The 43,314-nt window shown below is 36.3% G+C and carries 38 protein-coding genes, 1 pseudogene and 1 riboswitch; of the genes and pseudogenes, 9 read left to right on the top strand and 30 right to left on the bottom strand.

Going from position 1 to position 43,314, the window contains the following annotated elements:
• The 8 genes from ACFHWD_RS17185 to ACFHWD_RS17150 all read right to left on the bottom strand — a co-directional run.
• The coding region (locus tag ACFHWD_RS17185; protein ID WP_378062794.1) for a DUF362 domain-containing protein at window positions 1–891 on the bottom strand (891 nt) is incomplete at its 3' end.
• Window positions 892–942: 51 nt separating this feature from the next.
• The gene (locus ACFHWD_RS17180) at window positions 943–2,217 is read right to left on the bottom strand and encodes an MFS transporter (RefSeq protein ID WP_150359063.1); all 1,275 of its coding nucleotides are present in this window, start codon (window positions 2,215–2,217) and stop codon (window positions 943–945) included.
• Window positions 2,218–2,267: 50 nt separating this feature from the next.
• Window positions 2,268–3,428, bottom strand: coding sequence for a UxaA family hydrolase (locus ACFHWD_RS17175; protein ID WP_229980809.1), 1,161 nt, complete (start codon window positions 3,426–3,428; stop codon window positions 2,268–2,270).
• Between the two features lie 27 nt (window positions 3,429–3,455).
• Window positions 3,456–3,743 carry a UxaA family hydrolase gene (locus ACFHWD_RS17170; RefSeq protein WP_378062793.1) on the bottom strand — a complete coding sequence of 96 codons (288 nt, stop codon included), beginning with the start codon at window positions 3,741–3,743 and terminating at the stop codon, window positions 3,456–3,458.
• A 27-nt stretch (window positions 3,744–3,770) separates the two neighbouring features.
• Window positions 3,771–5,744 carry a YjhG/YagF family D-xylonate dehydratase gene (locus ACFHWD_RS17165; protein ID WP_229980808.1) on the bottom strand — a complete coding sequence of 658 codons (1,974 nt, stop codon included), beginning with the start codon at window positions 5,742–5,744 and terminating at the stop codon, window positions 3,771–3,773.
• 75 nt (window positions 5,745–5,819) lie between these two features.
• Window positions 5,820–6,722, bottom strand: coding sequence for a dihydrodipicolinate synthase family protein (locus tag ACFHWD_RS17160; protein ID WP_150356587.1), 903 nt, complete (start codon window positions 6,720–6,722; stop codon window positions 5,820–5,822).
• A 321-nt stretch (window positions 6,723–7,043) separates the two neighbouring features.
• On the bottom strand, window positions 7,044–8,906 hold the full coding sequence (locus ACFHWD_RS17155) for an ABC transporter ATP-binding protein (protein ID WP_378062792.1): 1,863 nt from the start codon (window positions 8,904–8,906) through the stop codon (window positions 7,044–7,046).
• Window positions 8,907–8,909: 3 nt separating this feature from the next.
• A complete protein-coding gene (locus ACFHWD_RS17150; RefSeq protein WP_378062796.1) occupies window positions 8,910–10,619 on the bottom strand; it encodes an ABC transporter ATP-binding protein in 1,710 nt (569 codons plus the stop codon).
• Between the two features lie 197 nt (window positions 10,620–10,816).
• On the opposite strand from ACFHWD_RS17150, the gene ACFHWD_RS17145 reads away from it, so the two are divergent.
• Together ACFHWD_RS17145 and cls are read left to right on the top strand one after the other, a co-directional pair.
• A complete protein-coding gene (locus ACFHWD_RS17145) occupies window positions 10,817–11,203 on the top strand; it encodes a hypothetical protein (RefSeq protein ID WP_378062791.1) in 387 nt (128 codons plus the stop codon).
• Between the two features lie 100 nt (window positions 11,204–11,303).
• Window positions 11,304–12,827 carry a cardiolipin synthase gene (gene cls, locus ACFHWD_RS17140; RefSeq protein WP_229980805.1) on the top strand — a complete coding sequence of 508 codons (1,524 nt, stop codon included), beginning with the start codon at window positions 11,304–11,306 and terminating at the stop codon, window positions 12,825–12,827.
• 40 nt (window positions 12,828–12,867) lie between these two features.
• Here cls and ACFHWD_RS17135 read toward each other — a convergent pair whose 3' ends face one another.
• The 3 genes from ACFHWD_RS17135 to ACFHWD_RS17125 all read right to left on the bottom strand — a co-directional run bounded on the left by ACFHWD_RS17135 (window position 12,868) and on the right by ACFHWD_RS17125 (window position 14,831).
• Entirely contained in the window at window positions 12,868–13,608 is a 741-nt protein-coding gene (locus ACFHWD_RS17135; protein WP_378062790.1) for an AIR synthase related protein, read from the bottom strand.
• Entirely contained in the window at window positions 13,599–14,084 is a 486-nt protein-coding gene (locus tag ACFHWD_RS17130; protein ID WP_378062789.1) for an ECF transporter S component, read from the bottom strand. The genes ACFHWD_RS17135 and ACFHWD_RS17130 overlap by 10 nt, the downstream gene beginning before the upstream one ends.
• 84 nt (window positions 14,085–14,168) lie before the next feature.
• A complete protein-coding gene (locus ACFHWD_RS17125) occupies window positions 14,169–14,831 on the bottom strand; it encodes a LysM domain-containing protein (RefSeq protein WP_229980802.1) in 663 nt (220 codons plus the stop codon).
• 170 nt (window positions 14,832–15,001) lie between these two features.
• Here ACFHWD_RS17125 and ACFHWD_RS17120 point away from each other — a divergent pair, with 170 nt between their 5' ends.
• From ACFHWD_RS17120 to bioB, 3 genes are all read left to right on the top strand, one after another.
• Window positions 15,002–15,529 (top strand): RNA polymerase sigma factor, encoded by a 528-nt coding sequence (locus ACFHWD_RS17120; protein WP_229980800.1) that lies wholly within the window; start codon window positions 15,002–15,004, stop codon window positions 15,527–15,529.
• Window positions 15,530–15,548: 19 nt separating this feature from the next.
• The gene (locus tag ACFHWD_RS17115; RefSeq protein ID WP_229980798.1) at window positions 15,549–17,213 is read left to right on the top strand and encodes a sigma-E factor regulatory protein RseB domain-containing protein; all 1,665 of its coding nucleotides are present in this window, start codon (window positions 15,549–15,551) and stop codon (window positions 17,211–17,213) included.
• A gap of 244 nt (window positions 17,214–17,457) precedes the next feature.
• Window positions 17,458–18,444 (top strand): biotin synthase BioB, encoded by a 987-nt coding sequence (gene bioB, locus ACFHWD_RS17110; RefSeq protein WP_229980796.1) that lies wholly within the window; start codon window positions 17,458–17,460, stop codon window positions 18,442–18,444.
• 121 nt (window positions 18,445–18,565) lie between these two features.
• Here bioB and ACFHWD_RS17105 read toward each other — a convergent pair whose 3' ends face one another.
• The 8 genes from ACFHWD_RS17105 to ACFHWD_RS17070 all read right to left on the bottom strand — a co-directional run bounded on the left by ACFHWD_RS17105 (window position 18,566) and on the right by ACFHWD_RS17070 (window position 27,039).
• Complete coding sequence (locus ACFHWD_RS17105; protein ID WP_378062788.1) at window positions 18,566–18,865, bottom strand: hypothetical protein; 300 nt, start codon at window positions 18,863–18,865, stop codon at window positions 18,566–18,568.
• 2 nt (window positions 18,866–18,867) lie between these two features.
• A complete protein-coding gene (locus tag ACFHWD_RS17100) occupies window positions 18,868–20,223 on the bottom strand; it encodes an acyclic terpene utilization AtuA family protein (protein WP_229980791.1) in 1,356 nt (451 codons plus the stop codon).
• Between the two features lie 116 nt (window positions 20,224–20,339).
• On the bottom strand, window positions 20,340–21,707 hold the full coding sequence (locus ACFHWD_RS17095; RefSeq protein ID WP_150356599.1) for a tripartite tricarboxylate transporter permease: 1,368 nt from the start codon (window positions 21,705–21,707) through the stop codon (window positions 20,340–20,342).
• A gap of 20 nt (window positions 21,708–21,727) precedes the next feature.
• A complete protein-coding gene (locus ACFHWD_RS17090) occupies window positions 21,728–22,141 on the bottom strand; it encodes a hypothetical protein (protein WP_150356600.1) in 414 nt (137 codons plus the stop codon).
• A 126-nt stretch (window positions 22,142–22,267) separates the two neighbouring features.
• Window positions 22,268–23,530 carry a hydroxymethylglutaryl-CoA reductase, degradative gene (locus ACFHWD_RS17085; RefSeq protein WP_378062787.1) on the bottom strand — a complete coding sequence of 421 codons (1,263 nt, stop codon included), beginning with the start codon at window positions 23,528–23,530 and terminating at the stop codon, window positions 22,268–22,270.
• A 63-nt stretch (window positions 23,531–23,593) separates the two neighbouring features.
• Window positions 23,594–23,914, bottom strand: coding sequence for a hypothetical protein (locus ACFHWD_RS17080; RefSeq protein ID WP_150356602.1), 321 nt, complete (start codon window positions 23,912–23,914; stop codon window positions 23,594–23,596).
• The gene (locus tag ACFHWD_RS17075; protein WP_150356603.1) at window positions 23,915–25,288 is read right to left on the bottom strand and encodes an acyclic terpene utilization AtuA family protein; all 1,374 of its coding nucleotides are present in this window, start codon (window positions 25,286–25,288) and stop codon (window positions 23,915–23,917) included.
• Between the two features lie 188 nt (window positions 25,289–25,476).
• Entirely contained in the window at window positions 25,477–27,039 is a 1,563-nt protein-coding gene (locus tag ACFHWD_RS17070; RefSeq protein WP_378062786.1) for a sigma-54 interaction domain-containing protein, read from the bottom strand.
• 211 nt (window positions 27,040–27,250) lie between these two features.
• Here ACFHWD_RS17070 and ACFHWD_RS17065 point away from each other — a divergent pair, with 211 nt between their 5' ends.
• Window positions 27,251–29,035, top strand: coding sequence for a serine hydrolase (locus tag ACFHWD_RS17065; protein ID WP_378062785.1), 1,785 nt, complete (start codon window positions 27,251–27,253; stop codon window positions 29,033–29,035).
• A gap of 12 nt (window positions 29,036–29,047) precedes the next feature.
• A complete protein-coding gene (locus ACFHWD_RS17060; protein WP_378062784.1) occupies window positions 29,048–30,082 on the top strand; it encodes an L-threonylcarbamoyladenylate synthase in 1,035 nt (344 codons plus the stop codon).
• A 118-nt stretch (window positions 30,083–30,200) separates the two neighbouring features.
• Here ACFHWD_RS17060 and ACFHWD_RS17055 read toward each other — a convergent pair whose 3' ends face one another.
• The 5 genes from ACFHWD_RS17055 to ACFHWD_RS17035 form a co-directional block, all read right to left on the bottom strand.
• Window positions 30,201–30,950: an ABC transporter ATP-binding protein gene (locus ACFHWD_RS17055; protein ID WP_378062795.1), complete on the bottom strand. Its 750-nt coding sequence runs from the start codon at window positions 30,948–30,950 to the stop codon at window positions 30,201–30,203.
• Window positions 30,919–31,923 (bottom strand): ABC transporter substrate-binding protein, encoded by a 1,005-nt coding sequence (locus tag ACFHWD_RS17050; protein ID WP_378062783.1) that lies wholly within the window; start codon window positions 31,921–31,923, stop codon window positions 30,919–30,921. The genes ACFHWD_RS17055 and ACFHWD_RS17050 overlap by 32 nt, the downstream gene beginning before the upstream one ends.
• Before the next feature lie 13 nt (window positions 31,924–31,936).
• Window positions 31,937–32,689 carry an ABC transporter permease gene (locus tag ACFHWD_RS17045; protein ID WP_150356608.1) on the bottom strand — a complete coding sequence of 251 codons (753 nt, stop codon included), beginning with the start codon at window positions 32,687–32,689 and terminating at the stop codon, window positions 31,937–31,939.
• Between the two features lie 16 nt (window positions 32,690–32,705).
• Window positions 32,706–33,440, bottom strand: a complete 735-nt coding sequence (locus ACFHWD_RS17040; RefSeq protein ID WP_179977014.1) for a TatD family hydrolase — start codon at window positions 33,438–33,440, stop codon at window positions 32,706–32,708.
• A gap of 66 nt (window positions 33,441–33,506) precedes the next feature.
• Window positions 33,507–33,608: riboswitch (TPP riboswitch) on the bottom strand.
• An 81-nt stretch (window positions 33,609–33,689) separates the two neighbouring features.
• Window positions 33,690–35,540: an LTA synthase family protein gene (locus tag ACFHWD_RS17035; protein ID WP_378062782.1), complete on the bottom strand. Its 1,851-nt coding sequence runs from the start codon at window positions 35,538–35,540 to the stop codon at window positions 33,690–33,692.
• 181 nt (window positions 35,541–35,721) lie between these two features.
• On the opposite strand from ACFHWD_RS17035, the gene ACFHWD_RS17030 reads away from it, so the two are divergent.
• Complete coding sequence (locus ACFHWD_RS17030; protein WP_378062781.1) at window positions 35,722–36,327, top strand: hypothetical protein; 606 nt, start codon at window positions 35,722–35,724, stop codon at window positions 36,325–36,327.
• A 3-nt stretch (window positions 36,328–36,330) separates the two neighbouring features.
• Complete coding sequence (rlmD, locus tag ACFHWD_RS17025) at window positions 36,331–37,761, top strand: 23S rRNA (uracil(1939)-C(5))-methyltransferase RlmD (RefSeq protein ID WP_378062780.1); 1,431 nt, start codon at window positions 36,331–36,333, stop codon at window positions 37,759–37,761.
• Between the two features lie 86 nt (window positions 37,762–37,847).
• On the opposite strand, the gene ACFHWD_RS17020 is transcribed toward rlmD, so the two are convergent.
• From ACFHWD_RS17020 to ACFHWD_RS16995, 6 genes and pseudogenes are all read right to left on the bottom strand, one after another.
• Window positions 37,848–40,091, bottom strand: a complete 2,244-nt coding sequence (locus ACFHWD_RS17020; protein WP_378062779.1) for a heavy metal translocating P-type ATPase — start codon at window positions 40,089–40,091, stop codon at window positions 37,848–37,850.
• A 39-nt stretch (window positions 40,092–40,130) separates the two neighbouring features.
• On the bottom strand, window positions 40,131–40,520 hold the full coding sequence (locus ACFHWD_RS17015; RefSeq protein WP_378062778.1) for a hypothetical protein: 390 nt from the start codon (window positions 40,518–40,520) through the stop codon (window positions 40,131–40,133).
• A 209-nt stretch (window positions 40,521–40,729) separates the two neighbouring features.
• Window positions 40,730–41,266 (bottom strand): prolipoprotein diacylglyceryl transferase, encoded by a 537-nt coding sequence (locus tag ACFHWD_RS17010; RefSeq protein WP_378062777.1) that lies wholly within the window; start codon window positions 41,264–41,266, stop codon window positions 40,730–40,732.
• Window positions 41,203–41,568 carry a prolipoprotein diacylglyceryl transferase gene (locus ACFHWD_RS17005; RefSeq protein ID WP_378062776.1) on the bottom strand — a complete coding sequence of 122 codons (366 nt, stop codon included), beginning with the start codon at window positions 41,566–41,568 and terminating at the stop codon, window positions 41,203–41,205. Before ACFHWD_RS17005 ends, ACFHWD_RS17010 begins: the two co-directional genes overlap by 64 nt.
• The gene (locus ACFHWD_RS17000; RefSeq protein ID WP_378062775.1) at window positions 41,565–42,260 is read right to left on the bottom strand and encodes a methyltransferase family protein; all 696 of its coding nucleotides are present in this window, start codon (window positions 42,258–42,260) and stop codon (window positions 41,565–41,567) included. The genes ACFHWD_RS17005 and ACFHWD_RS17000 overlap by 4 nt, the downstream gene beginning before the upstream one ends.
• A 426-nt stretch (window positions 42,261–42,686) precedes the next feature.
• Window positions 42,687–43,258, bottom strand: a pseudogene (locus tag ACFHWD_RS16995) (winged helix-turn-helix domain-containing protein); the annotation flags it as partial.
• Between the last annotated feature and the right edge of the window lie 56 nt (window positions 43,259–43,314).

Here is a 43,314-nt window from a genome sequence, read left to right as displayed (position 1 = left end):
AAATTCAGGTCCTCCGCTGGCACATTTGGTAAAATACAGCCCTGTCACGTTGGGATCCTGTCCATCTCCGCTTATATTCTTGCCTATCTCCCCTATTATAAGTACGTCAAATTTCGGTATGAGTATCTGGGCCATCCTTTTTCTGCTCTCTTCAAGAAGAGCTTCTTCCTTCTCCAATCCAAGTATCTCATCTTTCGTAAGTATGGTTATCTTATAGGTATCATCATAGGCATTTTCAACTGTGGATACGGCAAAAAGCAGCTTGATCCTCTTAGCTATCATGCACCCAACTCCGGGTATAAGCTCATGGAATCTTTCAAATCCCTTACTGTGAACTGAATCCGCCCCCCGCTGCTTCCCAAGACCTATAACGAGCATTTTGCAGGCACCGCTTTCAACCCTGCCTCTAAAACAGGTATGCGGTTTTATTCTGGGAATTATAACCACTCCATCGGCCTCCAGAGCACTTTTGGCAACATAGACAGTCAATCCCGGTTCATATTCTCCAATAGGCTCAACATCTACAGATGCATCTACCTTGACCCCCATTGCTTCCTCCGTAATACCATAAGAGGCTAAAATTCCTGCCTGACCCTCCGGTGTGGCCCCGCCATGACTTCCCATGGCAGGTATGATAAATGGCTCTGCTCCAGCTCCTTTCAGGCAGTCCACAACTGTCTTAGCCATTTTAGCTATATTTGCAACTCCACGGCTGCCAACACCCACTGCAATTCTCTTGCCTTTCAAATCCATATTTTTTATACTCTGTCTTACTTTATCCGCCACTTCAAGTTCTACATTTTCAACTCTATCTTTCTCAAAATTCTGCTTTATTTTCAAGAACCTAGGTAATTCTATTTTAGGAAATTTACTTAAATCCAAAGACTCCATATTTACATCTCCCATTCATTTGGTATTTCATACATGCTCAAAATAATTCATTTATAATTGTTCACTTTTAGATGTCTCTTTCGGTAATGATACCGTCACTAAAAATCCAATTGCCAAAATTATTACTAAACTATAAATCCCTATACCAGAACTGTATTTCATAGTCAGCCATCCAACTATATACGGTCCCAAGAAGCCTCCCAGATTTCCCAGTGCATTTATAACTCCTCTGGCACCACCTGCCATTTCAGCATTAAACAATATAGGTGGTATTGTCCAGAATACGCTTGAAGCTGCTTGAAGAAATACACCGCATCCAATTAAAAATGCAAATGACAGCCATATATTGGATTTGGTTTGAACTGACAGCAACAAACATATGGAAAATCCGATCAAAGGTAATGCAGTATGCAGTCTTCTATTTCCGCTTTTGTCAGATAGATGAGAAAATACATACAGTCCAACTATAGTGCCTATATACGGCAATGTAGACAACCACCCCACACCATTCATTCCTGATTTAGTAAGTTCTTTTATCAAAGTTGGAAGCCACAGCGAGAAACCATATATTCCGGTCTGATAGCAAAAATATATTATAATCAATTTCCACATATTTATATTGGAGAATATATCTTTAAAAGATACTGCAGTTCCCTCCAGATCTTTTATATTTTCCTGCTCTTCTTTTATTTTTCGTGTAATATACTCTTTTTCTTCTTTAGATATCCACTTAGCATCTTCAGGCCTGTCACTTATAAGCGGAAGCCAAACCAGTATAAGTGCAAGGGATATTATGCCTTCTATTACAAAAACGGCACGCCAGCTGTACGCAGTTATAATCCACCCGGAAAGAGGTCCGGTTATTATGGAAGCTATAGGCACATTCATTATAAAATATGCATTTGCCCTTCCCCTTTCTTCATTTGGAAACCAATGACTTATAATGGTAAGTATTGCGGGCCAAACACCACCTTCAGCAACTCCCAACAGAAAACGAATTGCAAGCAGCTGTGGTACATTCTTGACAAATCCTGATACAACTGCAAGTCCACCCCAGGCTAAAATGGAATAGGCTATAAATTTCTTGGCACTTCCCTTTTCAGCTATTTGACCACCAGGTACCTGCAGAAACAGATACCCTACAAAGAATATTCCTGCAGCAAGGCCCGTAATACTAGCTGTCATAGCTAGCTCTTCACTCATTCCTCCTGCCATTGCAAAACCTATATTTGTACGATCCATAAATGCTACTATATAAACCAGTATTGCAGGTGGGATTATATGAATCCAACGTCCACTGGGTATTTTATCTATACTTTTTTGCATTTGAATTCCTCCTTAAAATACTATAAATAATTCTCATTCGAACAAATAACCTACACATAGTTGCACACTCTGCATATTGCAGTATCATTGAAGCCCAATGCTTCTGCCTTTGTAACTTTTCCCTCTGCCACATGGATGACTTCATTCAGCAGTTTCTCGCCCAGCTGTTCTACCGTATCTTTTCCCGATAGAATTCCGCTTGCATCAAAATCTATATTTCCCTTCATCTTTTCAAAGGTATATTTGTTGCCCGTCACTTTCAGCACCGGCGATATTATATTGCCCGTAGGAGTTCCCCTTCCCGTAGTAAACACTATTATCTGGCATCCTCCTGCTGCAAGCCCTGTCACAGATGCTATATCAAAACCCGGTGTATCCATTATGACCAATCCCTTTTTACTTGGAAAATAAGCATAATCAACTACTTCTACTATTTGCCTGTGTCCTCCCTTGTGTATGCATCCCAGGGATTTTTCCTCAATGGTGCTTATGCCCCCTGCCTTATTGCCAGGCGATGGGTTTCCTTCCCTTAAGTCTTCCCCTGCAGTCTTTAAATGCTTTTCATATCTCTTGACTATTGATATAATCCTATCGCTTATTTCAGGAGTAGCTCCCCTGGCTGCGAGCAGATGCTCCGCACCTATGAATTCAGTTGTCTCACACAATATTGAAGTCGATCCCAGATCCACCAGCCTGTCACTCATATCACCAAGAACCGGATTGGCTGCCAGCCCGGAAGTTGGATCAGATCCTCCGCATTCCGTACCTACTATGAGTTCAGATATGTCAGCTTCTTCCCTTTCAAGTTCAGATGCCTCCTGTGCCATCTCCCTTGCATATTCAATTCCCTTGGCTATAGTAGCACTTGTACCTCCCTCCTCCTGAATTACCAGTTTCTTCAACGGTTTGTTTGTAACAGCTTTTATCAACTTTGAAACCTCATCAGGCTGGGCATTCTCACATCCCAGTCCTATGAGAACTGTACCGTATACATTTGGATTTGCTGCCAGGCCAACTAATACCTTTACAGTAATATCAAGATCTCCCTTCGCCTGACCACATCCATTCTGATTGATTATGCTGACAGCTCCTGTTACCTGCCCTGCGACTATCCTGCAGGTTTCACTGGAGCATGCACAGGTAGGCAGCACAAGAACCTTATTTCTCACTCCAACCTTTCCATCGGGCCTTCTGTATCCCATAAATTTCATAATATCATCCTCCTTCCCTCTATCTTGTTATATATTTTCCCTTATGCTTATTAAATTGTGCAGATGAACATGCTTTCCTATTTTTATATCTTTTACGGCCCTGCCTATTACCTGCCCGTATTTGTAAATTTTATCTCCTTCACTTATATTGGATACCGAAAATTTATGATAGACAGGTACGTTGTCCACGATAGTAACCTTTTTCAATTCATCACCAATCTTGTACACAGCTGTATCCCCGGTATTTAGTTCCACCATAGCCACAGCCACATTATCTTTTTTGTCTACAATTAAGGAATTTATATTGTCATTCATAATCATTCCCCCTTAAAATTTAAATAATTATTGCTTATCCAGCGCTTTTTTGCCTTCTTCAATAACTTTAATAATTTTATCTACATCATATACGCTTCCACTCCAGGTTCCACCGCTGACAGACTGAAGTGCCGCCCATAGTTTTGTATCATCTGGAAGATCTGGATCAGGCTCAAGATCTGGATTAGGTTCACGTGCTTCTAGTACTTTGGCTGCTTCTTCATAAGAAAGTTTTTTATCCTCAGTTCCAATAAAATTAATCGATCCCTCAAGCTTATTGGTGTCAACTATAATTTCAATAACATCTCCATCACGAAGCTTCCCAAGAGGGCCTCCTGCCAATGCCTCAGGACCTACATGACCAAAACAAGCACCTGTAGAAACACCGGAAAAACGTGCATCTGTGATCAAGGAAACATGTTTACCAAAAGACAGATGTTTTAAAGCAGATGTCAACTGATATGTCTCCTCCATACCTGTTCCCATCGGACCTCCACCCATGACAACCATTATATCTCCAGCCTTGATCTTTCCAACATCTTTAAGCGCTTTAATAGCTGATTTTTCAGAGGTGAAAACCTTAGCTTTTCCAGTGTGTCTAAATACTCCATCATCATCTATAACAGATGGATCAATAGCTGTTGATTTTACCACCGAACCTTGAGGAGCAATATTTCCCATAGGAAAAGTTACTGTTGATGTCAATCCCCTTTCTTTTGCCCTGCTTGGGCTCATTATAATTTCATCAGGATCAAATCCATCTACTTCAACCAAACGTTTTCTACACTGTACACGTCTTTCAGATTTTTCCCACCAATCAAGATTAGCTCCAAGTGTTTCCCCTGTAACGGTAAGAACGTCTTCATGCAAAAGTCCAAGTTTTCTTAAATGAAGCATAACTTCAGGAACTCCTCCTGCTAAAAATGCGCAAACTGTTGGGTAATTAACCGGTCCCATAGGAAGAACACTTACTAAACGGGGAACTTCCCTATTAACCCTTGCCCAGTCTTTTACAGTTGGAATTTTACAACCGGCAGCATGTGCAATTGCAGGCAGATGAAGGAGCAAGTTCGTCGATCCACCAAAAGCAGCATGAACCACCATGGCATTTTCAATAGCTTTATCTGTAACAATATCCCTGGTAGTTATTCCATTATCAGCCATATCCAAAACTGCCCTAGCTGACTGCTTAGCAATTTCTTCCCATATCGGCTGACCTGAAGGTGATAAAGCAGAGTGAGTCAACGCTATTCCCAATGCTTCGGCAATAACCTGTGAAGTACCAGCTGTTCCCAAGAACTGGCATCCACCGCCTGCAGAAGCACAAGCTTTGCATCCCAATCGGCAGGCATCCTCAAATGAAAGCTCATTGTTGGCAAATCTAACTCCAATAGTTTGAATAGTTCCTGCATCTTCCCCTTTTATAGGTTGAAGTGTTGCACCACCAGGAACAATGATAGCTGGCAAATCATGCATAGACACCAGCGCCATCATCATGGAAGGCAGTCCTTTATCACATGAAGCTACACCAATTATTGCACGTCGTGTCGGCAGTGAACGAATTAAACGTCGCAGTACTATTGCCGCATCATTACGATAAGGCAGAGAATCAAACATTCCTGTTGTACCCTGGCTGCGTCCGTCACATGGATCTGTTACGTATGCAGCATAAGGAACGCCTCCAAGTTTCTTGATCTCTTCAGATGCCGCTCTTACCTGCAATCCCAATTCAAAGTGACCTGTGTGTAATCCTAAAGCTATCGGAGTACCGTCATTATCACGAACACCACCTTGATTGCTGAGTATCAGCACGTCACCACCCAAGAGTTTAGATGGCTCCCATCCCATACCGGCACTTAAAGTCATTCCGAATACATTACCGCTAGGTAATTTTTTCAACAATTCCGGAGTAAGTGGAAGCGAACCCTTAGGCCCTTCTGCATGAGTGTGAATTTTATACAAAGCTGCTTTTTCTTCACCAAAAATTGATTTTAATGACACAATTAACCCTTCCTCTCTATAATTAAAATTATTTTGATAACTTAATTAACAAAACATATGGCTAAGTAGCAATTTTTATGAGATTATATGATCTACCTCTTCCATCAGTTCCTTAATTGCATTGGTTTGCTTTTCATCTGCCTGAAGAAAAGGAGTTTTACAGTAGTCTTTAATATCTAAACCTTTAAACATCATTGCTTTCTTTAGAATAGGAATAAAACACTGGCTTATCTCATATAATTCTGACATTTTATCAACACAATTTTGAATTTCAGCTATTTTAGCGATATTTTTATTATTAACCGATTTCACCCAATTTACAAAAATCTCTGGATAAAGATTTGAAAGTGCACTAATGCAACCGCTTCCACCTACAAGAATATTATGGACAAAATTTTCATCAAATCCTGAAAATACCTCAAATCCAGGAAATTCATTCTGTACGGTTTTGATCAGCTTTCTAGTATGTCCCATTTCTGATACCGTATCTTTATATCCAACAATATTGCCATGTTTTCTCAACAAATTAAGTGTAAATTCCGGTGATAGATCATATCCTGTTCTGTCAGGAAAATTATATAAATAAATATTACCCTTTACAGCTTTTGCGATTTCTCCATAGTAAAAATCCAAATTTGCATCCGTTAAACCAAAATAATACGGACTAACAACAATAACAGCATCCGCTCCAACACCAATAGCGTAATTGGAAAGTTCAATTGTATCTTCTATTGTCATACAGCCTGTACCAATAATAGTCTTTGTTCTCTTATTTACATAGGGAACAACAAGATCAATCAATTCTTTCCTCTGTTCAATAGACATTGCATAGAATTCACCTGTACTGCCCATAACAACTAAACCATCTATACCTGAGTCAATAAGATAGTCATAAACATTTTTATTTGCCTGGACATCTAAATTTCCCTCAGCATCAAATGCAGTAATTACAGGAGTTAAAAATTTAGCCTTTTTCACGTGTTATCTCTCCTTCAATAAAAATTTTAGATTAAATTCAAAGCTTATTTTGTAATAGCTATATCCTGCTGCTCGTATCGGCAATTTGACAATTGATAAAGCTAATTCTTCTTTATTTTGTTCGCATATACAAAACTAATTTGTTTATACGAATATCATAATTAATATTATCACAATTTTTTATGATGTCAAGATAATAATTCAGTATTTTTTGCAAAAATTAAAAAGAGCAGTCCTCTGCCCTTTTATCTGTCTTAAATATACGGGATTTCTAATTTTCGACTATATCTCAGGATAATACCCTGTTTTATCCAGATTTACTTATGAACCCTGAGAGCTGCTTGAGACAATCTGGTTGTAATACATATTATAATATACACCTTTTCTATCTATTAAATCCTTATGATTTCCAAGTTCCACTATTCTACCATCTTTTATAACCATTATGATATCAGAATACTTTATAGTGCTGAGCCTATGGGCAATAATAAAGCTAGTCCTATCCTCCATAAGTTTAAACATAGCTTTCTGTATCCCAATCTCCGTTCTAGTATCTATACTGCTGGTAGCTTCATCTAAAATAAGTATAGAAGGATTTGAAAGTACAGCCCTTGCTATGGATATTATCTGCCTTTCGCCCTGGCTTAAATTGCTTCCTCCCTCTTGAATCATAGTATTGTATCCTTCTGGAAGCTTTTCAATAAATTTATCTGCACCTACTGATTCCGCAACTTTTTTTACTTGAGAATAATCTGCATCCAGATTACCATATCTGATGTTCTCAAATATGGTGCCTGTAAAAAGATAGGTATCCTGAAGAACTATACCAAAGCATTTTCTAAGGCTGTCCCTGGTATAATCTCTGATGTCCACCCCATCAATAAAAATTCTCCCGCTGGATACGTCGTAGAACCTATTTAGCAGATTTACGATAGTGGTTTTACCTGCTCCTGTAGGCCCAACCAAAGCTACACTGGTACCTGGATTTATTTCAAGATTTATATTCTTCAATACCTCGACATCTTCCCTATATCTAAAACATACATTTTCAAAAACAATACGGCCTTTACAATCTTCAAGTATTTTCGCTCCAGATGTATCCTTTAATTCCTCTTCCTCATCCAATATTTCAAATACTCTTTCCGCACCTGCAACAGCTGACTGGAGGGTATTAAATATACTTGCTATACTATTTAGGGGTCTGGTAAATTGCCTTGAATAGCTTAAGAAGCTGGCTATAACTCCTACGGTTATAATATCCTTTACAGCTAAAATCCCACCAACTCCGGCTACTGCAGCAAATCCTATATTGTTTATGACATTCATAATTGGCATTAAAAACCCGGACAGTATTTGGGCCTTTAATCCCACTTTACACAACCTACGATTCATTAGATTAAATTTCTCTATGATTTTTTCTTCATGGTTAAAAGCTTTTATTACCTGAAGTCCTGATATGGATTCCTCTATATGACCATTCAATTTCCCAAGTTCTATCTGCTGAATCTTAAATAATTTGCTTGTATTCTTTGCTATACTCTTGGTAAGTAAAAACACCAGTGGAACTGTAATAAGGCTCACAAAAGTCATAATAGGGCTCAAAACAAGCATCATTACAAAAGATCCAAATACTGTCACCGCTGATGACATGAGCTGGGTGGTAGACTGCGATATGGTAGAACTCACATTTTCTATATCATTGGTGAGCCTGCTCATTATCTCCCCATGGGTATTTCTGTCAAAAAAAGATATTGGAAGCTTCTGAAGCTTATTAAATAAATTTTCCCTGAGTCTTATTATTATTCTTTGGGCTGTTCCAGCTATAAGCCAGCTTTGAAAAAAAGTCAGCACTCCATCTAGTATATATGTGAATAAAAGCAGCATGACCATCATAAACAGCAGGCCGAAGTCCACTCTTACCTTCAATCCTGAGGACATGGCATCAATAGATTTCCCTATGAAATAAGGTCCTAAAAACGACACTATGGAATCCAGTATCACAAATATAAAAATTATAATTAGAAGTCTTCTTTCACTTCCAAAATATCTCCACAATCTGAACAAAGTCTTCCTAAAATTTTTAGGCTTTTCAACTGGCTTAATGCTGCCTTTACCTTTTACACCTCTCCTTGGTCCAAGAGGCATTCTGATACTGCTTTTGTCATATTTAAATTTTTTATCCATATATCACAACTTCTCCCTTCCAACCTGGGACAAAAATATATCTTTATATACCTGACAGTTCTTTATAAGTTCCTCATGCCTCCCAATACCTACCAGTTTTCCACTGTCCAAAACAATTATTTTATCTGCAGACATAACAGAAGATATTTTTTGCGCAATTATTATACAGGTAAGGTTATCCGAATATTTTTTTAATTTTTTTCTAATTTTTACTTCCGTAGATGCATCTACCGCACTAGTACAATCATCAAGTATGAGCACCTCAGGCTTTTTTATAAGTGCCCTGGCTATAGAGACCCTCTGTTTTTGTCCTCCTGAAAAATTTACTCCTCCCTGTCCAAGCTTTGTATCATATTTTTCTGGAAATTTTGAAATAAATTCATCCACTTCCGCAGCTTGAGCAGCTTCCCTAACCTCTTCTAAAGAAGCATCTTCTTTTCCCCATCTTATATTCTCAAGCACACTTCCTGTAAACAATACAGTCTCTTGCGGCACAAGAGCTATTTTATTCCTCAATATCTTTTCATCTATATTTTTTATATCCACTCCACCAATTTTTATAATTCCAGAAGTAACGTCATAGAATCTGGGAATTAGGCTTACCAAAGTGCTCTTACCTGATCCTGTGGCTCCTATAATTCCCAGGGTCTCTCCTGGAATACAGGTAAAACTTATATTTTCAATAATCCGGTGGCCATTGGCATAAGCAAAACCTACATTTTCAAATTCTATTTTACCCGCTTTATCAATATTTAAAATAGAATTGTTGGAGCTAAAGCTGCTTCTTTCTTCAAACACCTTAGAGATCCTGCTGGCAGAGGCTTTAAATCTCACAAATGTATTAAAAACTGCAGATATGATCATAATTGAATACAATATCTGTGTCATATAATTTGTAAATGCAATTATCTGCCCCACCTTCATGGTGCCTCTGTTCACGTATATTCCCCCAATCCAGAGCACAGATACTATTCCCAAATTTATTACCAAATTTATGCCCGGGGAAAATATGGATACAACCCTCATTGCCCTGGTTGATAATGTCCCGAGCTCTTCATTGAAACCTTTAAATCTTTTATTTTCATAATCTGATCTGTTAAATGCCTTTACAACTCTTACTCCAGACAGGTATTCCCTCATTACTGAGTTTACCTTGTCTAAGGCCTGCTGGACTTTTATAAAATACGGATACCCAATATTCACATTTAAAAATATCAACACTGCTACAATAGATATTGCAGCAAAAATTACCACCGAAAGACGCAAATTCAGTCTGGATGCCATAATTATGCTTCCCACACATAGAATAGGTGCCTTCACAGCTATTCTCATAAGTCCATTCACAAAGTTCTGGATCTGAGTTACATCATTTGTAAGCCGTGTTATAAGAGAGCTTCTCTCAAATTTGTCAATGCTCTCAAAAGAGAATCCCTGAACTTTTTTAAATAAATCCTCCCTCAGATCTGCACTAAAATTCTGCGACACAGTTCCAGACAATATATTGCGTCCTGAAGCTCCCAAGGCTCCAATGGCAGTAATTCCAAGCATTATCAGACCGTTTCTGATTATATAATCCGCATCTCTATATGCTACACCTATATCCACTATATCAGACATTATTGTAGGCTGCATAAGATCGCATAACGCCTCTACCGTAAGGCATACTATCGCGAGGGAAAATCCTTTCCAATACTTATCTATATATTTTTTCATAAATTTCAAGTATATACACCCCTAAGAATTTATTTAATCAAAGATACGGGCGGTTTCTCGCCAGTTGACATTAAAATTAAAAACATATACACAAAATTATTATAAATCAAATCATAAATTATGTTATTATAATATTACTATACCATATAACACTGATATAATAGCTATATAAAGCTTAGTTTACAGGAGTGATAAATTTGAATAAATATTTAAATAAGATTTCCTATTATTTTAGAAACAGCTATGGCATTGATAAACTCTCAACTCATCTTTACATAGCTGGGTTTATATTTTCCCTGTTCAGGCGCAGTGCCACTTTCGGTTTTGTATGTATAATATATTCTACATGGCGATGTCTTTCAAGAAACAAATACAGAAGACATAAAGAACTTCAGGCCTACGAAAATTTTATTTCTCCCCTGATCAGACGGATCAAAACATATAAAACCACAATAGGTAGTAATAGATACTATAAAATATTCAAATGTCCAAATTGTTCCCAAAAAATGAGAGTTCCAAAGCATAAGGGCAGAATAACTATAACCTGCAGAAACTGCGGAACTATTTTTAAGGGAAAATCATAAACCATTAGTGAAAATAATTTATATGTAAAATAGAAATACTTTTATAGTAAACACTTCCTACTTAGAATAAACTAAAATATGACAAGAGCAGGTGCTGTAATTGGGTGAGAGAAAAATATTCGTTTCAATTTTTAAATTTATAGTTTTTATATTCTGGCTCATATTTCAATTTATAGCTATAGTACTTATATACAATATATTCAACATATTTTTTATATACTATTTTATATTTTTCGAAATTGTAAGTGCTATTTCTGTAATTCATTTGAATTATAAGGATAAAAACACATCTTATAAAATCAGCTGGATTGCTTTGATATTACTGATTCCAGTAGTAGGAGTTATTATATATATTCTATCCAGAATTGGAATCAAACGCAATTTCAATAAAATGAATAAAGTAGAGCTGGATGAAAAGATATTTCCCGAAGAAGATAAAACCATGCTTTCACAGTTGAAAGTAAATAATAAAACCCGATACAATCAGACAAGGCTGATCAAAAATATAAGCGGATATGGAGTCTATTTCAATACAAAAGCAATTTATTTTCCTTCGGGAAAAAGCATGTACAAAAAATTACTGGAAGAATTAAAAAAAGCCGATAAATTTATATTTCTTGAATACTTTATAATCTCCAGAGGAAAAATGTGGGATGAAATCTTCGAAATACTAAAACAAAAAGCACAAAATGGAGTAGAGGTCAGGATTCTGGTGGATTATATAGGATCAATGTTCGTTCTTCCAAAGGATTTTGAAAACTCCCTGAAAAAATATAATATAAAATACAAGATATTCAACCCTATAAAAATGCTATTGAATGTCATGTTAAACTACAGAGATCATAGAAAAATGGCAGTAATTGATGGAAAAGTTGCTTTTACCGGAGGAATGAACATAGGAGACGAATATATAAATCTGTATAAAAAATACGGTTACTGGAAGGATATGGGAGTGTGTCTTAAAGGAGATGCAGTTTACAGTTTTACATCCATGTTTTTAAGAATGTGGCAGTCAATAACAAAAAAGAGAGAGGATTTTCAAAAATACAAGTTTGAAAGTAAATTCAATGGATATACGGGTATTGTAGCACCCTATAACAGCAGCCCGGAAGAAAGCAACGATGTGGCACAGGATGTATATTTGAGCATCATAGACAGTGCTAAAAATTATATCTATATCACGACCCCTTATCTTGTAATAGGTTATGAAATGATACTGGCGCTTTCTCTGGCCGCAAAAAGAGGGGTTGATGTGAGAATAATAACCCCCTCCATACCTGACAAAAAAACCATACAAGTTCTTACAAGATCCCATTATGACAAACTCCTTGATTCAGGAGTGAAGATATATGAATACACACCAGGATTCATTCATGGGAAGACCCTTGTCTCTGATGGAGAATGTGCCGTAGTGGGAACCATAAATATGGATTATAGGAGCTTATATCTACATTTTGAATGTGCCGTGTACATGTATGATGTTTCAATAATAGATGATATTTACAATGATTTCATAAATACCATGGGTCAATGCAAAAAAATAGAAAAGGAAGTCTGGGAAAAAAGATGCTTTTTAAAAAAGATATTAGAATCCATTCTCAGAATGTTTGCTCCATTAGCGTAGGGTCAGACCCCCTTACATTTTTTGTAAGGGGGTCTGACCCCTAAAACAAATATCCTACGATATGCGTTTCCTGTATATTCTTCAATATATCTTCTGCACCTTTACTGTCCACTGCCGCAATCACTGAAGTCTCCGGTCCTCCTGACTTTTTAACATCTACACCACAGTCTTTTTTCATATGGTACTTTAAATTATTGTACAATGCAAGCTGCTCAGCCTCATAGGCTATTCCCCTGGATCCTACTGGAACCATTTCATATACAAAATCATTCTGCAATAACCTATACACCGTTTCATAATTGATTATTTCCCTATCACCATTTAAATTTACCTCATCTCCCACTTTCGGCATACCTATGCATATTATCAACGCTTCCCCCTTTACATTATTTACTTTTAAATCCTCAGAAGCCGCCAAACCCACTGCAGTTACCCCAAGACCTGTAGAAATAGTAGTAAAATTTTCTTCTGTGCTGCCTGTCAAGATCACATCTCTAAATCCTGCATATTTTATCTCTTCTTTTATCCCTTTAATTATCTCCACTCCCGTATTATCCATCTCATTGCAAATAGTATTTGTAATGGTGACGACTTGTGCCCCTGAACAGATCACTTCCAGCAGAACTACTCTGGCAGTATACCTTCCCACATAAAAAGGTGGTACTTTAAATACATCTCCCTTTTTAATTCCAATACCCCCGCAGCTGTCACAGGCTATGACCATAGTCCTAATTTCATCCAATTTTATCAAGCTCAAATCCCTTATCTTCTTTATTTCCATCGTTTTATACTTCCCGGTAAAAATTTATATATGACATGTGCTATTAAAATATTCAGTGCAGCCGCCAGTATTAACAGCGGAAGCATGGCCAGAACAGCTTTTCCCATTATAGGTATGAGCATAAATACGGATAACGGGCCGTTAATCAAAATTCCAACTACCCCCGATAATATTATTGCCATTATTTCTTTGGATCTGGAAAAAATTTTATATACTATTCCGAATAAAAACATGGTAAGTGCCATATCTACCATGACTATGATATGTATTGGCAGGCTAAGCGGAAAGCCGCTGACAGCTGCCGTCAATAGATGCCCGATTGCACCTATTACCGCTCCATACAAAGGCCCCATAATCAATGTGCCCAGAAATCCTGCAGTAGAATCAAAAGCTATACTTCCAGCAATTTTTATATTGGCACCTATAAAACTCAATGCTATAAAAAGTGCCAGTACAACCAATTTTTTTGTTTTCATAATCTTATCATCCCCTTTCTTCCATTATAAGTGAATTAGGGAAAAAATGCACTGGTTTTAATTGGCCAATGCATCAATTTCATATTAAGTTACAGGTACTCTATACCCAAAAGAATGCCATACTCCAAAATTATCCTTTACATTTATGCCTCTCTGACCTCCTGAAGCCGCATCAGCATAATAAGGATAATTTTTACCTTCCGTATAATGCCCCACATAGTCACCAGAAATATTTACAGGTACCGCATCAAAACGTATTTGACCACTGTTCACCATAATCACAGAAGTTGTCTGAGTGGAATCCCCATAATTTGATTCATGGGTTTGCTGGACACTGCTTTCAGGTATCAGCATATCAATATCTTCCTGCATTGCTGTTACAGTTTCCCCGCAATTTGGGGATCCTCCATTTCCCGACGGTATGCATAGACGCTGGCCTACCCGCAGATAATTTGGATCAACACCTGGATTCGCATCTAAAATGCTTTCTACACTTACATTGTATTCCCGGGCAATTTTATATAGAGTATCCCCAGGGCGAATTATTCTTGGAGTATAGTTTGGCAAACAAGCTGGTATACATATAATCTGACCTACCCGCAGGTAGTACGGATTTATTCCCGGATTCGCCGCAAGTATCCTCTCAAGGCTCACTTCCAATCTCTGTGAAATATTGTATAAAGTATCACCCGGCTGTATAGTATAAGGATAATGATTTGCAGAACACTGCCTATAATAATTATACATTATAAAAAATTTTTCCTTTACAATTAATTAGGGGACTTCCCTGTTTCAATTTATCCAGAAGACCCCTTCCCATATATACTATGAAATAAAATAACAAAATGTAACTTTTATATCCTTTCTAACGTCATTATTATTGTAAACATGTAACCATGAGAGGGGGACTTCATCTTATGAAGGAGGGTGAAAAGAACATTAAAGCAGAGGACATATCATATATTGAAAAAATGTGTGCGGATACCTGGAAATCATTATACCGTTTTATATATTTTAAAGTTCAGAATCGCGAAGAAGCTGAAGATATTACCCAGGAAACCTACTGTAAGGCTATTTTATATATGAAAAAAAGCAATGTGAGGATAGATAAATCCATGGGCTTTTTAAAAACCGTTTCATTAAATATATTGAGAGATAGGTGGCGTAAAAGCAAACGTCAAGGCAAAACAGTCAATTTTGACGATATAAATCCGGAAATGACAGCAATAGAAGATTACACAGAAAATATAGCACAGCGTGAAATTATACAAAATGCATTAAAAATTTTAAATAAAGATCAACGTACTGTCATTGAACTCAGGATATTAAAAGGATGCTCGGTAGCTGACACTGCCAGACTGATGAATAAAAAAGAAAGCACTATCAGAGTCATGCAATACAGGTCATTACAAGCCCTTAACAAAATTATAAAGGAAAAACATTGAGTATTGGAGGTGTGTATCCATGAATGAAAACGAAAAAAAGTTGTCAGATTATATTGACAGTTTAAATAAAGAAAAAAAACCTAGAGAACACGAAAATATGACTGAAGCACCTGAAATGGAAGAACTTTTTAAAACCGTAAGGTTGGTACGCAGTTTAAAGGAACCAAGTCTTCCAGAAGATGAATATGGGGAAAAATTGGCTGAAGCTGCAGGTAATAGGCTTTTATATATAAAGAATTCAAGGAAAAAAAGGAAAAAGTGGCTTCTGACAATAGCTTCTGCTGCAGCTGTTTCATTAATAATCATTTTGAATCTTACACTGCCTTTTGGCAGGAACAATATGACCTATGCAATGGAAAAAGCTTTCGAAGAGGTAAAAGCATATCATGGATTCCTTGAGATCGTAGAAATCAATGGAGCTGGAAAATCCATCATGCAGTCAAAAATGGAAGTATGGGCTGACAGGGAAGGAAGATATTACGTTAAAGGACTGGATGGCCCGCAAAAAAATTTGATTACTGTAAATAACGGCCAGAACAAATGGCAGATACAGCCTGAACAAAAGGAAGTGAATATATTTTCTGCTTTTCCCGATTCCTACAGCTTTACATTTGAAATAGGAAAAGAAATAGATGATGTGAAAAACGCACTCAAGACTAAAATAATAGGTGATGGCACCATTTCTGGAAGATCTGCCACTATAATGGAAGTAACCCCTCAAGGAGGAAGCCCATATAAAATATGGGTGGATAAGGATACTAAAATGCCGCTTCAAAAACAGACTTCCATGGAAAATTCCATTCAATACAAAATGTATTATACAAGTATCGGTTTTACAAATAGTATTCCTAAAAAACTTTTATCCTATACTTTACCAGAAGGCTTCAAAGAAATAGATACAAATTCACAGCAAATTGTAGGAAGCCTGGAGGATGCCAAAAAAATTACAGGTTTTACACCTAAAGTTCCTAAAAATATACCTGCATCATTTACCCAGGATAATATAACAGTAGCCAGCGATTCCAAAGTTGTTAAGATACTTTATATTTCAATGGACAATAAAAATAAAGTTGAAATTCTGCAGAAGAAATCCTCAAGTGAATTCAAGCCAGTATCCACTGCAGTTATTGGAAGGATAAACAACAGTGCAGCAGAAATTCAGTCACCAGTACAAAATGAAGTGGGCATTCTACAGGGTATAGACTCATACGCAGGTTCAACAGATATAAATTCGGTTAGGTGGCAGCTTAATGGCTTTGAATATGCCGTAGTTGGGAATTCGTCTTTAGAAGAATTGAAATTATTCATAAAAGGCCTTACCAACGGCATAGTGGACTTACCTTCATCAAAAAGAGGGAATTTAGCTAAACCTGAAGTAAAAGTTCCCGTAGATTTAAAAATAGAACAGGCAGAACAAAAAAATGCTGATAGAGGACATTCTCCATGGAAATTAGATCCTGTTTTCACATCCCAGGTTTTTGTAAGCCTTAAGATTTCACCTGAAGGCATTCAGGGTGATTATCCCATTAAATATGAAGAATTAAACGTACTAAAAAACACTGGGATAGATGCAGTAGTAGAGGTTGGTGGGAAAAATACCCCTATAAGAAAAGTATATCTAAAGAAACTTATAAGACAGGACAGTACTGGAATATGGACTGTAGTGGGATATGATCCAACTTAAATTTGCGTAAATCCTGATGTCATTCACCAGGATTTACACTTTTTATTTTAACAAAAAACTTAGTGACGGCAAAGTTAATACTATGAGCAATTAGTTATTAGTGTGTCCATCCAACCTATGTCTATACCTTTGCCAAATTTAATATTCAAAATATCTTGATATATTTTTTGTGTATTGCTATAATTATATTGTTAACCTTTATATAAAATTGAGTTCACAATAAACTGTATAAGGAGATATCTTTATGGATGAATTATGGAATGAAATACTGGAAATAGGTCAGAGGATCTTAAATGGAGGAAATATCACCAGGAAAGAAGCTGAAGCTCTGGGGAAATCCAAAGAAAGTGATATATTTTTGCTGTGCAGCTTTGCCAATAAAATAAGGGAAAAATTCAACGGAAGTGACGTGGATCTGTGCTCTGTGATAAATGCAAAATCAGGCAGCTGTCCTGAGGACTGCGCATTTTGTGCCCAATCCGCCCATCACCATACAAATGCAAAATGTTACCCACTTATAGATGAGGATAAAATTGTTGAAACCGCAATAAAACGTGAGAAGGCAGGTGCCAGGCACTGCGATATATGTACAAGCGGCCTGGGATATACCGGAAAAGAAAAGAATTTTAAGATCATATTAAACGCCTTTAGAAGGATGAAAGCAAATACCAATTTAAAGCTGTGCGCCTGTCTTGGAACTCTCACCATGGATGCAGCACAGCAGCTGGCAGATGCAGGCGTTGAACGCTACAACCACAACCTTGAGACAGCAAGAAGCTTTTTTCCTAAAATTGTTTCAACTCATGGATACGGCGAGAGAATTGATACAATACGCTATGCAAAAAAGGCCGGCATGGAAGTGTGCTCAGGAATGATCATAGGCCTCGGAGAAACCATAGAACAGCGCATTGAGCACGCATTCCTGCTAAAGGAACTGAATGTGGATGCAGTGCCTTTAAACGTATTGAACCCAGTTAAAGGCACAAGGCTCGAAAATGCAAGGCCCCTTCCTCCGCTGGAAATAATAAAAACTTTTGCCATAATGAGATTTATATTCCCTGATAAAAATTTAAGATTTGCAGGAGGAAGAGAAAAAAATCTCAAGAGTCTCCAACCTCTTGGATTTATTGCCGGCATAAACGGCATGCTGATAGGTGACTATCTGACTACAAGCGGGCAGGAGGTAAACAAGGATTTTCAAATGCTCAATGACCTGAATTTAACATATTGATGCAGCTAACGGAAAAGTGAAGAGTTAAAAATTAATAGTCTTACTAGATTTTCAGTATTTACTAAAAATCCTCATTTACTTTTAACTTTTCACTTCTCATTTTTAGCTTACCTCATCTAAATCATATATCCATGTCCAGTAAAACCGAACTCAAGCACTTTCCATGAGTATCCAGGGACAGTGACCTTGTAACCCCTCCGCCAAGAGCATCATACATGACAAAATTAAGGGCACAGATTTTGGGCAGTTCATATCTTATAACTTCTCCTTTTACTGTATCCCTAAACCAATTTTTTACTCTTTCGGCAGTGACAATTTTTTTAATCAGTTCATAATCATCATCCCTATAGGCTATAAGTGATATATTTGAAATATTTCCCTTGTCTCCCGTCCGTGAATGTGCAATATCCCTTAATTTCATTTCTATACCTCCTCATAGATCACTTTCGTGATTATATCTTTGTCAGGTACAAATATAGATGCAATTGACACTACATCCCTTGTATACTTTCTTGCTCCCCCTCCTCCTGAGGGTCCATTGGTATATAGGGCCTCAACTTCATTTCCTATCGTTTCCGCATCTTCTCTATTCAATGTTCTTGCTGCCACTCTGAGCCTTACTTCCTTAAAATCCGCTTTATTATCATTTAATATACTGCTTAAATGATTCCCATAAAGAGAGTTTACTCCTATAAAATCAATTTTCAATTCTTTTACAGGCAAATTTATATATTCAAGCCTCTTTTTTACTATTTCTCCAGCCAATCTGGCTCTGCCATAGGCTCCTGATCCCCCATAGCTTATTTCACCTTCTCCTATATAGCAATCTTTATAACCTATACTCACCTTGAATAAACCGGTTTTCTCTTTTCCACTTGCACCTTTTACTAAAACTTTATTTTTTTCAATTTCTTTCACAGTTACTTCTGAAAAATCTGCTATTACATCCGGTGTAAAATAATTTGATGGATCGTGAATCTCATACACAATCTGTTCTTTGCAGGTATGTTCAGTAACCATTCCCCCTGAATTCTCAAGCTTTGTTATGATTATATCACCATTTTCAGTTACTTCTGCTATTGGAAATCCCAAATTCCACAGCTTTGGTACATCCTTGTATCCAGGATCTGCAAAATAACCTCCTGTTATCTGACCTGCACATTCTAAAAGATGCCCTACTAAGATACCTTTACCAAGTATTTCATAATCACTTTTGCTCCAACCGAACTCAAACATCAACGGTGCCAAAGTCAATGAAGGATCCGCCGTTCTTCCAGTTACTACAATATGTGCTCCATTATTTAAAGCTTCTATTATACCCTCTACTCCCGTATATACATTTGCTGAAATTATCTGTGATTTTATAGAGCTCAATTTTTTACTATTTTCAAGTATTTCACAATTCATATACTTGTCCACCCGATCCAAAATATCATCTCCCAGCACTGCTGCTACCTTCATTCCCCTTATTCCCATATCCCATGCAATTTCTTTTATGACTCTAATTGCAGCTGCAGGATTTGCAGAGCCCATGTTTGTTATTACCTTTACTCCCTTTTCAACACATAAAGGCAGTATTTTCCTCATACGGCACTCAAGAAACTCATTATACCCTTTATCCCCGTCAAGCAACTTCTGCTGCTGGTTAATTGCTATGGTCCTCTCCGCCAGACATTCAAATACAATATAATCTATATTTCCATTTTCCATAATTTCCAGGGCAGGTTCTATTCTATCTCCCGCAAATCCTGCACCTGAACCTATTCTTATTTTTTTCATATCACAATAACCTCCGCGAGACAATTTTTTAAAAAGACTGCTTCAAATTTTACCCTGAGCAGTCTTCTCCATAAGAAATTTTTTTAGGCAAACTCCATAGCCTAAGAATTTCTTTATTAAATTCCGAAAAGTTTAAGCACCATCCAGCTGGATGCATAATAAGTCATGTACTGCACTCCGGTATGTACACCGAAGAACCTGTTTAATATACCTCCAAAGATACCGATTGTAATTGAAATTCCGACTCCTACAAGACCAGCTTCATAAAAAGATAAAACCGTTATCAATCCTACAAACATGCAGATTATAGCTTCCTGACTGACATTTCTTAAAACCCATGCACTTGCCGTTCTGGCATAATTCATAGATAATGGATAAGCTATGATGTAAGCTGTTATAATTCCTACCAGTCCATATAATGCAAATTGTCCCGGTGTCAACAGATTATGCAAATTGTGAACAGGCTGACTTGAAAACACAGGAGGGGCATTGAACAGTGGACCTGCCGGTCCAAGTCCTACCGGGCTAAGCGGTATTCCAAAAGCTATTAGTGGGATCAATGTCTCAGCTACATAAGTTGCTTCAGTTACAGCATTCATCACACTCAGACAGGTTGTCAGACGCTGGTATAAACTCTTTACTTTAGATGCCACTACTTCTCCAATCATTACTGTCATGCCTACAGGACTGAATGTAAAAGTAAGAGCAGAAATGCCGGCTCCCGCACAGGTATATGCAGCTTGTCTACGTGTTAGTATTTTAAGTGGATTAGGGAAATAACCCTTCCATGTCTTGAGTTCAGGAGCCAGCCAGAATTCTCTTGGTGAACTTTTAAGAATTGAACCATGGGTCACTGGTGATAAAAGAGTAATTATATCGGCAAACATGGGTCCGATGGCAATCCCGAGAAAGATTCCTATGGAAATACTTTGATGACCGGCACTGGCCAATTTAATAACACCCTGTAGAAATACGGCAAAAGGTATAAGCACAAATACACTGGCCCATTTACCTTTAGATGTATAAGCTATTATAATTGCCGCAATTGTAAAAATAACAGGTGCCCAAACTTCTACTATATGGGAAAATGGAGCAAGTAATGTGGCAAATCCAACTGAAATAGGCAGTGCAATAATCGCTCCAATAATTGCCCCGGAAATCATCTTGCGGAGGGCAACATGGGGAACTCCCAATCGCCTTAAAACATTTGCATATTCCAGAAGCGGAACGGCCATGGTATCTCCAGGCACACCCATTAAAGCTGTTGGAATGGCATGAGTCATATGTTTGGAAACGGCTCCACCGATAAAAAATGAAAATATACCTACAGGCGGAAATCCAAGTAAAATGATCAACAGCGTTATTGGCGCAACTGTGGCAGTTTCATCAGTTCCAGATATAAGTCCTATAAATGAGAAGATCACGCTGCCAAGAAGTGCACTTCCAACACCCCATAGTACATTGTGCAAAAGCAATGCATTCATAGTTTATCATCTCCTTTTCTTCATTTATTTTCTTTTTCTCCAGCAAATAGTTCATACAACTGGAGGCTTTTCATTTCTTCTATAACCTCATCTTCTACTGTCTTCAACTCTTCTCTTTCTTTATCCAGATCTATGTCGAGCTCTTTTAACACCAAATTCCGGTCTTCTTCAGAAAAATTTTTTTCCTGAAGGATACGTTTTGGCTTAAATAATTTAGCCGATATAAATGCACTTAGTAGAGAAGATAACATACCAATCAACAGTGCATAAGCTTTACACAGTTTCAATGGCGTTTGCGGAAAATGTACTTGAATAAAACTCAGGCTTAAGATAAAACATGGTAAACTAATAGCTATGCCAATAATAATTGCAAAAAAGAGATGTCTAACATTTACTGTATCGCCCCATATATCTGCATAAATTTTCTTTTCCATAAAATTAACCTCCATAATTAAATTGATAATGTTATTTTCTTGTATAAGTAAATATTCATTTACTTATACAAGATAGCTAATGCTAAGAGCTTAAATGCTAGAGACAAATTATATCAAGTGATATTTTTACTTAGAATATTTCTTCATAAGCTCCCGGGCATATTCCAGTCTTACGTTCTTTTCTTCAACCATCTTCTTTACAATCTTTTCAAGAATTTCACCTTTTGCACCTGCGACAGAAGCTATATTTCTGGCATGAAGAGACATATGCCCTCTTTGGATACCCTCTGTAGCCAAAGCCTTGATAGCTGCAAGATTCTGTGCCAATCCCACTGAAGCAATGATTTCTCCAAGCTCTACAGCATTTTTGACACCCAGCATCTTCACTGCAACTTTGGCTGTAGGGTGAATTTTCGTAGCACCTCCTACAAGACCAACTGCCATGGGGATTTCAATTGTGCCCACAAGATCTCCATTTTCATTCTTCTCCCAAGTTGTAAGGGATGTATACCTTCCTGAACGTGAGGCATAAGCATGGGCACCTGACTCTATTGCCCTTGTATCATTACCAGTAGCTGTTACCACAGGGATAATTCCATTCATAATCCCCTTGTTATGGGTAGCTGCCCTATACGGATCTGCTGCAGCAAAGGCATATGCGGTTATTATCTTGTCAACAACTTCTTCTCCACCTAAAGTCTCTTTTTTAATTGTCACCCTCGAACGAACAAGTCTGTGTACCGCCAGGTTAGACAAAATTCTCAAATATACCTTGCCTCCTGTAATTTTTTCAATAAAAGGTGCAACAGTTTCGGCCATTGTATTGACGGCATTTGCACCCATGGCATCCAGGGTGTTGACTTCAAGGTGAACAACAAGCATTTCCCCTACGCTGGATTGAATAACCCTGACTTCAATATCCCGAACACCGCCTCCGAATTTAACCAAGACAGGATCCTTGGAATCACAGATTTCAATTATTTTATCCTTATTCTCGTAAATCTTCATTTTCGCATAATTTGGATCCGCCACATCAATAACCTGAATCTGGGCAATCATAATGGAGCCTGTATTGCTTGCAAAAAAGCCTCCAGTCTCCCTGGCCATCTTAGCTGCATTACTGGCAGCAGCAACCACAGAAGGTTCTTCAATTACCATAGGTATAACATAGTCCTTACCGTTTATGATAAAATTAAGGGCAACTCCCATGGGAAGCTGAAAAGTGCCAATTACATTTTCAATCATATGATCTGCTTTATCTATATCAAGTGCACCTGGCTCTCTTATAATCTTTTGCTCCTCTTCTGAAATTCCCGTAAATTCACTTACTTCCTTAAGCCTTTCCTCTGGTGAAAGTTTGTAAAACCCCGAATAACTGCTTGTTTTCATTTTCCCCATCCTTTCAAATCCAATGATAATTTACTTATCTTTTATCAGCCGTCTGCTTACAGATTACTCCTCTGTATCAATCTTCATCCTCATAAAGGCAGAACCCATTGATTTCCCAAGAGAGTCCAACCTTATGGAAAGAGTTGCCCCTCCACCCAGTGCATGTTTCATCACAAAATTAAATCCCTTTAGAGTATCCACATCATACCTTACAATTTCTCCTTTTACCATATCCCCAAAATGTTCTTTTACCTTTTCTACCGTCAGGACCCTTTTCAAAAACTCATAGTCTTTGGGATCACGGGCAAATACACATACATTGCTTGTATCACCTTTATCCCCAGATCTTCCATGAGCCAGCTCCTTCAAATATACCTGAGCCATTTACTTCACCTCCAAAATATTTGACGTCAATTTCACTACATCTCTTGGGACAAGTGTAGGCCATAGGCCTATAACTTCCCTAACTTTAGCTCTTCCTCCAAAAAAGCTTGCTCCTGGAGGGCCATTTAGCTGCAGTGGAGAAATTTCAGGAATTATTTTATAGGCCTCCGATTTATCCAAAGTGCGTATGGCAATTCTTAAAACCACTTCATTCATATTTTTAACCAGTTCAGGATCCATGTTTGCAACATTTAAATGAAGCGCATTGAGTCCTAGATAATCTATTCTTATTTCCTCTGATTTTAAATTTTTGCGTTTCATCTTCTTCATCAGTATTTCTGCTGCATATTTTGCTTTTTCATAGGCATCCGGCCAAGCAAAGCTCAAATAGGTCTCCACTTTATAGCCTGCATGATATCCAACACACAACTTTAACTGGTCAGGACGTTTTTTGCCTTTTATTCCTGCGACTTCAACTCTGTTGTCACCATCCTGAGTAAGAGTGGCTTGGCTGATGTCAACTGTAACATCCGGAGTAATGTAATTGGCAGGATCATGCACCTCATACAAAAACTGTTCTTTACAGGACTGTTCACAAACAATACCACCGCAGTCAGGTGCTTTTGTTATATGAAGTTTATCCTCTGTAATTTCTGCAATAGGAAATCCCAGTTCATCCATCCTCGGGACTCCACGCCAGTCATAATCATAGTTACCCCCGGAACCCTGCCCTCCACACTCAAGTAAATGCCCAACCATTATGCCTCTCGCAAGGTTGTCATAATCATCCTCAGCCCAGCCAAATTCATACATGAGCGGCGAGAGAAATAGAGCCGAATCCGCAGCCCTTCCTGTAACTACTATGTCAGCCCCCTGCTCCAGGCACCCTACAATGGGTTCATGACCATGATATACATTTACATTTAAAATTTTGTCCACAATATCGCGGAAGTCCCCTCCATTGTCCATATTTTTAAACTCAACACCCTGGGCAAGCAATTCAGGTATTTGTGATTTAAGATCATCTCCCAGCACATACCCAATCTTATAACCTGACATCTTCTGTTCTTTTGCAATTTCTTCAATTTTTTTTACACAGCCAAGAATATTCATTCCGCCAGCATTGGATATGATTCTGACGTTTTTTTCAAAGCTCTCTCTTCCAATTTCCCCTATCAGATTCACAAAATCCCTTGCATACCCTGCTTCCGGATTTTTGTTCTTCTGTCTTTGCATAATGGAAAGAGTTAGCTCTGCAAGATAATCACACCCCATATAATCAAGATTACCTCTCTTGACCATATGTATGGCAGCATCATTGCTATCACCCCAAAATCCCTGTCCACCACCGATACGTATTTTTTTCTTATCCATTCTGATACCTCCTTCTGCTTCGTACCATATTCAATGAGCAAGCATTATGCCAATATTTTTATTATAGTAGAAATGAGGTAGTTTAAAGGTTTTCACTTTCAATGTGAAAACCTTTTTAAATATCAGTGACAATCTTGCCACAGTTTGTATAAAAATCAGTGTTTACTTTTAGCCCTACATGTTTACTTTTAGACACTGATAATTTTGTATTCCTTTAATTTACGATAAAAAGTTCTGCGGCTGAGTCCCAACAGCCGCATGGCTTTACTTCTATTGCCATTACTTTCTGAAAGAACATCTGTAATCATCTTTTTTTCAAAACTCTTTACCGCTTCCTTTAAAGTACCATGGGTGTATTCAGATCTATTTCTCTCTTCTGTAATTTCCCCAATGGATTCTTTGATGTGGGGAGGAAGATAAACAACATCAAAGCAATCATCCAGACACATAATCACGGCATATTCAATACAGTTGCACATTTCACGAACATTGCCCGGCCAGCTGTAGGAATAGAAAAACGAGTGTACCCTTTGAGAAAAAAATACCTGCTTTCCATACTTCTTGTTGTACTTTTGCAGAAAATGATTTGCCAGCAATCCCACATCTTCACCCCGTTCTCTCAGCGGAGGCACTTTAATCTCCACAATATTCAACCTATAGTAAAGATCTCTCCTGAATTTTTTCTCCCTTACCATTCTTTCAAGGGGCTGGTTTGTTGCAGCAATCAACCTGACATTTACAGGCACATTTTTCTGTCTTCCAATTTTCTCTATCTCTCCCTCCTGCAGTACCCTCAAAAGCTTTGCCTGCATTGCCATGGGCATGTCACCTATTTCATCTAGAAACAGAGTTCCACCATTGGCCAGCTCAAATTTTCCCATCTTTCCTCCAGATTTTGCACCTGTAAAGGAGCCCTCCTCGTAGCCAAAAAGTTCACTTTCGATTAAACTTTCAGGAACAGCTGCACAGTTTACAATTATCATTGGTTGAGATTTTCTCTCACTATTTGAATGTATGAGCTTCGCAATCAATTCCTTTCCAGTTCCATTTTCGCCTTCTATCAATACAGACGCTTCTGTCTTCGCCACAATCAATGCCTGTGAAACGGTTTTTAAAAAATTTGAGCTTTCTCCAATAATCTCTAGTTTCAACAATTTATTTTGCGCTTCAATCTGCTCTTTAAAGCGCAAAACAGCTTTATTTGCCTCCTCTACTTTTCTTCCCAATTTTACAATTTCAGTTGCATCTGTAAAAATCGACACAACCGCTTTCAGTTCTCCATCCTGTTCAATAGGATATATGTGCACTGAAACATATTTATCCAATGTCTTTATATACTGCTTATCTTTAATAATAGGTATTTTTGTCCTAAGTACATTCAATATCTCCGCTCCTGGCTCTACCTTCCGCATCTGTTTTCCTATAATTTTACTTATTGGAACTCCAAGGATTTTCGTATAGGCATCATTTATATAAAAAATTCTTCCTTCTGCATCAATTGCAATAACTCCCTCTTGAAATTTATCTACAATATTACTTATCATACTGGTATTTGTGCTGTTGATAAGATATCTGAACAAATCCCTGTCTATTTCTCCCACCTTATTGTCAGCATCATCTATTACTTCATAAGCTGAATTATCCCATAAGGCATGAGCAACATTTACGCTGTATATACAACAATTTTTATTTATACCATCTTTTATGCGCTTTTTCCCATTCCAGGGCACCATAATATCCTTTATCCTCATTTTTATCCCCTTTCAACAAAATAATAATTCACTATCGTAATAAACATATCTCCTGATAATAGTATATCCCGCCAACAGTACTATCTTCAAATACTAATTTGTCCCAAATCATATTTCAAAACTAACTCTATAAAAATTCACCTAAATTTAGCAGCACTACATTTTTTTATGATATGATTATAGTATCTTACTATAGAAGGAGATGATGTAAATGTTCAAAAAAGTACTTTCCTCCATGATCATGTCAGTCTTTCTCATATGCTCAAGCGGAACTGCAATAAATGTGAAGGCAAACACTGCAGCAGCACCAGAGGAAGCTAAATTTACAATAAGCATTGATGGAAGCAGTATTCCATCAGAATACGTACAGCCCTATCAGGACTCAAATTCAGTAGTCATGCTCTCTCTTAACGTATTTTGTGGGAAATTAAACGGAGAACTGAATATAAAAGGTGACAGTGCCGAATTCATTACTCCGGATTATACCGTAAAACTCGAGAGTAACAATAAAAAAATACGTGTGAACAATAAAAATATAATTTTGTCAACAGCACCAGTCATCAGAACTAATTTCGTCTTTGTGCCTCTGGAATTCTTCAGCCAGATACTCGGCAAGACCATAAACTGGGACAACAATACCGGGGCTGTTAAAATGTCCACCTCTGAAAAAGTACAACCTGGTCAGGAAAATTCTCAAATCTCACAGAAATTAGATACCTATTTGAACACACTTCAGAGTACGGATAATTTTCATGGAAGTGTACTTGTGGCTCAAAATAAAAAGATAATTTTGGACAAGGGCTATGGCAAATCGGACTTCGAGCAAAATATTCAAAATACACCAAATACCACATTTCCCATAGGTTCCATGACCAAACAATTTACAGCTATGGCCATAATGCAGCTGGCTGAAAGAGGATTGATAAGCGTATCCGATCCTATCTCAAAATATATACCCGATTTTCCAAATGGGAATATCATAACAGTAGAAAATCTTCTCACCCACAGCTCAGGAATTGTAAACTGTACCAACCTTCCTGAATTTTGGAACATGAGCCAGGATTCTTTAAAAGATATAAACAAGGTAATAGACCTATTTAAAAATAAACCTCTGGAATTCAAACCAGGAACCAATTTCAGCTACAGCAATTCCGGATATATTCTTCTGGGATATATAATTACAAAGGTGAGTGGAATGAGTTATGGGGATTACCTTCAAAAAAATATCTTTCAGCCGCTGGATATGAAAAATACAGGCCTGGGCTATAAAGGCACTGAAAAAATGTACTCCTCTACAGGTTACAGCGGCTACTTGGACGTTTATCCTGTAAGTGATGAAATAACACTCAGCGGGGCTTATGGTGCAGGGTGTCTGTATTCCACTACGGAAGACCTGTATAAATGGGACAGAGCCCTTTACACGGAAAAAATGGTAAAGCAGTCAACATTGGATAATATATTTTCAAATCATATAGCTATGACGCTCTCTGGCCCTTACTACGGATATGGTTGGATGCTCACAAGCGGAAAATACGGAAAGGAAATATACCATGGTGGAAATACAGTTGGTTTTACAAGCAATATAGCCAGATATCCAGCCAAAGATCTAGCTATAATCATTCTCACCAATGTAGGGTACTACAATATAAACCCTCTAAACGACACTCTGGCGGACATAACCCTAGGGGGAAGTTATAAACTTCCAAAGTCAAAGCAAGTAATTACAATTGACAGCAAAGCTCTTGGCAAATACGTTGGTAACTATAAGCTCGATGGAAATCTGGCAAATATATCCATAACCACTGATGGAAAAAATCTCTATTATGAGCAGGACAGCAGCGGTGAAAAATACCAATTGTATCCGCAGTCTCAAAATAAATTTTTCCTTAGGGTAGCAGATGTCAGCATCAAATTTGATATTGACAGTAAAAATACGGTTACAGGTCTTGAATTGTATCAATTGGGACTTGAAGTTCATGGAGACAAAATAAAATAGAAGGTGAAAGCTGTGAAAACAGAAATATTAAATGTTAAAGATTTAAATGTTAATTATAAAAATATTGTAAAAGGTGCAGAATATCTGAGAAAGGGTGAAGTTGTTGCAATTCCCACGGAAACCGTTTATGGATTAGCTGCAGATGCTTTTAATGAAAATGCAATAAAAAAGATATTTGAAGTTAAAGGAAGGCCACAGGATAATCCTCTGCTGGTACATATATACAAATTAGAACAGGTTTATGATATATGTAAGGATATTTCAAAAGAAACCCAAAAAATATTTGACGCTTTCTGGCCAGGATCAGTAACTTTGATTTTCAACAAAAAAGACTGTATTTCAGACACAGTTACTGCAGGAATGAAAACTGTAGGAGTTAGATTTCCAGAAAGCAGGATAGCAAGGGCTATAATTAAAGAAAGCAGAACTCTATTAGTAGCTCCGTCTGCAAATCTATCAGGAAAACCATCAACTACCAGTGCAGAGCACTGCTATAATGATTTAAATGGAAAAATTCCCTGTATTTTAGATGGAGGGCCATGTTCAATTGGACTAGAATCAACAATCATAGATATGTCCACTCCAGCACCAGTGCTCCTAAGACCGGGAGCAATAAGCCTGGATGACATACGCAATGTAATTCCAAATCTTATATACAAAAAGGATTTATTAAGCGTGAAGGGAAATGAAGTTCCAAAGGCTCCAGGAATGAAATACAGGCACTATGCACCGGATGCACCAGTAACACTGGTTGAAGGCAATTATACAAAGACCTCACAGTGGATCAAAGAAAATGCAAAGGAGGACAATGCTGTAATTTGTTTCCAAGAATTTTTAAATGATTTTAAGAGTTGTCAGCACATATATAGTTTAGGAAGTTTTAAAACGTTAAACACAGCAGCTCAAAAGATATTTGATCTGCTTAGAAAATGTGATAAATTGAATGTAAATCATATTTATATACAAGCTCCTGACGACAGTGGCTTAGGAAATTCTATAATCAACCGATTGGAAAAAGCAAGTGCAGGAGACATTATTCATATATAAATTATATTGTTTATGTAAAAAAATTGGAAGCATATAGAATCACTTTATACTTCCAATTTTTTTAATACGTCTATAAATTATCAAATTAGCTTAGATTGATGTCCATGCTGTTTGATTCCTAAAGCAACTTTAAAATATCAGCTTTCATCCTTAAAAGTTCCTGGGAAAACAATCTGCTTTCCTTATTGCCTCTGTTAAAATTCACGATTATCTCTTTCTTTACCCTGCCGGGCTTTGAAGAAAGTACATATATCCTATCTGAAAGTACAATTGCCTCTTCAATATCGTGGGTTACAAAGAGTATACTCCGATGGAGCTTCTCCCTCATTTTTAAAATCCAATTCTGCATTTTTCCACGGGTTATTGAATCAAGTGCACCAAAAGGTTCATCCAGAAGCATTATTTCCTCCGAAGAGAAAAAAGTTCTCAAAAAACTGGCCCTCTGTTTCATTCCACCTGAAAGTTCATAGGGATACTTATTTTCATAACCCCCCAGTCCGAACATGTCGATGTATTTCTTTGCATCTCTTCTCGACTGCTTTTTATCATTCCCCTTTATATCAAGGGGCAGTACTACATTTGAAAGAACGGTCTTCCAGGGCAGAAGAAGATCCTTTTGCTGCATATATCCTATATCACCTTTTACAAAAACACTGCCGCTGTCCTCTTTGAGAAATCCTGTTATTATATTGAAAAGTGTACTCTTGCCGCAGCCGCTGGGCCCAAGTATGGAAACAAATTCTCCTCTTTTGAGATATAGGGTTATATCCTCAAGTATTGTCTTGTCTTCAAACTTCTTGCACACATTTTCAATCTCAACCATCATTTCATCACTATTATTTTGGCAGAAATTCATTTGTGAATGCATCACTTGTTTTTAACTCCTTTTTTATAAGGCCTTTGTCCTTCAGAAATTTAGCATAACGCTGCCATACCTGGGATTTCATAACTCCCCATCGCGGTGCATCTGATACATACTGACCAGCCATATATTTCTGACTTTGAAGAGCCAGATTCTTGTCTATTTCAGGTGCATATTTCAAAAGTATATCTGCACTTTCTTCAGGATGCTTTATGGAGTATTCGTAGCCTTTGGCGGTAGCTGCCAGGAATTTTTTTACCTTTTCGGGATTCTTGCTTATAAGCTTGTTACTGCTTATAAGAATAGGTGTATAGTAGTCCAGAGCCGGATCCAGATCTTTAACGGGTATGTAATCAAGCTGCTCTCCCTTCAACTTGGCCTGTATACCTGTCCAGCCCTCAAAGATCCACGCAAAGTCTATATTTTTCTTTGTAGCTGCAAAAAAATCGTCATTTCCGATATTCACTATCTTGACCTTGCTAAAGTCTCCACCGCTCTTCTCCATGACAGCTTTAAGCACTGCTTCTTCTGATGGTGATCCCCATCCTCCATATACTTTTCCCTCAAAATCTTTAGGAGTCTTTATATTTTTGCTCTTAGGTGCGGCAAAACCGGAAGTGTTGTGCTGTATTATTGTGGCAATGGCTTTTACAGGAAGAGGATTGTCACTTGTAAGTGCATAGGTGACATCTTCCTGATAGCTCACTCCAAAATCACCTTTTCCAGCAGCTATAAGATTTGTAACACTTCCTTCTGAAGGCTGAACTATTTTCACATCCAGCCCCTCATCTTTATAATATCCTTTATTTAGGGCCACATACAATCCGGTGTGATTTGTATTTGGAGTCCAGTCCAGTATGACAGTGGTCTTATCCAGGGAATTTGATGTATCCTTTTTATCACTTGTTCCACATCCTGACATAGCAATTACACTTATAAAAACAGCCAGTATCAACAATATAAATTTACTTTTTCTCATCATTATCCCCCTCTTATTTCCAATGTATTATTTTTTTACCTATAAAGTCTATGATATAGATTATCGCAATACTCACTACAACAATAACCAGAATTGAGGCAAATACCTTATCAAGCTGGTAGGCATTCTTGGCCCTCACCATATATACACCTATTCCACTGTCTCCTCCCAGCCATTCGCCTATAATTGCAGACATTATCATGTAAGTTGCAGCAATCTTCAAACCTGAAAAAAAGTTGACCAGAGCATAGGGAAGTTTAAGATGGTAAAATATCTGAAGTTTGGAAGCCTTCATATTATGAAATAGATTTATGTAATCCACATCTATCTTTTCAAGGCCGTCTACAAGACTTACAACTATGGGAAAAAAGCATACCGTTATCACGACTATTATCTTGGGAAGTGCTCCAAATCCGAACCATATTATAAAAAGCGGTGCTATAGCTATAGTTGGAATAGTCTGGGATATGAGCAAAATAGGATATAGTGATTTCTTAACTGTATGAAAACTGTCCATTATTATGGCCAATATAAAAGAAAGCACTATGGATATAAAAAATCCTACAAAAGATTCATAAAGCGTTGTTTCCGCATTTTCCATTATGTTTCTAAAATCCAAAACGAGGGTCTTTATAATATTTGACGGCGAAGGAAGGATATAGGGTTGTATATACTGAAGACCCACCACCATCTGCCATAAAGCCACTACTACTGCTATGGTTATCACCGGGTACATCTTATTTTGAATATTTCCTGATTCTTTCATTCTAAACACCTTAAATTCACAATTTCAATCTGTTGAAATTACTGGATATTTTATCTTTTAACTCTTCATACTGAATTCCCTTTATGTTTGAGATTTTTCTGACAATGCCTTCAACTTCCCAGGGATATCCATACCGTTTATTCACCCACTCAAGGGAGTCGGGTCCATCTGTTTCCGTCAATATTCTGTCCAGGGGGAGAATATTCACTATTTCATCTGTAATCCTGGAATAGCCTATATCAACACTTATGGTGAAAAAACAACCACATTTTAATAGCTCCTTGAGCACATCCATATCACCGCTGTACCAGTGAATTATCGGTGTTCTCAATTTATACCTTTTTATATATTCCAGTATCTTGTGTTCTGCACCCTTGGTATGGATATTGGTTATCTTGTCATATCGTCTGGCCCTACTCAAAAAGTATTCAAATACCATGTCCATTTTGGGATATTTTTCCCTCTCCGGTACCCAGTAATAGTCAAGGCCTATTTCACCTAAAGCCTTACACTCCTTTATATAATCATCAAATTGATCCAGATTACCATAGTTTTTATGTGCTTCCCATGGATGTATTCCAAAACAGGGTATTATATTCTCATTCTCTTCACTTATCTTTTTCGTAAAAATATAACTTTTCAGGTTCATGGAGCATCCCAGTGTCTTGATATCATCTTTTTTTATAATATCAAGAGCTTTCTTTAAGTTTTCTCCATAAAAATCCATATGATTGTGGGCATCAACAAGCATTTCAATTATCTCCTATATAACTTTGACAAAAAACAAAAGCACTATCACAAATAGTGCTTCAGGATACAAATTACAAAGCGGTTTCCCTACGTCGGCGCTGCCCGAATCAGGTTCAAAGGGTTAAAGTTTTCACTTTTCTCAGCCGTACCGGCACCCCTGACACTACAGACAATATTAAATTTGCTACATTATTATTATAATATCACTTGTTTATAAAAATGTAAACATTTCATGTACATATCCGCAGTTTTATTTATCCAACTTGTCAATGACATTATGTTTTAATATGTAATCAGAATATTCAAGCTGATTCAACACATCCTCTTTGTCTTTCCTCAGGCTGCTATTCTCAGGCACTTCCTTTCCGGTCTTTACATCATAGTATACATCATCCTGGGAAGAAGAATAATAATTTTTATCTATAAAGGAACCATTTCTAAATATAACCTTCTGATTTTTAGGGTTAAAAAGATCTTTTCCAAACATATTTTTCCCGGGCAGATCAAATAAGTTACACACCGTAGGATATATATCCATTTCACCTCCATATACGTGATTCACACCTTTCACCGATTCGTTGGGAAAATGTATTAGAAGAGGTACCTTCTGAAGCCCTTCCCAATCCATTTCGGAAGTTGAATTTACATTCAGGAATTTGAACAGCTGCTGCTCTTTATCTTTGGGTATTGCATAGTGATCACCGTAGAGCATTACAACTGAATTTTCAAGCGTGCCATTTTCATCCAGAGCATTTAAAAACACTCCCAGTTGTTCATCTGTATAATGTATGGCTTTTAAATAATTTCCAAGAAGAGTACCTTTTAAATTTCCCACATCAAAATCACCATATTTATCCACATCATCATAGGGAAAGTGACTGGTCAGTGTTATTAAAAAAGCATAATAAGGTGATTTCATATTGTTCAATTTTATCAGAGACTGGTTCAAAAAAGATCTGTCACTGAGTCCCAAACCTATGGATTCATCTTTCTTATAACTTTTTTCACCATAGAAATTATCAAAGCCAAATTTTTTGTACATTATCTGTCTGTTCCAAAAATTTTCTCTAAAGCCGTGAAATGCTGCTGTACTGTAACCGTTATTTTTAAAATTTTCGGGCATGGCACTGAATTTATTTCCGGAATACAGAAAATACACTGCCCCAGCCGCTGCCGGATATATCGAATTGTTGGTCATAAACTCCGCATCGGAAGTTCCCCCTGCCGCTACCTGATAATAAAAATTATCAAAATACACTGACCTATTCACCCATCTGTTCAAATTCGGAGTTATTTCCTGTCCATTTACAGAAGCATTTATTACAAATTCCTGAAGGGCCTCTACCTGTATCATTATAAGATTTTTTTCCTTTGAATATCCTTTCAGATTTTTATTATCTGATTTATTATTATCCATAAAAGTATTTATGGCATTTATTTTTTCTCTGGAAACAGGTGTCATTTTGGTTATATTGGCTGAAAGTGAATTATAGATGTCTAAACAGTGATAATTCAATACACCTAGTTTTCTGCTTATATAAACCTTATTATACATTGCGCTCAAAAGTCTGGGCTGCTCTCTTGAAAGTCCATAAAAACTTATAAAATCCATACCAATGCCAAATAAGAGAAGCACGACAGCTGTTGATATCCTATAATTCAGCGGAAATTTGTTTTTTCTCTTTCTAACATATCTGTTCACAAAGGGAATTATAAATATGACATCAGTGAAATATAAAAAGTCCTTTATATTCATCAAATTTGACACACTGGATTTTACAGCTCCAAGCTGAAATCCGCTTATAAGCACGGGAAGAGATATTATGTCCTTAAAATATCTGAAATATATGATATCACTTACTATAAATGAACTTATTACAATATTGAATATATAGAGCATCCTGGAACGTGCCTTTGCTTTCAGAAGCAAAGATATGGAGATTATAATTATTACCGGGGCAATGACCGGAATGAAAAGAGATATAATTTTTATATACCCTGTTTCTAAATGCCTTCCATACATCAATATCTTAAAAGTTACACATACTATAAAAAATACTACATCCAAAAAATCTAGAAAAAACGAATTCAATCTATTCATATTAAATATCCTCAATCATCAATTTATTACAATACTAAAATTATAGAACTAATGAATAAAATTGTAAAATAATATGTGAACAATAATAAAAGATTTTTTATACCTATTTACATAGATGTCATAGTGTAGCATAATATATTTGTTATGGAAAGGCTAAAAAGAAGAAGGAGGTATATGTTTAATGGGAGAAAATGATGAAAATAAAGATAAACTTTCAGTAGATGAAGAAGCAAAAAAGCAGTTTTTAGAAGAACTTAAAAATAAAAATATGGAAGAGAAAAGAAGATTAGAAGAAAGTAAAAAGAAGAAAGGACAGGAAAAGGAGGAACAGCTCAAAAGAGAAGAAGAAGAGAAGCAAAGAAAACTTCTGGAAGAACAGGAAGCTGAAAAAAAGCTGGATGAATCCAGCCTGCAATCAGAGAAGCCCCAGGAAGAGGACACTAAAATTGACAATTTTAAAGCAGATAGTACTGAAATCGAACCTGTGTCAAAGGAAAAAACTTCTGACCGAAGTACAGATTTCAAAGTCAAAAACAACCTGGTATCCTGCAATCTGAAACTTTCCATTATAGATACAGCTGTATCGGCTGTAGTTTCTTTAGCCTGTCTTTATTTATTTGATCTTATTTTAAGAACCCTGTTTGGACATTATATAGCAGATATGAAAGGCATGTATATAATATTATTTCTAATAGTATCTATCTTATATCCTGTTATAATGAGAAGCTGCAAATCCAGGAAAACATTAGGTGAAAAATTTACCAAAGTACCAAAAGGAGTAGATTAAGAATTGAAAAAGGGCAGCCAACATGAATTTTTTATAGAAAAGTTAAAATTTCCAGCAGTTGGAATCGCACAAAAGGACGGAATAAAGGTATTTATAAAAAACTCTGTGCCAGGTCAAAAAATAAAAGGTCAGATTACAAAAAAAAGAAATGGATATGCAGAAGCCAAAATTGTGGAAATAATTGAAAATGTAAACTACGCAACAGAGCCCTTATGTCCCCACTTTAACCTCTGCGGCGGATGCAATTTTCAGTTTATTCCCTATAATATACAGGTTGAATTAAAAAAGCAGCAGGTTTTAGACCTGTTTGAAGAATCTTCTATCAAAGGTTTTAAATTCTTGGGTATAGAAAAAAGCCCCGAGGAATTTCATTACAGAAATAAAATGGAATTTACTTTTGGAGATGAGCAAAAAGGAGGATCTCTCACATTGGGAATGCATATGAGGGGAAAATCCTTCGGCATTGTGAATGTAGATAAATGCAAAATAGTAGATGAGGACTTTACTGTAATTTTAAATGAAATCGTCACCTATTTCAGGAAAAAGGGACTGCCTTATTACAGAATACGGAGCCACAGGGGATATTTAAGAAATGTGGTAATTAGAAGAGGTAAAAATACAGGGGAAATCCTCGTAAACATCGTTACTACTTCACAAATTGATTTTGATTTCAATGAAATAACTGAAATATTGAGAAATTTAAATTATAATGGCAAATTAGTGGGTGTACTTCACACTATAAATGACAATTTATCGGATGTGGTAAAAATAGATTCAGTGAAAATACTATTTGGAAACGATTATATAATAGAAGAAATTTTAGGATTGAAATTTAAAATTTATCCGGAATCATTTTTTCAGACCAATTCTAAGGGCACCGAAAAGCTGTATAGTATAATTAAGGATTTTTTAAAGGATACTTCCTCAAAAACGGTTTTTGACCTGTACTGCGGCACGGGAACTATAGCTCAAATATTATCCCCCCATGTAAAAAAGGTACTGGGAATAGAGCTTGTAGAAGAGGCAATAAAATCTGCGAAAGAAAACATAAAATTGAATGGAATAGAGAATTGTACATTCATAGCAGGAGATGTATTACATATAATGAAAACTTTAGAGGATAAGCCCGACATAATAATACTTGATCCCCCAAGGCCTGGAATCAATCCCAAAGCAATTAGACAGATTATAAATTTCAATGCTCCTGAAATAATTTACGTGTCCTGCAATCCTAAAACTCTTGTAAATGACTTAAATATATTTATCCAATGCGGATATATACTGGACAAGGTAAAACTCATGGATATGTTTCCCCACACTGCCCACGTGGAGACTATAGTTTCGCTGCATCGGCCAGCCGCCATCACCCATAGTGGGCTTTCACCGTCAAGTTACGATCCATATATGGCACATAAAATAAAGGGTAAAGCTTAATACATAAAGCCTTACCCTAATTTATGATAGAATAAATATATTTTAAACAGTAACAATTTTTGAAATTTGAAATCTTAAACTTAAGATTATCTCAATGGCTTAAAGCTCTTTAATCGTAAAGCATTGGTTAAGACAGAAACAGAGCTAAAACTCATTGCCAACGCTGCAATAATAGGATTTAACAAAGGTCCACCAAATAAGTACAGTATTCCCATAGCTACCGGTATTCCCAATGTATTATAACCAAAGGCCCAAAATAAGTTCTCCTTTATATTTTTTATAGTTTTTTTGCTGAGTTCAATAGCTGTGGGTACATCCATCAGATCACTTCTCATGAGCACGATATCTGCAGACTCAATAGCCACATCGGTTCCCGATCCGATAGCTATCCCTATATCAGCTTGTGCTAAGGCTGGAGCATCATTTATTCCATCACCTACCATAGCAACTTTTTTTCCTTCTGACTGGAGTTTTTTTACTTCATTCGCCTTATCCTGCGGTAAAACTTCTGCCAATACCCTGTCAATACCTACTTGGCTAGCAATGGCTTCTGCGGTCCTCTTATTATCACCAGTTATCATCGCAATTTCTATTCCCATATCATGAAGTCTTTCAATTGCTTTTTTGCTGTTTTGTTTAACTGTATCTGCTACGGCAATTATACCACTCAAGCTTTCATTTACGGCAATGAACATAGGTGTCTTGCCTTCCTGTGCAAGTTTATCCGATTCCTCTTCTAAACTTTCCAGAAGAAGAACATGATTTTCATCCATAAGTTTTTTATTACCCAATAATATTACATTATCATCGATTATCACCTTTATACCATGACCTGGAATGGCCTTGAAATCCATTGGTTTTTTCAAATCAATAGATCTTCTTTCAGCTTCTTTTACAATAGATTCACCAAGTGGATGTTCAGATCCTTTTTCTGCAGTGGCTGCTATTTGAAGCAGATATTCTTCACTTATATCTTTAGCTGTAATTATGTCTGTAACCTTTGGTTTTCCCTCTGTAAGTGTACCTGTTTTGTCAAATACTATAGTTTGAATTTTATGTGCAGTTTCCAATGCTGTGCCACTTTTTATAAGTACTCCATATTCTGCACCTTTACCGGTTCCAACCATTATTGCTGTTGGTGTTGCAAGACCAAGAGCACAAGGACATGCTATAACAAGTACCGAAATAAATATCGTTAATGAAAAAACTCCTGATTGTCCTGTTAAAAACCAGGCCAGGGATGAAACCAAGGCAAGTCCTATAACTACAGGTACAAAATAACCTGATATTACATCAGCCATTTTAGCTATAGGAGCTTTAGATCCCTGAGCATTCTCCACCAATGTTATTATCTGTGCCAGCGCTGTATCTTTACCAACCTTAGTTGCTCTATACTTAATAGAACCGTTCTTATTTATACTCGCACCAATTATTTTATGACCTATGCTTTTTTCCACCGGTATACTTTCCCCGGTGAGCATTGACTCATCTACGGATGTACTGCCCTCAATGACTTCACCATCTACAGGCATTTTTTCACCCGGCTTGACAACTACAATATCTCCCACTTCAACTTCATCAATTGGTATTTCAGTTTCTCTATTATCTCTTATTATGACAGCAGTTTTAGGAGCTAATCCCATAAGCTTTTTGATAGCTTCAGAAGTTTTGCCTTTGGTTATTGCTTCCAAATACTTACCAAGAGTAATGAGAGTCAAAATTACACCTGCAGATTCAAAATACATATGATAACCATTGTTGCCGGAAAGTATTTCAATTACTGCAAATACACTATATAAAAATGCCGCCGAAGTTCCAATTGAAATCAATGAATCCATATTTGGACTCAACCTAAACAACGATTTAAATCCAACGATGAAATATTTTCTACCTACCACCATTATGGGCAAGACAAGTATTAGTTGTAAAACAGCAAAACTTTTTACATGCTGCATAGGATCGATAATTTCAGGCAGCATAATATTAAATTTCCCCATAATCATCGGTATCATTGCAAGCAGCAATAATGGTACTCCAAAAATTGCTGATATTAAAAATCTATGCCATAATGCTTTGATTTCCCTTTCCTTTTTTTCTTTATCTACATCAATATTGCCTTCTTCTTCTGAAGCTCTATAGCCGGCTTTCTCAACAGCCTTTTGTATATCGGATAATGTAACTACTGTGTTATCATAATTTATATTTAATTTTTCAGTAGCAAAATTTACACTTGCACTTTTAACTCCTGGCAATTTTCCTGAAATTCTTTCAACAGTTCTTGCACAAGCTGCACACGTCATTCCTTCAATTTTAAGCATTTGATTTTTCATAATAAATACACCTCTTATATCAACTGATAGAATATAACATTATCTTCCCATCATATTTTGATGCATTTCTATCATATCATCCTTATTAATTGATGCCATCATCCCGGCCATAGACCCATAGCCATTTTTTTGCATCATATCGATCATCTTTTTATAATCACCATCGCTTAAATTATTCACAAACTTGTTCATGGCATTATAATCCCTGTTTTCCATATCCTTTGCTGCTTCATTAAAACCGTTATCCTTCATTATTTTTATCATGTTGTTATAATTATCGTCTGATTGAGATTTTACAGCTTGTGTGTTTACTAATGACATATTAGCGTTATTAGAATCTATATTACTTTTTTGCTTTGCATATACAGCAGAAATACTTCCTATTACAGCTAGACTTGATATTACCAAAACTATAATTTTATTTTTCATTTTAATATCACTCCTATCTAATAATTTTAAATTATTTTTTATTTACTTCTATTTTCATAGAATTTTATTATTCATATATTTTCAAGGGAATTCATCTATATAACTCTACTGCTCACCCTATCATGCCTCTCGTATAGTTATTTCTTGTTTATGCGTTTATTATACTTTTTATTTGTGAAGTCATTATGAAACTAAGTATATATCCTTAATTATAAATTGGAATTTACATAATAATATATTATTATACCAGCTATACCCACGAAAAATATTAATATACATCGATACACAGGCATTTCAGCTTTATTACTCAATACATCATATTGTTCTATTTGACATCTATTTTTAATTATTCTTCCTGCAATTATTGCTATAATAATCATTATGAAGCTAGTAATATGAACAATTGTAAATGGTTTGATAATCACGGGATTTGTCCTAAAAAACTCTACTATTATCCTGTTCATCGAAAATCCTATTATATATTTAATAAACAATTCTCCGTCATAATTTATTCTACTTTTTTTCCTCCATAGAAAAGCAAAAAGAAAAAGATCTAAAATCATTTCATACATTTGAACTGGATGGACTATCTGTGAACCAACTTTAATTCCCCATGGATAAACAGTTTTCATTGGAATTCCAAAAATATCGCAGCCTATTCTTCCAATTGCTTGACCTATAGCTATACCCGGGGCAATGGTATCAGCAGCTTTCCAAAAAAAATTCTTTTTTTCCTTGTATACCATGCTGCAAATAATGTTCCTCCTATCAGTCCTCCCTGAATAGACAAACCACCCAGATTTATAAGGAATATTTCCAATGGATTTCTTAAATAGTGCCCAAAGTTAAAGGCTATAACATAATATAATCGTGCACCAACTATTGCAGCTATAATTGTATACATTATTAAATTAAATACCTTGTCTTCATTTAACCCCTTTCTCTTGGCTTCTTTCATGACAATCAGTATTCCGATTATCATTCCTACAGCTACCATTACACCAAAAATATTAATATTAAGATGTCCTATTTTAAAAAGTTCCCTCATTTAGATTTCTCCTTTTGTATTGGTTTTTTGAATACTCTTAGAATTTCAACAGCATCTCTAAAAGTTATTATTTTTTTTGGAATAAATCCCGGTACTTTTTTTATATAATCAGAATATTGCTCTCCAAAGGTATTTATCATTGTTTTTTCTTCTTTTCTTGCAAGCCTTGTATACATAACAAATAACATTGGAGCCATTATTAATGTAATAAGCGTAGGCCATTGTAGAAGGAATCCTATTATTGCAAGAATAAATCCACTATACTGCGGATGGCGTACAAATCTGTATATACCATCCATAACTAGCTGTCCATTTCCTAAATGTATTCCTCTCCAGCCTATTGCAATTATAAACAATCCTCCGAAAATAAATATATTGCTTATAATGTGTACTATATTAAATAGAACAGGTGAGTCACCTGCTAAAACCACCCATAAATGACCATTAGCATGGGAAAATGGATCAAGTACAGGATATCTCTTGCCTAAAATCGACGTTAAAATATAAATTGTCAATGGATATCCAAACATTTCACTAAATAATGCTACCATAAAACCTGAAAAAGCTCCTAAAGTCCTCCAATCCCTTTTTGTCCTTGGCCTAAACGCAAAGTATGCAAATAAGCTGAAAACGGCTATATTAAATATAACAACAGGCCATAATCCATATCCATATTCATTAAAGCCATGCATAATATCCTCTCCTTTTATGTTTACGTTTTTATCCAATATTATTAATCAAACATATTATTCTACAAAATAATGAAGATACTATGAAGCTATATATGGTTAAAAATTTTTTATTATTTCTTCATTTAACCTACACATAAATCCTGTATGTTAATAATCAAAAAATGATAGTATATACAACACAATGTATTTTAATAAATTAATGTACTATCCTTATTAAACACTTCAGCAAAATGTTTAGCGAATAGATATTACACCTATTCCAATTTGTCAAATTGTATACTTTTTTGTGTTATACAAGAATTTTATGTAGAACTTATGAAGATTTTATTGTCAATAAACATTTTTTATACAAAAAACAATGAGTATAGATTTAGTTTTTAACCAAATCTATACTCATTTTCAAAATTTTTAGTTATTCAAATTCTGTTAAGCTTTTTCTATCCCTACCACATCATAACCTGCATCTTTTATGGCTGCTTTAATCTTTTCATTAGAAATACCATCTTCTACTTTTTTCCTAAGATTTTTAATATGTGGGCATCTATAGTTCTATCAGAACCGTCAAAATCAATACCGTATACATTTTGAATGAGCTGTTCTCTGGATAGAACTTTGCCACCATTTAACGCAAGAGTATATAAAAGTTCAAATTCATTTGGAGTTAAAATTATATCTTCTCCTTTTACCTGTACATTTCTCTTTTCCTTATCAATTTTAAGCCTCCCATTATCATATGAAAGCACTGTTGATTTACCGGAATTTATTCTTCTAAACAATGCGTTTACTCTTGCTGTCAATTCCCTTGGGCTTAATGGTTTAGTAAGATATTCATCTGCTCCAACGTTAAGGCCTTGAATTTTATCACTCAATTCCACCTTTGCAGTAAGCATGAATATATGGATATTCGATGTTTCTCTTATAATCCTGCACACATCTTCACCATCAATATCTGGAAGCATAAGGTCTAATATAACAAGTTGAAAATCTATTTTAGTGAACTACCACCACTTATTCCAGCATTCTTCTGAATTCACTCCAGCTTGCTTCGCTTATT

It is taken from the genome of Clostridium sp. MT-14 (genome assembly GCF_042436595.1).
Taxonomy (GTDB): Bacteria; Bacillota; Clostridia; order Clostridiales; family Clostridiaceae; genus Clostridium_B; species Clostridium_B aromativorans.
This window is presented reverse-complemented; position numbering and strand designations above follow the sequence as displayed.

Bases quoted from the DNA above. Each gene is read 5' to 3' on its own strand.
- ACFHWD_RS17180 (WP_150359063.1), bottom strand. From the start codon at position 2,217: ATGCAAAAAAGTATAGATAAAATACCCAGTGGACGTTGGATTCATATA.
- ACFHWD_RS17175 (WP_229980809.1), bottom strand. From the start codon at position 3,428: ATGAAATTTATGGGATACAGAAGGCCCGATGGAAAGGTTGGAGTGAGA.
- ACFHWD_RS17170 (WP_378062793.1), bottom strand. From the start codon at position 3,743: ATGAATGACAATATAAATTCCTTAATTGTAGACAAAAAAGATAATGTG.
- ACFHWD_RS17155 (WP_378062792.1), bottom strand. From the start codon at position 8,906: ATGGATAAAAAATTTAAATATGACAAAAGCAGTATCAGAATGCCTCTT.
- ACFHWD_RS17150 (WP_378062796.1), bottom strand. From the start codon at position 10,619: ATGAAAAAATATATAGATAAGTATTGGAAAGGATTTTCCCTCGCGATA.
- ACFHWD_RS17135 (WP_378062790.1), bottom strand. From the start codon at position 13,608: ATGGAAATAAAGAAGATAAGGGATTTGAGCTTGATAAAATTGGATGAA.
- ACFHWD_RS17130 (WP_378062789.1), bottom strand. From the start codon at position 14,084: ATGAAAACAAAAAAATTGGTTGTACTGGCACTTTTTATAGCATTGAGT.
- ACFHWD_RS17125 (WP_229980802.1), bottom strand. From the start codon at position 14,831: ATGTATAATTATTATAGGCAGTGTTCTGCAAATCATTATCCTTATACT.
- ACFHWD_RS17120 (WP_229980800.1), top strand. From the start codon at position 15,002: ATGAAGGAGGGTGAAAAGAACATTAAAGCAGAGGACATATCATATATT.
- ACFHWD_RS17115 (WP_229980798.1), top strand. From the start codon at position 15,549: ATGAATGAAAACGAAAAAAAGTTGTCAGATTATATTGACAGTTTAAAT.
- bioB (WP_229980796.1), top strand. From the start codon at position 17,458: ATGGATGAATTATGGAATGAAATACTGGAAATAGGTCAGAGGATCTTA.
- ACFHWD_RS17105 (WP_378062788.1), bottom strand. From the start codon at position 18,865: ATGAAATTAAGGGATATTGCACATTCACGGACGGGAGACAAGGGAAAT.
- ACFHWD_RS17100 (WP_229980791.1), bottom strand. From the start codon at position 20,223: ATGAAAAAAATAAGAATAGGTTCAGGTGCAGGATTTGCGGGAGATAGA.
- ACFHWD_RS17095 (WP_150356599.1), bottom strand. From the start codon at position 21,707: ATGAATGCATTGCTTTTGCACAATGTACTATGGGGTGTTGGAAGTGCA.
- ACFHWD_RS17090 (WP_150356600.1), bottom strand. From the start codon at position 22,141: ATGGAAAAGAAAATTTATGCAGATATATGGGGCGATACAGTAAATGTT.
- ACFHWD_RS17085 (WP_378062787.1), bottom strand. From the start codon at position 23,530: ATGAAAACAAGCAGTTATTCGGGGTTTTACAAACTTTCACCAGAGGAA.
- ACFHWD_RS17080 (WP_150356602.1), bottom strand. From the start codon at position 23,914: ATGGCTCAGGTATATTTGAAGGAGCTGGCTCATGGAAGATCTGGGGAT.
- ACFHWD_RS17075 (WP_150356603.1), bottom strand. From the start codon at position 25,288: ATGGATAAGAAAAAAATACGTATCGGTGGTGGACAGGGATTTTGGGGT.
- ACFHWD_RS17070 (WP_378062786.1), bottom strand. From the start codon at position 27,039: ATGAGGATAAAGGATATTATGGTGCCCTGGAATGGGAAAAAGCGCATA.
- ACFHWD_RS17065 (WP_378062785.1), top strand. From the start codon at position 27,251: ATGTTCAAAAAAGTACTTTCCTCCATGATCATGTCAGTCTTTCTCATA.
- ACFHWD_RS17055 (WP_378062795.1), bottom strand. From the start codon at position 30,950: ATGCATTCACAAATGAATTTCTGCCAAAATAATAGTGATGAAATGATG.
- ACFHWD_RS17050 (WP_378062783.1), bottom strand. From the start codon at position 31,923: ATGAGAAAAAGTAAATTTATATTGTTGATACTGGCTGTTTTTATAAGT.
- ACFHWD_RS17045 (WP_150356608.1), bottom strand. From the start codon at position 32,689: ATGAAAGAATCAGGAAATATTCAAAATAAGATGTACCCGGTGATAACC.
- ACFHWD_RS17040 (WP_179977014.1), bottom strand. From the start codon at position 33,440: ATGCTTGTTGATGCCCACAATCATATGGATTTTTATGGAGAAAACTTA.
- ACFHWD_RS17035 (WP_378062782.1), bottom strand. From the start codon at position 35,540: ATGAATAGATTGAATTCGTTTTTTCTAGATTTTTTGGATGTAGTATTT.
- ACFHWD_RS17030 (WP_378062781.1), top strand. From the start codon at position 35,722: ATGGGAGAAAATGATGAAAATAAAGATAAACTTTCAGTAGATGAAGAA.
- ACFHWD_RS17020 (WP_378062779.1), bottom strand. From the start codon at position 40,091: ATGAAAAATCAAATGCTTAAAATTGAAGGAATGACGTGTGCAGCTTGT.
- ACFHWD_RS17015 (WP_378062778.1), bottom strand. From the start codon at position 40,520: ATGAAAAATAAAATTATAGTTTTGGTAATATCAAGTCTAGCTGTAATA.
- ACFHWD_RS17010 (WP_378062777.1), bottom strand. From the start codon at position 41,266: ATGGTATACAAGGAAAAAAAGAATTTTTTTTGGAAAGCTGCTGATACC.
- ACFHWD_RS17005 (WP_378062776.1), bottom strand. From the start codon at position 41,568: ATGAGGGAACTTTTTAAAATAGGACATCTTAATATTAATATTTTTGGT.
- ACFHWD_RS17000 (WP_378062775.1), bottom strand. From the start codon at position 42,260: ATGCATGGCTTTAATGAATATGGATATGGATTATGGCCTGTTGTTATA.